The organism is Pseudomonas sp. NFIX10 (genome assembly GCF_900111955.1).
GTDB classification, from domain to species: domain Bacteria; phylum Pseudomonadota; class Gammaproteobacteria; order Pseudomonadales; family Pseudomonadaceae; genus Aquipseudomonas; species Aquipseudomonas fluorescens_AA.
On the sequence record NZ_FOKH01000028.1, the window covers coordinates 1 to 57,671 of the forward strand.

A 57,671-nucleotide genomic window follows, 5' to 3' on the forward strand; every position below is an offset into this window, starting at 1 on the left:
AAGAAAATCGTTCGCTGGCGCTATCAATGTTCAACCTTTTTGCGCCAGACATTTGTCGAGTGGGCTGCCCACAGCATCAATCAATCGGTATGGGCAGGGGCGTACTATCGCCAGCAGAAGGCCAAAGGCTGCTCTCATCAAGCAGCCCTGAGGGCACTGGCTTTTAAATGGATCAGGATCGTTTATCGGTGCTGGAATGCTGGATCCCAGTATGACGAGAGCGTCTATTTACAAGCCTTGGCCCGCCACGACTCGCCTTTGATAAGAGCACCGGAGGCAACGAAAGCATGTTGACGGAAGAGCTCAGGGCGTGAAGCAGACCTATTGATTCAAGGCTTAGAATTGCCAGGGGCCGCTCCGCGCCCCAGCGGGGATAAATCCCCTCGCCACAACGGCATGACCTTGCTGTTCTTATGCCAACACCGTCCACAACGCAAACCCGGCATACCAGAGCACCGCCGCACGCAGCAGCAATTCCCACAGCCGGTCCAAGCTATTGATGCCATCCGGCCCCGCGACAGGCTTGGGAATTTCGCCAGCCACCAGGCCGACCTTGTCGATGAGGTCGGCGGCGCTGATGTTCCAGTTCAACAGCTCATGCAGCATGACCCGGCTGACCGCGACGAAATTGCCCACCAGGGCGAAGCTTGCCGCCAGCAACCGCACCGGCACCCAATCGAAGGCATGGCGCATTTGCGCGGCCCGCTCGGCCACGCCAGGGTTCTGGCTGTGCTCGGCGGCCAGCGCCAGCAGTCGATAGCTCAAGGCCGCGACCGGGCCCAACACGAAGTACCAGAAAATCACCGCGAAAAAGCTCTGGTAGGCCTGCCACAACAAATGCCCCTGGACCCGCTCCAGCAATTGCTCACCGTCATCGGCCTCAATGTCCAGGTCGCGCTTGGCCACATGGGCTGCCGCTTGCAGGTCCTCCCGACGCCAGGCGTCGCGAAACGGCCCGAGGGCGGCCAGCAGATCGCCGCGCCCCAGGCTGTAAATCACCACCAGCAAATGCACCGGCAGCGCCAGCAGACCGTAGGTCACTGGCTCCAGCACCCACAAAAGCAGCGCCAACACGGCCACGGGCAGCAGGACCAGCACCGTCAGCACCAGCCAGGGTCGGTTGACCCACCGTGGGTTCGCCTCGAGCTTGTTCAGCTCGCGCAGCCAACCGCCGTCGCGCTGGACCCGCTGGCGCAAGGCCGAGAATTTCTCGATCCAGACGGCCAGCAGCAACACCAGAAAACTCATTGTCCTTCCCCTTCTGTCAGGGCCGCGCGATAGCGCGCCCAGTCGAATGCCGGTCCCGGATCGGTCTTGCGCCCCGGTGCGATGTCGCTATGCCCGCAGATACGCTGCACAGTGATCGCCCTGAACGCCGCTTGCAACTGCCGGGTCAGGTCCACCAATGCGACATATTGCGCGTCGGTGAACGGCAGATCATCCGTGCCCTCAAGCTCGATGCCCAGGGAAAAATCGTTACAGGTCTCACGCCCCTCGAAGCACGAGACGCCCGCATGCCACGCACGATCCAGACAAGAGACAAATTGGGTCACGGCGCCGTCACGCTCGATCAGAAAATGCGCAGAAACCCGCAGGTCGGCGATACCGGCAAAGTAGGGATGTTCCGTGACATCCAGACGATTCTGGAAGAATTCCTGCACCTTGCCGGTGGCGAATTGTGCCGGGGGCAGGCTGATGTTGTGGATCACCAGCAGGGAGATTTCGCCTTCGGGGCGCGCATTGAAGTTGGGCGATGGGCAATGACGCACCCCTTCGCACCAACCGCTCGCGGAGTCCAACTGCATACAGGTTCCTTCGATGACGACGGTGAATGTCGTCAGTATGCCGTGATCGGACCGGGCTGCGCGATCACTTGCCGCGATTGAGCTGGCGCAGATTGCCCAGCACCGACTCCAGCGCCCGGTCGAACAACAGGGTGTCGTCCAACAGCCGCGCCGCGCCGCGACGAAACTCCAGGGCCAGGCTGGTGCGGCTGTGCTCCAGCACCTTGAGGCCGGTGCGATTGACGAAGACGTATTTGCCGGTGGCCTCGATGATCGCCGCCAGCTTGCAACGCAGGGTATTGTCATCGTCCTCCTGGAACTCGACCCAGCTTCCCAGGTGCAACTGGTCGACCTGCAGCAGGCCGACATCATCCGCCGGCAAATGCACCGCCACGCTCTCCCCCGCCGTTTTTTGCGGAGGGCGCAGGACGATTTTTTCCAGCACCTCGACCATGACTGGCGAATCGAACGGCTGGGCCTGTTCCGTTGCCTGGCCCGTGCGTTCGAGCGCCTGCACATGCAGGACTTCCAGCTCACTGAAAAACTCGCTGGTGGCGAACGGGTCGAACGCCGAACGGCTCAGGCCTTCACGCAGGGCCTTGAGCAGCTCCGGCACCATCGCCAGCAAACGCAGGCCGGCGTCCGGTTCGTCATGCGGCTGGACGCTCCAGATCAAATGCTCCAGGGTCAGGACGTCGGCCTGCCACTCGGCGGAGTACTTGCCGTGCTTGAAACAGGTCAGCAACAACACCTGGCTCCAGGCGTGTTGCACGAACTCCACCACGGCTTGCGGCAAGACTTTGCCCAGCATCACCTGGTTCAGCGCCCCTTCGACCCGCTGGCGCGCCAGTTCGGCCTTGGCCCGGCCCTCTTCGGCGTCGCGGATACGCTGCTCGAGTAACTCGCTGCGCCGCCGCTCGTCACTGGTGAAGGCCAGGAAATCGGCCAGCAGCTCGGAGAAAATCGCCGGGTCATCGACGAAATCATTCAGCAGGCGCTGCACGACCTGTTCGATGCGCAAATACAGGCTGTCGCGCTGATGATCGTCGCAATCGCCCCAGCCCATGGCGGCGGCCGCGATTTCGTTCAGCAGCCGCCGGGCCGGATGATTGCCACGGCTGAAGAAGCTCTTGTCCTGCACCGCGACCTTGAGCATCGGGATCTGCAGGCGGCCGATCAGGGCCTTGAAGGAGTCTGGGAGGTTATGGTCGTCGAGGATGAACTCGAACATCATCGAGATCAGGTTGATCACGTCTTCATCGGCGCCTTCGACCACCCGGGACTTGCCACTCCTGACGCTGACCCGGGTCAACAGTTGTTCGAGCTGGCTACGCAGGTCGAATTCGTCCTGCACGGCAGGCGCTGGCACGTACTGCTGCAAATGCGAGAGCAGCCGCAGCAGGTCACGGGTCGAGATCGGCTGGGGCGGCGCGCTGGCTTCCAGGGTCGGCGCCACACTGCCACGCACTTGCATCAGCAGCTTCTGCAAGGCGGCGAACACTTCCTGCACGCTGTCGTCGACCTCGGCATCGCTGGGCTGGGCAGCGATTTCGGCGTTGGGCCTGGGAGTATCCTCGGAGCGATCCGACGCCCGGCGCGCCGGGGTCACCTTGAGCTCCGGCAAGATGCCCGTGGCGGCCAGCAGTTGGTTGGCCTCGGTATAGAGCTGGTCGCACTCGCTGAGCACATAACGCTCGAAGAGCTTGAGCAGGATCAGCTTGACCTTGATGCCCACGCCCAGGTTACGCCCGGCCTGCAGGAACTTTTCGCACAGCAGTGCCGGGCTCAGGGGGTTGTACTGGTTGGCCAGCGGTCGGTCCAGCAGTACACCGAGCCGGGCCGTCAGTTGCTCCAGCGACACGCCATCGCGCCTGAGCACCCGAGTGACCATGGCCTCGACCGCCAGATGACGTTCCAGCTCATCGTGGGAACGCTGTGCCTGGCCGTCCGGCGCCAGGGCGGGCGCCAGGCTGGCGTGGGTCAGGTCGTACTGGGCCAGGCTGACGAAGGTCTCGAAAAACTGCTCGATGAATTCCCGCTCGATGCTTTTGCGCTTCAGGCGCAGGTCCCGCATGGCCTCGAAGTACAGGTTCTGCTCGACGTCGTCGCGCGCCCGGTCGGCCATTTCAAACAAGGTGTCGTCGGCGTTATCGAACAGCCCCTGCAAGCCCAGGCGCAGCTGTTGGGCGGCCTTGTCGCGAACCTGAAGCAGAATCACAGGCAGGCGGGCGAGCGGCGAACGATTCGCCTGATCGGTAGCCACCTTGTGCAAAGGCACTACATTCCCGTCGTTGTGCATCCTGGCCTCCTGAAACGGTTTTCGGTTCGCAACGTCAAAGCTATGACGTCAATCGAAAGGCGGATTATCGGGTAAAACAACCCTGTCGTACCAGCAGACTCTGTGAACCAGCTCGAAATACGGCGCAAATAAGTGACCGGGAAAATGAGGAAATGTTGCGAGGACGCGACCAAATGCAGGTTTCGACACCCTATAATCACGCCACTTTGTTTGTGGAGCCCGTTATGCCGAATCTACGCCTCGCCGATCTGACCGCCGAAATCGAAGCCAACGTGCGCCGTGCGTTGCTTGAAGACATCGGCAGCGGCGACATCACCGCGCAACTGATCCCCGCCGAACGCCTGGCCAAGGCCACCATCATCACCCGCGACGCGGCGATCATCAGCGGCACGGCCTGGGTCGATGCCGTGTTCCGGCAACTGGATCCGCGTGTCGCGGTGCATTGGCAAGTGCACGACGGCGACCGGGTCACTCCCGATCAGGCGCTGTTCCACCTGGAGGGCCCGGCCCGCTCGTTGCTGACCGGCGAACGCAGCGCCCTGAACTTCCTGCAAATGCTCTCGGGCGTCGCCACGCGGGCCCGTTACCTGGCCGACTTTGTCGCCGGGACCCAGGTCAAGCTGCTGGACACCCGCAAGACCCTGCCCGGGCTGCGCCTGGCCCAGAAGTACGCGGTCACCTGCGGTGGCTGCCATAATCACCGCATCGGCCTGTACGACGCCTTCCTGATCAAGGAAAACCACATCGCCGCCTGCGGCGGAATCGCCCAGGCCATCGCGGCCGCCCACAAGATCGCACCGGGCAAACCGGTGGAAATCGAAGTGGAAAGCCTGGCGGAGTTGAACGAAGCGCTGGCGGCCAGCGCCGACATCATCATGCTCGACGAACTGAGCCTGGACGACATGCGTGAAGCCGTGCGCCTCAATGGCGGCAAAGCGAAGCTGGAGGCCAGCGGCGGGATCAACGAAAGCACGTTGCGCCCGATCGCCGAGACCGGGGTGGACTACATCTCGATCGGCGCGATGACCAAGGATGTGAAGGCAGTGGATCTGTCGATGCGCTTGAGCCTCTGACAACAAAAAACGCCAGCCTTGAAAGGCTGGCGTTTTTTTCAGACCACCAGATTGTTCATCTCGCAGTACTCATCCCATTCCACACCCAACACCTCGGCCGCTTCCTTGTGCAACGCAAGGCGCTGTGCCTCGAATTCTTCAGGCGTGCTGGTGTACTTGAGCGTCAACTCCCAGGGTTGCAGCCCCTGGGCTTCGGCCTCGTCCTCGAATGCCCATTGGATCTGATCCTTCTGATCGTCGGCGGACAAGTCCTTGATCTCTTCCAGCAACTGGGGCGCATCCAGCACGTACTTCTTCAGCGCTTCTTCGTGCCTGGCTTCCTGGGTCAATGCTTTAACAGTCATGGCGTTCTCGTTGATCGGGGGAATGGAAGATGGATCTGGATCATCAAGGATCTCTCTGACGCAAAAAACCGTGTGAAGCCCGGTTTATCTGGCCTTCAGAACCATTCGTGGATCATCTGAAAACTGCTGGGCGATGCACATGCAGGCAACGAATATAGGATGTTTTGCCGACGATTTACACGGTTCTTTACATCTATCCCACAAAAAAACCTGTGCAGAAGAAGCGCTGCGGACCCTGGAACATCTGTCAAAATAACCAGACATAGCCATGTGCCATGCCGGCACTTCACAAGGAACCCAGTGATGCGCAGCTTTTCGAAACGCTCGTCGATCCAACTTGCCACCGCGACCTTGCTGCTTGGCAACCTGACCTTGACTGACGTTGCTCAAGCGGCGGTTGAAGTCTCCTCCGATGGGCCGTCTTACCACGACTTTATTCCCGCCCTTCACTACGACCAATCCGATAAGTACAAGCTCGTCAAGACCGATGTCAGCGCCAGCGTCCTGGAAAGCCTGCCGAAAAGCGTGAAGAACAATACCGACGAACTGGAAAACCAGAAGCGCACCCTCAGCGAGCAGGCCCGTCAGATCGAAGAACTCAAACGCAACAGCGGCTCCAGTTCCACCTCCAGCAGCAAAGAGATTGACGAACTCAAGCGCACCATCAAGGAACAGGAACGCGACCTGAACGACCTTGGCAAACAAGTGGAAGAACTCAAGCGCAATAGCGGCTCCAGTTCGAGTTCGAGCAACAGCGAGATTTCGTCCCTGAAACGGGAACTCAGCGATCAGGATCGAGAGATGGACCAGCTCAAACGCACGGTCGAGGAACTGAGCAGGAAGGTGAAATAACGAGGGGAAATCTTGCCCGAGACAGGAATCGAACCTGCGACCTTCGCGTTACGAGTGCGCTGCTCTACCGACTGAGCTACACGGGCGGTGGCTAAAACTAGCACCGTCTCCGGTGGCCAGGCAACCTGCCTGGCCGGGATTTTCGTCACACAGCAAAACGCCCCGAACCAGTCGGGGCGTTTGCTTGTTCAGCGCTTAGGCGATGGGGTGATTAAACGCCCGATGCCTTGGCTGCTGCGACGTCCTTGATGGACAGCTTGATACGGCCGCGGTTGTCCACGTCCAGTACCAGCACTTCCACTTCCTGGCCTTCCTTGAGGATGTCGGTCACTTTCTCGACGCGAGCATCGCTCAGCATGGAGATGTGAACCAGACCGTCCTTGCCCGGCAGGATGTTGACGAACGCGCCGAAGTCGACGATGCGTTCAACCTTGCCGACGTAGATCTTGCCGATCTCGGCTTCGGCAGTGATGCCCAGGACGCGCTGGCGTGCCGCTTCTGCCGCTTCCTTGGTTTCGCCGAAGATCTTGATCGAACCGTCGTCTTCGATGTCGATCGAAGCCTTGGTTTCTTCACAGATCGCACGGATGGTCGCGCCGCCTTTACCGATGACATCACGGATTTTGTCGGTGTCGATTTTCATCGCGATCATGGTCGGAGCATTTTCCGACAGCTCGGTACGGGACTGACCGATGATCTGGTTCATCTGGCCGAGGATGTTCAGGCGCGCTTCCAGGGCTTGGCCCAGGGCGATTTCCATGATCTCTTCGGTGATGCCCTTGATCTTTATGTCCATCTGCAGTGCGGTAACGCCCTTGGCGGTACCGGCCACTTTGAAGTCCATGTCGCCCAGGTGGTCTTCGTCACCCAGGATGTCGGTCAGAACGGCGAATTTCTCGCCTTCTTTCACCAGCCCCATGGCGATACCGGCAACCGGGGCCTTCATCGGCACACCAGCGTCCATCAGGGCCAGGGAAGCGCCGCAGACCGAAGCCATCGAGCTCGAACCGTTGGACTCGGTGATTTCCGATACCACGCGAATGGTGTACGGGAACACGTCAGCGGCTGGCAGCATGGCCTGAACCGAACGACGGGCCAGACGGCCGTGACCGATTTCGCGACGACCGGCGCCACCCATGCGACCACACTCGCCCACCGAGAACGGCGGGAAGTTGTAATGCAGCATGAACGGGTCTTTCTTCTCGCCTTCCAGGGTGTCCAGCAGTTGCGCGTCGCGGGCGGTGCCCAGCGTGGCAACGACCAGGGCCTGGGTTTCGCCACGGGTGAACAGTGCCGAACCGTGGGTCTTGGGCAGGACGCCAACTTCGATGTTCAGCGGACGTACGGTGCGGGTGTCGCGACCGTCGATACGCGGCTTGCCGTTGACGATGTTTTCGCGAACGGTGCGGTATTCGATTTCACCGAAAGCAGCTTTCACTTCAGCGGCAGACGGCTGGCCTTCTTCACCGGACAGCTTGGCAACGACCTGGTCTTTCAGCTCGCCCAGGCGCGCATAACGGTCGGCCTTGACGGTGATGGTGTAGGCCTGGGAGATCGCTTCGCCGAACTCGGCACGGATCGCAGCCAGCAGTTCAGTGGCTTCGGCTTGCGGAGCCCAGGTCCAGGTTGGCTTGGCGGCTTCGGCGGCCAGTTCCTTGACGGCGTTGATCACCACCTGGAACTCATCGTGGGCGAACAGCACGGCGCCCAGCATCTGGTCTTCGGTCAGCTCTTTGGCTTCGGATTCAACCATCAGCACGGCTTCGGAAGTACCGGCCACGACCATGTCCAGGCTCGAGGCTTTCAGTTGCTCGTAAGTCGGGTTCAGCAGGTAGCCGGTGCTTTCGTGGAACGCGACGCGGGCAGCGCCGATCGGGCCATCGAAAGGAATGCCGGAGATGGCCAGGGCAGCCGAGGTACCGATCATCGCAGCGATGTCCGGATCGGTTTTCTTGCTGGTGGACACGACGGTGCAGACAACCTGCACTTCGTTCATGAAGCCTTCTGGGAACAGCGGACGGATCGGACGGTCGATCAGTCGGGAAGTCAGGGTTTCTTTCTCGGAAGGACGGCCTTCGCGCTTGAAGAAACCGCCAGGGATCTTACCGGCAGCGTAAGTCTTTTCCTGGTAGTGAACAGACAGAGGGAAGAAACCCTTGCCTGGATCGGCTTGCTTGGCACCGACAACGGTCACCAATACGCTGACGTCGTCGTCAACGGTGACCAGCACTGCGCCGGAGGCCTGACGGGCGATACGGCCAGTCTCGAGGGTAACGGTCGACTGACCGAACTGGAATTTTTTGATTACCGGGTTCACGGTGTCCTACCTTCTTTGTGGCTCTTGGGGAACTTGTCTTCTTGCGAAATTCTTGGGCAATGACGGGAATCGGCCCGACGCTTGTCCAGGGTAAAACGTGTATCCAGATAAAACTTGAGGCTGGGAGCCTGCCATGCGCCAGCGGGATACCCACTGACGCACGACAGACCACCAACCTCTAGCGCAATCGCTTGTTAGCGACGCAGACCCAGGCGAGCGATCAGAGCGCTGTAACGGCTCACGTCCTTGCCTTTCAGGTAGTCCAGCAGCTTACGACGCTGGTTTACCATGCGGATCAGACCACGACGGGAGTGGTGATCCTTACCGTTGGCCTTGAAGTGACCTTGCAGTTTGTTGATGTTGGCGGTCAGCAGTGCAACTTGCACTTCTGGCGAACCAGTGTCACCAACAGCTTGCTGGTAGTCAGCTACGATTTGAGCTTTTTCTTGAACGTCGAGAGCCATGAGGCAATCCTTCTAGTCAGGAAACTGTTCCGAGGAAACAGCTTCAACAGGCCAGGGACAAATCCCTGTATCTATAAATGAGTAGTGACCGTGCCTGTTAACAGCCACACTCGCCAACCTGCTGTTACGCAGGCTGGTTCCGGTCATTCCGACCGAATCAGTCGACGCGGCGCAATGCGCCCGTCTTCGCTCACTTCACCGATACCGATGAAACGACCGTTGTGATCCTGTACCCGGACCATGCCGAACTTCGGCGCATCCGGGGCGCGTACCGGCTGGCCGTTGAGCCAGTAGAACGCACTGTGTTCCGAGAACTGCAGGAGCGGCCAATCCAGCAACCCGCTGTCCGATGGCATCAGGAAACGGTCGACCGCTTCGTTGCCGCCTTCGGCATGCACCGCTTCGAGCTCTTCCAGCGTGACCGTCTGGGCCAACGTGAAAGGCCCGGCCTGGGTCCGTCGCAATTCTGCCACGTACGCGCCACAGCCGAGCTGCTCACCGATATCCTCCACCAGGGTCCGGATATAGGTGCCTTTGCTGCAATCCACAGCCAGCCGCGCAGTATTACCGTCAAAGGCCAGCAATTCCAAGCGCGCAATAGTAACAGAACGCGGTTCGCGCTCCACTACTTCGCCTGCACGGGCCAGTTTATACAACGGCTGCCCATCACGCTTCAAAGCGGAGTACATCGGCGGTATCTGGCTGATTTGCCCGCGAAAACCCGGCAAGACCGCTTCGATATCCGCCTGACCAACGGTCACCGGGCGCTCCAGCAAAACCTCGCCTTCGGCATCCGCCGTGGTGGTGGTCTTGCCCAGTTGCGCCAGGGTTTCGTAACCCTTGTCGGAATCGAGCAGGTACTGGGAAAACTTGGTCGCCTCGCCAAAGCACAGTGGCAGCACGCCGGTGGCCAGCGGATCGAGGCTACCGGTGTGCCCGGCCTTTTCAGCATTGAGCAGCCAGCGAACCTTCTGCAACGCCGCGTTGGAGGTGAACCCCAGCGGCTTGTCGAGCAGGATGATACCGCTGACGTTACGACGGATACGTTTGACCTGAGCCACCGATTACTCCTTGGTGTCTTCGGGGTCAGCCGCAACCGGGTGCTGGCTGTCTTGCGCCACGGCGCGCTCGATCAGTGCCGACAGATGCGCACCCCGTGCGACGCTTTCGTCGTAGTGGAAGTGCAGCTGTGGGACGCTGCGCAGCTTCATCTCCCGGGCCAGCTGCATACGCAGGAAGCCGGCGGCCGAGTTGAGCACCTTGATGCTCTGGGCGATTTCTTCGGCGCTGTCCTGACCCATCACGGTGATGAAGATCTTGGCGTGACCGACGTCACGGCTGACTTCCACTGCGGTGATGGTGACCAGGCCGACGCGCGGGTCTTTGACTTCGCGACGGATCAGTTGGGCCAGCTCGCGCTGCATCTGATCGCCGATTCGTTGGGTACGGCTGTATTCTTTTGCCATGTCTTGTTACCTGTTACTGCCCCACGGTGAAACCCGCGAGGTCTGAAAGCGGCAAACGCCCGGCCTGGCAAAAGCCAGACCGGGCGTTGCGTTTAGAGTCCGCCAGCCAGGCAGTGCATGTTCATGCGACTGCCCAGTGCGGCTCTTGAAGTGCGCGAGTCAGAGGCTGCGAGCAACCTGGACCTTCTCGAAGACCTCGATCTTGTCGCCGACCTTGACGTCGTTGTAGCTCTTGACGCCGATACCGCACTCCATGCCGGCACGTACTTCGGAAGCGTCATCCTTGAAGCGGCGCAGGGATTCCAGCTCGCCTTCGAAGATCACGATGTCTTCACGCAGTACACGGATCGGACGGTTACGGTGAACGACACCTTCGATCACCATGCAACCGGCGATGGCGCCAAACTTCGGCGAACGGAACACGTCGCGAACTTCGGCCACGCCCAGGATGTTCTCCCGCACGTCGCTGCCCAGCATACCGGTCAACGCTTTCTTGACGTCTTCGATGATGTCGTAGATCACGTTGTAGTAACGCATATCCAGGCCTTCCTGCTCGACGATCTTGCGAGCGCCGGCATCGGCACGCACGTTGAAGCCGAACAGTACAGCGTTGGAAGCCAGTGCCAGGTTGGCATCGGATTCGGTGATACCACCGACACCGCCGCCGACCACACGCACTTGCACTTCGTCGTTACCCAGGCCATTCAAGGCGCCGTTCAACGCTTCGAGCGAACCACGGACGTCGGATTTGAGGACGATGTTGAGCGTCTTCTTCTCTTCCTGACCCATGTTCTCGAAGATGTTTTCCAGCTTGCCGGCGTGAGCGCGAGCCAGTTTGACTTCGCGGAACTTGCCTTGACGGAACAGAGCCACTTCACGGGCTTTCTTCTCGTCAGCCACAACGCTCATCTCGTCGCCAGCATCCGGGGTGCCGTCCAGGCCGAGGATCTCGACCGGGATAGCCGGACCGGCTTCCTTGATGGACTTGCCGTTCTCGTCGAGCATGGCGCGCACGCGGCCATAGTTCGAGCCGACCAGCACCATGTCGCCTTGACGCAAGGTACCGTCCTGGACCAGGACGGTCGCCACCGGGCCACGGCCCTTGTCGAGACGGGACTCAACGACCACACCACGGCCAGGAGCCGAAGGCGTAGCGGTGAGTTCCAGAACCTCGGCCTGCAACAGAACGGCTTCGAGCAGTTCGTCGACGCCGGTACCCATCTTCGCCGAGACCGGAACGAATGGAGTGTCGCCACCCCACTCTTCGGAGGTCACGCCGTGGACCGACAGTTCGCTACGGATGCGATCGAGATCGGCGCCCGGCTTGTCGATCTTGTTCACCGCAACCACCAGCGGCACACCAGCTGCCTGGGCATGCTGAACGGCTTCGATGGTTTGCGGCATGACGCCGTCGTCCGCTGCAACCACCAGGATCACGATGTCGGTCGCCTTGGCACCACGGGCACGCATTGCGGTAAACGCGGCGTGACCCGGGGTGTCGAGGAACGTCACCATGCCGCGGTCGGTTTCAACGTGGTAGGCACCGATGTGCTGGGTAATGCCGCCCGCTTCACCGGCCGCCACCTTCGCACGACGAATGTAGTCGAGCAGGGAGGTCTTACCGTGGTCGACGTGGCCCATGACGGTCACGACCGGTGCACGGGAAACCGCCTCACCTTCAAACTTCAGGGACTCGGCCAGGGAATCTTCCAGGGCGGTGTCGCTGACCAGGGTCACTTTGTGGCCCAGCTCTTCAGCAACCAGTTGGGCAGTTTCCTGGTCCAGTACCTGGTTGATGGTGGCTGGCGTACCCAGTTTGAACATGAACTTGATGATTTCAGCAGCCTTAACCGACATCTGCTGGGCCAGATCGCCCACAGTGATGGTCTCGCCGATCTTCACTTCACGCACGACAGGGCCGGTAGGGCTCTGGAAACCGTGGGCGTTGCGTTTCTTCAGCTTGGCCTTGCCGCGACCGCCGCGACGGAAGCCATCGCTTTCCTCGTCGGTGGTACGTGGCGCAACACGAGGTGCTGGTGCCTTTTCCTTGACCGATGCACGATGAGGCGCGTTCTTGCGCTCGCCATCGCCACTGCCACGACGGTTGTCGTCGGCACGTGGCTTGTCTGGACGACGCTGTTCATCGCGCTTGCGGGTATCGGCCGGAGCCGGCGCCGGAGCCACGACGGGCACCGCTTCGCGCACAGGTTCGGCGACCGGGGCAACAGCCTCGACGGCTTCTACCGGAGCGGTTTGCGCAGCAGCAGGCTGGCGGCGCGCTTCTTCTTCGGCGCGACGCTTGGCTTCTTCTTCAGCCTTCTGACGAGCAGCATTTTCTACTGCGCGACGTTCTTCCTGTTCGCGTTTGCGCTCGGCTTCGATTTCTTCCGGGCTGCGTTGTACGAAGACTTTCTTCTTGCGTACTTCAACGCTGATGCTTTTGCTACCGGCAACACGCAGGGTGCTGGTGGTTTTACGCTGCAGAGTGATCTTGCGCGGTTCTTCCACTTTAGCCTTGTGACTGCTCTTCAAGTGAGTCAGCAGGGACTGCTTCTCACTGTCGGTCACATGTTCCTCGGCGGCGGTGTGCGGCAGACCTGCCTCACGCATCTGCTGCAACAGGCGCTCTACCGGTGTTTTGACCTCATCGGCCAGTTGTTTCACCGTGACTTGCGTCATGCACTTCTCTCCTCAGGCCGCGCCTAATTACTCGAACCAGTGGGCTCGGGCGGCCATGATCAACTTGCCGGCACGATCATCGTCAATGCCGTCGATGTCGAGCAGATCGTCAATAGACTGCTCGGCCAGGTCTTCGCGGGTAATTACGCCGCGCACCGCCAGTTCCATCGCCAAATCCTTGTCCATGCCCTCAAGCGAGAGCAGGTCTTCGGCCGGATGGGCGTCTGCCAGCTTTTCCTCAGTAGCGATGGCTTTGGTCAACAAACGATCCTTGGCCCGAGCGCGAAGCTCGTTGACGATTTCCTCGTCAAAGCCGTCGATGTTGAGCATTTCCTCCACCGGTACGTAGGCAATCTCTTCCAGGCTGGTAAAGCCTTCATCCACCAGCACCTGCGCCAGTTCTTCATCGACTTCAAGCTCTTCGATGAAGTTGCGCAGGATATCGCCGGTTTCAGCTTGCTGTTTAGCCTGGATGTCCGATTCGGTCATCACGTTCAGGGTCCAGCCAGTCAATTGGCTGGCCAGACGCACGTTCTGACCACCGCGACCGATGGCCTGAGCCAGATTGTCTGCGCCAACGGCGATGTCCATGGCGTGGGCATCTTCGTCGACGATAATTGCCGCCACTTCAGCAGGCGACATGGCATTGATCACGAACTGAGCCGGGTTGTCGTCCCACAGGACGATGTCCACGCGCTCGCCGCCCAACTCGCCGGATACGGCCTGGACACGCGAACCACGCATGCCAATGCAGGCACCTTGCGGGTCGATGCGCTTGTCCTTGGAGCGGACCGCGATCTTGGCACGCGAACCCGGATCACGGGAGGCGGCCATGACTTCGATCAGGCCTTCAGCAATTTCCGGCACTTCGATGCGGAACAACTCGATCAGCATTTCCGGCGCTGTACGCGACAGGATCAGCTGCGGGCCCCGATTCTCGGTGCGGATTTCCTTGAGCAGCGCACGCAAACGCACGCCAACCCGGAAAGTTTCGCGAGAGATGATGTCTTCGCGAGCCAGCAACGCTTCGGCGTTGTTGCCCAGGTCGACGATCACGTTGTCGCGGGTGACCTTTTTCACGGTGCCGGAGATGATTTCCCCCAGGCGCTCGCGATAAGCGTCGACCACTTGTGCACGCTCGGCTTCGCGAACTTTCTGCACAATAACCTGCTTGGCAGTCTGTGCAGCGATGCGACCGAACTCAATGGATTCGATTTTTTCTTCGACGACATCACCGACCTTGGCGCCCGGATGCGTTTCTGCAACCTTGCTTGGCCAGGTTTCGATAGCCGGATCGTCCAGGTCGGCTTCCTCGACGACCGTCCAGCGACGGAAAGTCTCGTAGGCACCCGTGTGGCGATTGATCTCCACACGCAAATCAACTTCGTCTTCGAACCGCTTCTTGGTAGCAGTGGCCAGAGCCAGCTCCAGCGCTTCAAAAATAACGTTAGCCGGTACGCCCTTTTCATTGGATACCGACTCAACAACCAGCAGTACTTCTTTGCTCATCGTACGCCTCGCCTTTCGCAAGCCATTGGATCCGCGGGATCCGCAGTATCTGGCACGTATCAGTCAAAACTGGGAATAATGTTGGCCTTGTCGATCATATCGATCGGCAACAGGAACTCATGGTCATCTACCTGCACCACGACGTCCTGCTCTTCTACACCGCGCAGAAGGCCTTGGAAGTTGCGTCGACCTTCGAAAGGCGAGCGCAGCTTGATCTTCACTTGTTCACCGGCAAACAAAGCGAACTGTTCAAGTGTGAACAGGGGGCGCTCCATGCCAGGCGAGGAAACTTCAAGGGTGTATTCGGAGGTGATTGGATCTTCGACATCCAGTACACCGCTGATCTGACGGCTGACGATGGCGCAATCGTCCACCAGCACGCCGCCTTCCTTATCGATATAAACGCGCAACAGTGAGTGGCGACCTTGAGCCGAAAACTCAATACCCCAGCATTCATAGCCAAGGGCCACGACCACCGGGGCCAACAAGGCCTGCAACTGTTCTAGCTTGCTCGACACCTGAACCCCCTCGTGCATGTTTGTGCATGCTGTGCAAATAAAAAAAAATGGGCGAATCGCCCATCCCTGAAACGCCGTCGAATAGCGGCGTTATAAAGTGTCCAGCTAACAAAAAGCCCCTTGGAAGGGGCCCCTGAAACTGGTTGCGGGAGCCGGATTTGAACCGACGACCTTCGGGTTATGAGCCCGACGAGCTACCAGACTGCTCCATCCCGCGACAAAGCTGGGGCGGAAGTATACGACCGATCCTTTACAGGGTCAATGTAACCCTTCCACCTACAAGAAAGCCCGCAATCGCGGGCTCTCCTGATAATTGGTACCGAGAAGGGGACTCGAACCCCTACACCCTATGGGCACAACCACCTCAAGGTTGCGTGTCTACCAATTCCACCACCTCGGCAATACAGCGTTTGAAACCTTCTTACTTCTGCTCTTGAGCTGGAGGCACGTCAGTCGCCGGGTTGGCCGACTTTTGCTCTTGAAGCACCGGGACATCATCAGAAGCCGGTTGTTGCTTGGGCGCTTCCAGTACCGCTGGGTTTGGCAAACCTACTTGAGTCAGCTCGTGAGCTTTCTCTTTAGCAAAGTAACCTAACCCTAAGCTGGTCATGAAGAAACCGGCGGCAAGTATAGCAGTAAACTTACTAAGAAAGGTAGAGGAACCTTGGCTTCCGAACACAGTATTTGAAGCACCTGCACCGAAAGACGCACCAGCATCCGCACCTTTACCCTGCTGCAGCAATACGAGAGCAACTACGCCCAGTGCACCCAGCAGATGAAAAACGACTACGACTGTTTCCAGCATTTTTTCAGTTTCCCGCGGCGCGACAGATCGCACCGAACTCATCTGCATTCAGGGACGCTCCACCAATGAGCCCCCCATCGATATCCGGCATGCCGAACAGTTCGGCCGCATTGGCCGCCTTCACGCTGCCGCCGTATAGAAGCCGCACACCTCGTGCCACTTCAGAATTCTCTTCCGCCAACTGCGCGCGGATGGCTGCGTGCACATCCTGCGCCTGTTGCGGCGAAGCCGTCAGCCCGGTACCAATGGCCCAGACCGGCTCGTAGGCAATGACTGCCTTTGCAAAAGCACCGACACCCAGGTCTTCGATGATGCTGCCGAGCTGACGCCCGACAACCTCGAGGGTCTTGCCGGCTTCACGCTGCGCGAGGGTTTCCCCTACACACAACACCGGAATCAGACCACAGGCCTGGGCCGCAGCAAACTTGCGGATCAAGGTCTTGTCCTGCTCGCCCATGATCTGGCGACGCTCGGAATGTCCAACCAGGACCAGGGAGCAACCTGCATCCACCAACTGACTCGGTGCAATCTCACCGGTCAACGCACCCTGCATGGATTCCACCGCAGAGTTCTGCGCGCCGACCGAAATCGACTTGCCTTTCAAGCCATCAATCACTTGATTGATATACAAGCAAGGCGGGAATACCGCGACGTCAACACCGCTTGGCAAGGCCAGATGACGAAGGCCATTGATCAGCTCAGCGACGCTGGCGCGGGTACCGTGCATCTTCCAGTTACCAGCTACCATAGGGCGACGCATGCTGTACCTCGTCGGTCAAAGTGGGCGCAGATGTTACCCAACCGATTCATGACTGGCAAGCCGAATTCAGGCAGAAACTTCAGTAACCAGTTTTGCCAGCTCTTCGGCATAACCGCGAACTTGCGCTTCGTCCTCGCCTTCGACCATGACACGCACCAAAGGCTCTGTGCCGGACTTGCGCAACAACACGCGCCCACGCCCCGCCATCGCCGCAGTCACACGCTCGCTGGCCTGCTTGACCTGCGCATGTTCGAGAGGGTTTACACCGCCACCGAAACGCACGTTGATCAACACTTGCGGGCATTTACGCAATGCCTGGCGCGACTGTGCGAGCCCTTCGTTGCGCGCCTTGAGCGCCATCAGCACCTGCAGGGCCGCAATGATCGCATCACCGGTGGTGGTATGGTCGAAGCACACGATGTGGCCGGAGTTCTCGCCCCCGATCACCCAGTTGCGCTCCAGCAACTCCGAAATCACGTAGCGGTCGCCGACGTTGGCCCGCACGAACGGGATATCCAGGTCCGCCAGGGCCAGTTCAAGCCCGAGGTTGCTCATCAAGGTGCCGACCACGCCGCCCTGCAGCTTGCCGCGCCCATGCAGGTCACGAGCGATGATGAACAGCAGTTCGTCACCATCGACCACCGTACCGGTGTGATCGACCATCAGAACCCGATCACCGTCGCCATCGAAGGCGATACCGAGATCGGCCTGCTCGGCCAGCACTGCAGCCTGCAACGCCTCGGTATGGGTGGAACCACAGTTGTGGTTGATGTTCAGGCCATTAGGCTGGGCGGAAAGCACCACCACATCGGCACCCAACTCGCGAAAGACGCTTGGCGCGACTTTATAGGTGGCGCCGTGAGCACAATCGACAACAATTTTCAGGCCGGAAAAGCTGGTACCGGTCGGCACGCTGCCTTTGCAGAATTCGATGTAGCGACCCGATGCATCGTTGATCCGCGACACCTTGCCGATCTTGCTCGACTCGACCACGGTCATCGGCGCGTCCAGCAGTTCTTCGATCATCAGCTCGATGTCATCCGGCAACTTGGTACCCTGGCCGGAGAAGAACTTGATGCCGTTGTCATCGTGGGGGTTGTGCGAGGCACTGATCACGATGCCTGCCTGGGCCTGGAACGTACGGGTCAGGTAGGCGATGGCCGGCGTCGGCATCGGGCCCAGCAGCATCACATCGGCGCCCGCCGACGTCAGGCCGGCCTCGAGCGCCGATTCGAACATGTAGCCGGAAATTCGCGTGTCCTTGCCGACCAGCACCTTGCAGGCGCCCATCTTGCGGAATGCCATGCCCGCCGCCCAGCCGAGCTTGAGCATGAAATCAGGGGTAATAGGGTATTCGCCGACCCGACCACGAATACCGTCGGTGCCAAAGTATTTCTTGCTCATAAGTGCTCCGTCATTCTTATTCGGCTGAATCCACAGCTGCGATCATCCGCACGACATCCATCGTCTCGGCTACATCGTGCACGCGCAATATGCGTGCACCTTTGGCAAGGGCCAAGGCCGCAAGGGCGAGACCACCGTACAGGCGCTCTCCCACCGGCCGACCCAGGGCATTGCCTATCATGCTCTTTCGCGAGACCCCAACCAACAGGGGCCGCCCCAGGGCGTGCAAGGCTTCCATGTGCTTGAACAGGCTCAGGTTGTGCGCCAAGGTCTTGGCAAAGCCGAACCCGGGATCAAGGATGACCCGCTCGGCGGGAATGCCCACGGCAGCACACTGATCCAGGCGCGCCGCCAGGAACTCACCCACCTCCCTGGTCACATCATCATAGTGCGGGTCGTTCTGCATGGTCCCCGGTTCGCCGAGCATATGCATCAGGCATACCGGCAACCCGGTGGCCGCCGCGGCGTCCAGGGCACCATCGCGCTGCAAGGACCGAACATCGTTGATCAGGCCCGCTCCCAGTCGCGCAGTCTCGCGCATGACCGCAGGCGTGGACGTATCGACCGAGATAATGACATCGAGTTCGCGATGGATGCGCTCGACAATCGGCGCCACCCGCTCCAGCTCTTCGATGGGCGAAACCGCGCGCGCACCCGGTCGGGTCGATTCCCCCCCTACATCGATCAGTGTCGCGCCAGCGGCCACCATGGCCTCGGCATGCCGCAGCGCAGCATCGAGCTGGCTGAATCGACCACCATCGGAAAAGGAATCAGGCGTGACATTGAGAATGCCCATGACATGTGCACGGGCCAAATCAAGAACCCGGTTGCCGCAAGGCAACCGGGTCGAGGACTGAACAGAAGTCATTTCAAGCCTTAGACATCAGCGGCCGGACCGCCAATCGGTGTTTCCGGACGCTCACCCTGCACCGCCGGAGGCGTACCGGAGGTACCGGTACCACCGCCCGACCAGTCACGAGGCTCACGAGGCTCGCGACCCGCCATGATGTCGTCGATCTGCTCGGCATCGATGGTTTCGTATTTCATCAGCGCATCGGCCATGGCATCGAGCTTGTCACGGTTGTCCGTGAGGATCTGCCGGGCAGTGCCATAGCATTGGTCGATGATGCTGCGCACCTCGGAGTCGATCAGCTTGGCCGTCTCGCCGGAGAAGCTTGCATGCTGGCCAGTGCCACCACGACCGAGGAACACTTCCCCTTCTTCTTCGGCATACATCAGCGGCCCCAGCTTCTCGGACAGGCCCCACTTGGTGACCATATTCCGAGCGATCTGACTGGCGCGCATGATGTCGTTGGATGCACCCGTGGTCACACCGTCGAAGCCCAACGTCATCTCTTCAGCGATACGACCGCCGTACAACGAACAGATCTGGCTGATCAATGCACGCTTGGACAGGCTGTAGCGATCCTCTTCCGGCAGGAACATGGTCACGCCCAAGGCACGACCGCGCGGGATGATCGAGACCTTGTAGACCGGATCATGCTCAGGCACAACACGACCAACGATCGCGTGACCCGCCTCGTGATACGCGGTGTTCTGCTTTTCTTTCTCCGACATGACCATGGATTTGCGCTCCGCGCCCATCATGATCTTGTCCTTGGCCAGCTCGAATTCCTTCATTTCCACGACGCGCTTGCCGGTACGAGCGGCGAACAGCGACGCTTCGTTGACCAGGTTCGCCAGGTCGGCACCGGAAAAGCCCGGCGTGCCACGCGCGATGACGGCCGGAGCGACGTCGTCGCCCATCGGCACCTTGCGCATATGGACCTTGAGGATCTGCTCGCGACCACGAATATCCGGCAGCCCCACCACGACCTGGCGGTCGAAACGACCTGGACGCAACAGCGCAGGGTCGAGCACGTCAGGACGGTTGGTGGCGGCGATCACGATGATGCCGTCGTTCATTTCGAAACCGTCCATCTCGACCAGCAACTGGTTGAGGGTCTGTTCGCGCTCGTCGTGACCGCCCCCCATGCCGGCGCCACGATGGCGACCAACGGCGTCGATTTCGTCGATGAAGATGATGCACGGCGCGTGCTTCTTGGCCTGCTCGAACATGTCGCGAACACGGCTGGCGCCCACGCCGACGAACATTTCGACGAAGTCGGAACCGGAAATCGTGAAGAACGGCACCTTGGCTTCACCGGCAATCGCCTTGGCCAGCAAGGTTTTACCGGTACCTGGCGGGCCTACCATCAGCACGCCACGAGGAATACGACCGCCCAGGCGCTGGAACTTGCCCGGATCGCGCAGAAACTCGACCAGTTCGCCCACTTCTTCCTTGGCTTCGTCGCAGCCTGCGACGTCGGCCAGGGTGGTTTTCACCTGGTCTTCGGAAAGTAGCCGGGCCTTGCTCTTGCCAAAGCTCATCGGCCCGCCCTTGCCACCGCCGCCGCCCTGCATCTGGCGCATGAAGAACATGAACACGGCGATGATCACCAGGATCGGGAAGCTGGCCACCAGGAGTTGGGTCCAGATGCTTTGCTGCTCGGGCTGCTTGCCTTCGACCACGACATGGTTGTCCACCAGGTCGCCAATCAGGCCATTGTCCTGGATTGCCGGACGAATGGTCTTGAAGCTGTCGCCATCGGTGCGCTTGCCGGTAATCACATAGCCATCGACGGCTACGCGCTCGACCTTGCCATCCTTGACCTGCTGGATGAAGTCGGAATAGTTGAGGGTCTGCGGCTCGTTAGGGCTGGAGAAGTTGTTCATCACGGTCACCAGGACAGCGGCGATGATCAACCACAGGATCAGATTCTTTGCCATATCGTTCAATTAACTACCCTCTGAAGCAAGCTCCGCTACTGGCGCGCGCTTCGCATGATATTCACCGGCCTAACTTACTACATTACCTACGACTCTGGCAGGCGCCGTCTGTAACCCTTTGTGAAACTTTGACCGCATAATTTTGATTACGCGGCTTTTTCAATGCGAGACAAAAAAAACTATCGCCCCGCTCAAAGACGCTCATCACTGGCCGCGCCTTCGACACCGCGAAAGCCCCGTGCCAGCAGATACTGCTCGCGAGAACGGTCACGGGACGACAATGGCTTGCGCATCTGCACCTTGTCGAACAACTTACGGATGCCCTTGTGGTATTCGTCGAAGCCTTCACCCTGGAAGACCTTGATCAGAAAATCACCGCCCGGACGCAAAACCCGCCCGGCAAGATCCAGGGCCAGCTCGCTGAGGAACATGGCACGAGGCATGTCGACAGCCGCCAATCCACTCATATTGGGGGCCATATCGGAAATCACAAGGTCAACTTGCGTATTTCCGACGGCTTCCAGGATTTTCGCCAGTACGGCGTCTTCCGTGAAATCGCCCTGGATAAAGGTCACATCAGGGATGCTGTCCATTTCCAGGATGTCGGAAGCGATCAAGCGGCCCTGGCCACCAATCAGACGACTGGTAACCTGGGACCAGCCGCCCGGCGCCGCGCCGAGGTCGATCACGGTCATGCCTGGACGGATCAGGCGATCCTTTTCCTGAATCTCCAGCAATTTATAGCTGGCACGAGAGCGATAACCGTCTTTTTGCGCCATTTTGACGTACGGATCGTTGAAATGCTCTCTGAGCCAGTTCTGGCTAGTCTTGGAACGGGCCACGGGCCACCTCTAAAAATAAAACGGGTCGTGATTAAGTGGGCGGTCCCGGACTTGCTCGGGTAAACTGGCCGCCGCTTTTTACAAGATCAGACGCAGGGGTCAGATTATGCCGCTCACTCAAGAGCAGAAGAAACAATACAAATCCATTGGCCACCATCTGAAACCGGTTTTGACTGTGGCTGACAACGGTTTGACTGAAGGTGTACTCGCCGAACTGGAACGCGCCCTGGGCGATCACGAGCTGATCAAGATCAAGCTCAACATCCTCGATCGCGAAGCCCGCCTGGCTGCCGTTGCCGAATTGTGCAAGACCGGCAAGGCAGACCTGGTGCAGGTCATCGGCAAGATGGCGCTGATTTATCGCAAGAATTTCAGCGTCAACAAGCAACTGTCGAACGTTCACCGTTTCAAGTGATGCCAAGGGTCAAGGGTGTGCTTCGCACACCCTGCCGCTCCACCCCGGAACCGGCTGCAAGACCAGTACCAGACCGGAAAAACCCAGCACCAGGTAACTGAATACCTGCCACTGGCTCGCATCCGGCCAGCCGAGATGCACGGCAAAGAACATCCCGCACGCGTACAACGACATGAGCAGCAATTGCCCACGAATGTCGCGCCATAGGCTGGCAAGGCCTTCGGCCTGAACCAGCACCAATGCCTGAAACATCACGCACGCCGCGGAAAAACCCACCAGCAGCGCCGTGAGCATGCCTGCGATTTCATCGATGAGCAGCGGTGCCAGGCCCACTCGACCCAGCACCGGCAGCAAACCGATGTGCAACAACCAGACACCGCCCACCCACAACATCTGGGTGAGCTGCCAGATCATGGCGCCCGCTCGCAGCGGGCGCCTTCGTTCAGATGTGACGGACTTCGACAATCTCATACTCGATGACACCACCCGGTGTCTTCACCGCCACCACATCGCCCTCTTCCTTGGCAATCAAGGCACGAGCAATGGGTGAACCGACGGAAATCTTGCCGAGCTTGATGTCTGCCTCGTCCTCACCAACGATCTGGTAAGTCACGCTTTCATTCGTCTCGACGTTGGCGATTTCCACCGTGGTGCCGAAAATCACTTTGCCGGTATGTGGAATCGTCGTGACATCGATGATCACCGCATTCTGCATGCGGCCTTCGATGTCTCGGACACGCGCCTCGACCATCCCCTGCTCCTCTCGGGCAGCGTGGTATTCGGCGTTTTCCTTGAGATCGCCCAGCTCACGCGCTTCACCGATAGCCTGGCTCAAGCGCGGGCGCTCAACCTTGGTCAGGAAAGCGTGTTCTTCTTCCAGGGCCTTCGCGCCCTGAACAGTCATCGGGTACTTGGTTATACTCATGCCTTCAATCCTGCATGTAGATCCTGCAAGCGACGTACGGTCTTCTCGGGACCGAACTTGAGCGCTTCGCAGATCGCTTCGCCTGCCGCAATGGTCGTGGTGCAGTAGATCTTGTGCTGCAGCGCATTGCGACGAATGGAGTAGGAATCGGCGATCGATTGACGACCCTCGGTGGTGTTGATGATCAGCGTGACTTCGTCATTCTTGATCATGTCGACCACGTGCGGACGCCCTTCGGTCACCTTGTTCACGCGGCGCACTTTCAGGCCCGCGGCTTCGATCAGCCTGGCAGTACCGGCAGTGGCGACCACTTCGAAGCCCAAGTTGATCAGATCACGGGCCACGCCTGCAACCAGTGGCTTGTCGTCATCACGCACACTGATGAACGCCGTGCCGCCAGTCGGCAGCACTTCGCTGGCGCCCATCTGGGCCTTGGCAAACGCCTCACCGAAGGTATCGCCCACGCCCATCACTTCACCGGTGGACTTCATTTCCGGGCCGAGGATCGGGTCCACGCCAGGGAACTTGGCGAACGGGAACACCGCCTCTTTCACGCTGTAGAAGTTCGGAATGATTTCTTTGGTGAAGTTCAGCTCTTTCAGGGTTTTGCCGGCCATGACTCGCGCCGCGATCATCGCCAGGGAAACGCCGATGCACTTGGAGACGAACGGCACGGTCCGGGAAGCGCGCGGGTTGACTTCGATGACGTAGATGTCTTCGCCCTGCAGGGCCAGTTGCACGTTCATCAGGCCGACGACGCCCAGCTCCAGGGCCATTTTCTTGACCTGCTCGCGCATCTCGTCCTGGATGTGCGCCGGCAACGAATAAGGCGGCAGCGAACAGGCGGAGTCACCGGAGTGAACACCGGCCTGTTCGATGTGCTGCATGATCGCGCCGATCACCACATCCTTGCCGTCGCTGACCGCATCCACGTCCATTTCGATGGCGCAGTTGAGGAAGTGGTCCAGCAGCACCGGGCTGTCGTTGGACACCTGGACCGCTTCGCGCAGGTAGCGCTTGAGTTCGTCTTCCTGATAGACGATTTCCATCGCACGGCCGCCCAGTACATAGGACGGACGCACCACCAGTGGATAACCGATCTTGGCGGCGGCACGAATCGCTTCGTCTTCGCTGCGCACGGTGGCGTTTGGCGGCTGACGCAGGTTCAGGCGCTCGACCATCTGCTGGAAGCGCTCACGGTCTTCGGCACGGTCGATCGCATCCGGGCTGGTACCGATGATCGGCACGCCGGCGGCTTCCAGGGCACGGGCCAGTTTCAACGGAGTCTGGCCGCCGTACTGGACGATCACGCCTTTTGGTTTCTCGACGCGGACGATTTCCAGCACGTCTTCCAGGGTCACTGGCTCGAAGTACAGGCGATCGGAGGTGTCGTAGTCGGTGGACACGGTTTCCGGGTTGCAGTTGACCATGATGGTCTCGTAACCGTCGTCGCGCAGGGCCAGTGCAGCGTGTACGCAGCAGTAGTCGAACTCGATGCCCTGGCCGATCCGGTTGGGACCGCCACCCAGGATCATGATCTTGTCCCGGGTCGATGGCGCGGCTTCGCACTCTTCTTCGTACGTGGAGTACAGGTAGGCGGTATCGGTGGCGAACTCGGCCGCGCAGGTGTCGACGCGCTTGTAGACCGGGAACACTTCCAGCTTGTGACGATGGGTGCGCAGGCTCTTCTCGGTCACACCCAGCAGCTTGGCCAGGCGCATGTCGGAGAAACCTTTGCGCTTGAGGCGGAACATCGTGTCGCGATCGATGCTGGACATGCCCAGGGTCTTGACCTTCTCTTCTTCCTTGATCAGATCTTCGATCTGCACCAGGAACCAAGGGTCGATCATGTTCATGCCGAAGATCTGCTCGACGGTCATGCCGGCGCGGAAGGCATCGGCCACATACCAGATGCGCTCGGCACCCGGCACGGTCAGCTCGCGCTTGAGCACGCTCATGCTCTCCGGGTCGTTCAGGTCCAGCTTCGGATCCAGGCCACAGACACCCACTTCCAGGCCGCGCAGGGCTTTCTGCAGGGACTCCTGGAAGGTCCGGCCGATGGCCATGACTTCACCGACCGACTTCATCTGGGTGGTCAGGCGGGCATCGGCCTTGGCGAACTTCTCGAAGGCGAAGCGCGGCAGCTTGGTCACGACATAGTCGATGGACGGTTCGAAGGACGCCGGGGTCTTGCCACCGGTGATGTCGTTCGACAGCTCGTCCAGGGTGTAGCCCACGGCCAGCTTGGCGGCGACCTTGGCAATCGGGAAACCGGTGGCCTTGGACGCCAGGGCCGACGAACGGGAAACCCGCGGGTTCATCTCGATGACCACCATGCGACCGGTGTTCGGGCAGATGCCGAACTGGACGTTGGAGCCGCCGGTTTCCACGCCGATCTCGCGCAGTACCGCCAGGGAGGCGTTACGCAGGATCTGGTATTCCTTGTCAGTCAGGGTCTGGGCCGGTGCGACGGTGATCGAGTCGCCGGTGTGCACGCCCATCGGGTCGAAGTTCTCGATGGAGCAGACGATGATGCAGTTGTCCTTTTTGTCGCGGACAACTTCCATTTCGTATTCTTTCCAGCCGATCAGGGATTCGTCGATCAGCAGTTCCTTGGTCGGCGACAAGTCGAGACCACGGGCGCAGATTTCTTCGAATTCTTCACGGTTGTAGGCGATGCCGCCACCGGTGCCGCCCATGGTGAAGGACGGACGGATGATGCATGGGAAGCCGAGGCGTTCCAGGACGGCGTTGGCCTCTTCCATGCTGTGGGCGATGCCCGAGCGCGGGCAGTCCAGGCCGATGGATTTCATCGCCTTGTCGAAGCGCGAACGGTCTTCGGCCTTGTCGATGGTATCGGCGTTGGCGCCGATCATTTCCACACCGAACTTCTCCAGGACGCCTTCGCGTTCCAGGTCCAGGGCGCAGTTGAGCGCGGTCTGGCCACCCATGGTCGGCAGCAGCGCGTCCGGGCGCTCCTTCTCGATGATCTTGGCAACGGTCTGCCACTTGATCGGCTCGATGTAGGTGGCGTCGGCCATGGCCGGGTCGGTCATGATGGTGGCCGGGTTGGAGTTCACCAGGATGACGCGGTAGCCCTCTTCGCGCAGGGCTTTACAGGCCTGGGCGCCGGAGTAGTCGAACTCGCAGGCCTGGCCGATCACGATCGGGCCAGCGCCGAGAATCAGGATGCTTTTTATGTCTGTACGTTTTGGCATGGGTTTGTCACTCAAATCCGCAGGTCAGTCGGCTAGGCCGTCGAACAATCTTTGAAGCGCCCGAAGGGGCCGCCGCACTCGGGGCCGCCCTCGGGCTTCACGCGGTCAGCGTCGCTTGGCCATCTCGTTGATGAAGCGATCGAACAGCGGCGCCACATCGTTCGGGCCCGGGCTCGCTTCAGGGTGGCCCTGGAAGCTGAACGCGCTCTTGTCGGTACGCTCGATACCTTGCAGCGTGCCGTCGAACAGCGACTTGTGAATCGCACGCACGTTGGCCGGCAGGGTCGCCTCATCCACCGCAAAACCGTGGTTCTGGCTGGTGATCATCACCACGCCGGTATCCAGGTCCTGCACCGGGTGGTTGGCACCGTGGTGGCCGTGGCCCATTTTCAAGGTCTTGGCGCCCGAAGCGAGAGCCAGCAACTGGTGACCGAGGCAGATACCGAACACCGGGATCTCGGTTTCCAGCACGTCCTTGATCGCCTGGATCGCGTAGTCGCACGGCTCCGGGTCACCTGGGCCGTTGGACAGGAACACGCCGTCGGGCTTGAGGGCCAGGACATCGGCGGCCGGGGTCTGGGCCGGTACCACGGTGACGCGGCAGCCACGCTCGACCAGCATGCGCAGGATGTTGAGCTTGACGCCGTAGTCGTACGCCACCACATGGTAGGGCAGCTCGGAAGCCTCGATCGTTGCGTGACTGTCGGTCTTCAAGTCCCAGACAGTGGAGCGCCATTCGTATTGTTTCTGGGTGCTGACGACTTTCGCCAGGTCCATGCCCTTGAGGCCAGGGAAGCCCTGGGCAGCGGCAATGGCGGCTTCTTCGGAAATATTGTCGCCAGCCATGATGCAGCCGTTCTGCGCGCCTTTTTCCCGAAGGATGCGGGTCAGGCGGCGAGTGTCGATACCGGCGATCGCCACGACGTTGTTGGCTTTCAGGTAATCGGACAGGGACATCGTGTTACGCCAGTTGCTCGCTACCAGCGGCAAGTCACGGATGACCAGGCCGGCGGACCAGACACGATCGGACTCGGCGTCTTCCGGCGTGGTGCCGGTGTTGCCGATGTGCGGGTAAGTCAGGGTAACGATTTGCTGGGCGTAGGAAGGATCGGTAAGAATTTCCTGATAGCCGGTCATTGCGGTGTTAAACACCACCTCACCAACGGTCTGACCGTCGGCTCCAATGGCTTCGCCGCGAAAAATGCTGCCATCAGCAAGGGCGAGTATGGCTGGCTTAGTCAAGAAGACCTCCCGTAAATAAAGCCTGAAAGGGCGATCGCAGGTTGTAAAAAAGCGGAGTGACGTATGGACACGTCACCCCGCTTGTTCACTGAATTATTCTGCGCGCTTTTAGTGGACACACTAAAGCTGTAGCTTACAGAAAAAGGCTTTTTTGGTCCACCGCTAATGAGCCTTAAAGGCAGGGGAATGCGACAGGCCGTCGCGAAGCGGTGTAGAACGGGGCGCAGTATAACCTGAACCCCGCCTTCGATGGCATCAACGCAGGTCGAGAACGTCCTGCATGTCGTACAAACCAGGCTCGCGGCCGTCTAGCCACAACGCGGCACGCACGGCGCCCTTTGCGAAGGTCATCCGGCTGGAGGCCTTGTGGGTGATCTCCAGGCGCTCGCCTTCGGTGGCGAACAACACCGTGTGATCACCTACCACATCACCACCGCGCACTGTGGCGAAACCGATGGTGTCGCGCTCACGGGCACCGGTATGCCCTTCACGCCCATACACGGCGACTTTCTGCAGATCACGCCCCAACGCATCGGCAATCACTTCACCCATGCGCAAGGCCGTTCCCGAAGGTGCGTCGATCTTGTGCCGGTGATGCGCTTCGATGATTTCGATATCGGCATCGTCGCCCAAGACCCGAGCCGCCATGTCCAGCAGCTTCAGCGACAGGTTCACGCCCACGCTGAAGTTCGCCGCGAACACGATTGCGATGTCGTTGCCCGCCTCGGCCAGCAGTTGCTTTTGCGCAGCATCCAGCCCCGTGGTGCCAATCACCATGGCCTTGCCATGCTTGCGGCAGATCGCGAGGTTTTTCAGCATCACGTCCGGCAGGGTGAAGTCGATCAGTACATCGAACTCGTCCAGCACCTTCTCCAGGCCGCCGGACATCGGCACACCGATACGCCCCAGCGAAGCCAGCTCGCCAGCATCGGCGCCCACCAACGTACTGTCGGGCCGAACGATGGCCGCCGTCAGACCGGAGAGCGGCGAGCGCTGCTGCACCGCCTCGACCAGCGCCTTGCCCATGCGCCCCGCAGCGCCCATCACAGCTATACGTCGCATGCGAACTCCTTAAAGGTCGCCGAAGAAGCGCTTCACACCTTCGAACCAACCGGTGGTTTTCGGGGAGTGACTGTTGTCATCCGCCAGCGTGCCGCGGAACTCTTCCAACAGTTCACGCTGACGCCGACTCAGGTTGACCGGTGTCTCCACCGCCACACGGCACATCAGGTCGCCCGCACCACCGCCACGCACTGGCGCGACGCCTTTGCCACGAATCCGGAATTGTTTGCCGGTCTGCGTGCCCTCGGGAATTTTCAGCTTGACGCGACCGTCGAGGGTCGGGATCTCGAGCTCGCCACCCAAGGCCGCGTCGACGAAGCTGATCGGCACTTCGCAGAACAGGTGCTTGCCGTCGCGCTGGAAAATCGCATGCTCGCGCACGTTGATGACCACATACAGGTCGCCGGTCGGACCACCCTGGGCACCCGCCTCGCCTTCGCCGGACAGGCGAATGCGGTCACCGGTGTCGACACCGGCCGGCACTTTGACCGACAGCGTCTTGTACTCTTCGACACGCCCTTCGCCATGGCAGGAGTCGCACGGGTCGGAGATGATCTTGCCTTGGCCATGGCAACGCGGGCAGGTCTGCTGGACCGAGAAGAAGCCCTGCTGCATGCGAACCTGGCCGATACCGCCGCAAGTCGGGCAAGTCACGGGCGAGGAGCCCTTCTTTGCACCCGAGCCATCGCACGGCTTGCAGTTGACCAATGTCGGCACACGGATATTGACGGTGGTACCGCGCACCGCTTCTTCCAGGTTCAGCTCCAACGTGTAGCGCAAGTCGCTGCCACGCTGGGCGCCACCACGGGCACCGCCGCGACCGCCGCCGAAGAAATCGCTGAACACGTCGCCGAAAATATCGGAGAAGTTCTGGCCGCCGAAACCGGCACCGCCGCCGCCCATGCTTGGGTCGACACCGGCATGCCCATACTGGTCGTAGGCCGCGCGCTTGCTGGAATCGGACAGAACTTCGTAAGCCTCGTTGGCTTCCTTGAACATCTCTTCCGACGCTTTATCGCCGGGATTACGGTCCGGGTGGTGCTTCATCGCCAGGCGACGATAAGCCTTTTTCAGCTCCGCCTCGCTGGCCCCCCGCTCGACACCCAATACTTCGTAAAAATCACGCTTCGCCATTAGTCTTTGCACTCTTATAGGACGTCCGGCAAACCTCTCCTGAGCCTTGCCAAACTCGTTGAGCCCCAATACAGGCCCGGACCCAACTCACGTCAATTCAACGATCCTGGTCTTTAAATATTTCAGCCAGGGCCCCGGCCAAAACGCAGTGCCCATCGCCGGAAAGCAGGAGCATTCCCGAACGCACCGCCAACATCCGAACACTGTCGCATGCTGTAAAAATTCCCTAGCTCCAGACACGCCAACGCGGGAGCAAGCCCCCGCGCGGCGACATCCTACCAGCCACCGCACAAGTGCAGTCAACCGGCCGACCAACAAGCGATTACTTGTGGTCTTTCACTTCTTCGAACTCGGCATCCACGACATCGTCGGCTTTTTCGGCCGATTCGCCCTGGGCAGCCGCGCCTTCAGCGGGCTGAGCCTGCTCGGCGTACATCTTCTGAGCCACTGGTGCGGAGACCTTGGACAGCTCTTCGATCTTCGCCTCGATGGCCGCCTTGTCGTCGCCTTTCACAGCGGCTTCCAGGGCAACCACGGCCGCTTCGATGGCGGTTTTCTCTTCCGCGGTCACTTTCTCGCCAGCATCGGCGATCATCTTGCGGGTCGAGTGCACCAAGGCGTCGCCCTGGTTGCGGGCGCTGGCCAGCTCTTCGAACTTGCGGTCTTCCTCGGCGTTGACTTCAGCATCGCGAACCATCTGCTGAATCTCTTCCTCGGACAGGCCGGAGTTGGCCTTGATCACGATCGACTGGGTCTTGCCGGTGGCCTTGTCTTTCGCGCCGACGTGCAGGATGCCGTTGGCGTCGATGTCGAAGGTCACTTCGATTTGTGGCACGCCACGTGGCGCTGGTGGAATCTCGGCCAGGTCGAACTTGCCCAGGGATTTGTTCTGGGCAGCCTGCTTGCGCTCACCCTGCAGCACGTGGATGGTCACGGCGCCCTGGTTGTCGTCGGCCGTCGAGAACACTTGGGATTTCTTGGTAGGAATCGTGGTGTTTTTCTCGATCAGCGCGGTCATCACGCCGCCCATGGTTTCGATACCCAGGGTCAGCGGGCTGACGTCGAGCAGCAGAACGTCCTTCACGTCACCGGCCAGAACAGCGCCCTGGATGGCAGCACCCATGGCAACGGCTTCGTCCGGGTTCACGTCCTTACGGGCTTCTTTGCCGAAGAAGTCGGTGACCAGCTTCTGAACCAGCGGCATACGGGTCTGGCCGCCCACCAGGATCACGTCGTTGATCGAGCCAACGTCGATACCGGCGTCTTTCATGGCAATGCGGCAAGGTTCGATGGTGCGCTGAACCAGGTCTTCCACCAGCGCCTCGAGCTTGGCGCGGGAGATTTTTACGTTCAGGTGCTTAGGACCGGTGGCGTCTGCGGTGATGTACGGCAGGTTCACGTCGGTCGACTGGCTCGAGGACAGTTCGATCTTGGCTTTTTCAGCAGCTTCTTTCAGGCGCTGCATGGCCAGCGGGTCACCCTTGAGGTTCATGCCGCTTTCTTTCTTGAACTCGTCGACGAGGTAGTCGATCAGGCGGATGTCGAAGTCTTCACCACCGAGGAACGTGTCACCGTTGGTTGCCAGTACTTCGAACTGATGCTCGCCGTCGACTTCAGCGATCTCGATCACGGAGACGTCGAAGGTACCGCCACCCAGGTCATAGACGATCACAGTGTGGTCGCCCTTGGCCTTGTCCATACCGTAGGCCAGAGCGGCCGCGGTCGGTTCGTTGATGATACGTTTTACGTCCAGGCCCGCGATGCGGCCGGCGTCTTTGGTCGCCTGGCGCTGGCTGTCGTTGAAATAGGCTGGAACCGTGATGACCGCCTCGGTCACCGCTTCGCCGAGGTAGTCTTCGGCGGTTTTCTTCATTTTCTTGAGGATCTCGGCCGAGATCTGTGGCGGTGCCATTTTCTGGCCGTTCACTTCAACCCAGGCGTCGCCGTTGTCAGCCTTGGCGATTTTGTAAGGCACCATCTTGATGTCTTTCTGAACGACTTCTTCGTCGAACTTGCGACCGATCAGACGCTTCACCGCGTACAGGGTGTTATGCGGATTGGTCACTGCCTGACGCTTGGCCGACTGGCCAACCAGAATTTCGCCATCATTGGCGTACGCGATGATCGACGGCGTGGTACGCGCGCCTTCAGCGTTTTCAATAACTTTGGCCTTGCCGTTTTCCAGCACGGAGACGCACGAGTTGGTGGTCCCCAGGTCGATGCCGATAATCTTGCCCATGTTAACTCTCCCGGAACTTGGATTTTGTTGCCGCAGCAGTGGTGGCTAACTGCGGTAGCACTTAAACGCTTGACTTATAGATGGGGCCGCTGCGCCCGATTTCAAGCCTGCTCGTCAATAGAAGGCGAAACCGGTGCCGGTGCCTTGCTGACCACGACCATGGCCGGGCGCAACAGACGGCCATTCAGCAGATAGCCCTTCTGGAAAACCTTCAAGACACTGTTTGGCTCGACGTCGGCACTTTCCTGCATCGCCATGGCCTGGTGATGCTCGGCGTTGAAGGGCTCGCCATGAGGATCAAGGGCTTCGAGCTGATAACGCTTGAGGGTGTCCTGGAACATTTTCAGGGTCAGCTCGATGCCTTCACGCATCGGACGGATGTTCTCGTCGTCCGGGTTGGACAGCTCCAGGCCGCGCTCCAGGCTGTCGATGATCGGCAGCAGGTCGCCGGCAAAACGCTCCAGGGCGAATTTATGAGCCTTTTCCACATCCTGCTCGGCGCGACGGCGGACATTCTGCAGGTCGGCGGCTACACGCAACGCCTGATCCTGCGCACCGGCCAGTTGCTCCTCGAGCACTTGTACACGTGCCGTCAGGTCCTCACCGGACTCCTGGGAGGCCTGATTGGCGTCTAGATTTTGCGTGTCCTGCGTCTGTTCGTCAGCCATAGAGATTTCTCCTTTCAACTTCGTCCGCGAGCTCGACTCGCGCTTCTGCCCCGGTATATGGGGCCGGGTTTTCCAGCTTCAAGGGCCATCCGACGAATTAACCTTACAAAAAGCAGCTGCATAATCATTCCTCGCGGCGCTAAGAAAATCACTTTCCCAAGCAAATCGAGCTAAGCGCAGGCATTGTCAGGCCGAAACAAAACACTGTATAAATAACCAGACCTAAAGCCTGGGAGCGGCCTTATGCTGGTGCACCTGTCCGTACACAACTACGCCATCGTCGAACATCTGGACCTCGAACTCGATCGAGGCATGAGCGTGATCACCGGTGAAACCGGCGCGGGCAAGTCGATCATGCTCGACGCCCTGGGCCTGACGCTGGGCGACCGCGCCGATAGCGGCGTGGTGCGCCCCGGAGCGGACAAGGCCGACATCCTGGCGACGTTCGACCTGGTCGACATCCCCGAGGCCAGCGCCTGGCTGGCCGAACGCGACCTGGACACCGACGGCCTGTGTATCCTGCGCCGGGTCATCACCGCCGAAGGCCGCTCCCGAGGCTACATCAATGGCACGCCCTGCCCCCTGGGCGATCTCAAGGCCCTTGGCGAACTGTTGATCGACATCCACAGCCAGCATGAACACCAATCCCTGCTCAAAACCGATACCCATCGTCGCCTGCTGGATGAATACGCCGGCGCCACCGACCTGGCCCGGCAAGTCCAACTGGCCGCCCAACGCTGGCGCCAGACCCGGCAGGAGCTCGATCGCCTTTCCAACTCCGGCGACGAACAGCGTGCCCGTCACCAGCTATTGAGCTACCAGCTCGAAGAACTGGAAAACCTGTCCCTGGGTGAAAACGAACTGGAAGAACTGGAGCAGGAACACAAGAACCTGACCAACGCCGAAACCCTGCTGGGCATCTGCCGCCAGGTGGTCGAACAATGTAGCGAGAGCGATTCGGGCAATGTGCTCAACGCCCTGACAGCGAGCCTGAACCGACTCTCCAGCGTGAACAATTCGGTGGGCGCCCTGAACGAAGCGACCAACCTGCTGACGAGCGCGCAGATCCAGGTCGAGGAAGCCGTTGGGGAACTGAACCGCTTCCTCGATCATTTTGATGCCGACCCGGCGCGCCTGCAGTACTTGGAAGAGCGCCTGGACACCATCTATACGCTGGCGCGCAAGCACCGCATCCAGCCGACCGACGTTGCCGAACTCCAGCAGCGCCTGCTGGAAGAACTGGAAACCCTGAACGCCAACGATGAATCCATCGAGCGTCTGGGGGACGAACTGGCTTCTTATGCCCGTCATTACCAGGAAAAGGCCAAGGAGCTCAGTGAACTGCGGCGCCAGGCTGCGACAGGACTGGCCAGTGCCGTGGAGCAGGAAATCCAGCGCCTGGGCATGCCGGGCGGACGCTTCACCATCGAATTGCGCCCCAATGCCGGTGACGAGCTCCAACCCAATGGACTGGAACAGGTGGAACTGCTGGTCAGCGCCAACCCCGGGCAACCGCTCAAGGGCTTGGCCAAGGTCGCCTCCGGCGGTGAGTTGTCGCGAATCAGCCTGGCCATCCAGGTCATCACCGCGCAGACCTCCCGTGTACCGACACTGGTATTCGACGAAGTGGACGTGGGCATCGGTGGCCCAACCGCGGAAATTGTCGGCCAGCTGCTGCGCCGACTGGGGGAACGCGGCCAGGTGCTGACCGTCACTCACTTGCCCCAGGTCGCTGCCCAGGGACACCAGCACTTATTCGTGCACAAAGTGCGTGGCGAGGACGCGACTCGCACCGCCGTGTCCAAGCTCAACAAAAACGAGCGAGTGGAAGAAGTGGCGCGAATGCTCGGGGGTATCGACCTCACCAAGGAATCCCTGGCCCACGCGAAAAAAATGGTCGTTACCGCGAAAATCTGAGAACGATGGAAAGCACGAAGGCGACCCTGGGGTCGCCTTCGTTCGTTTCGCGAACCTCAAGTCCGCGCGACGTGCTTACTTTTTCTTGCGTACGTACAGTACAAGATTGTGATCAACCATCTCGAAACCATACTTGTCGACGATTGCTTTCTGCAGCCGCTCGATTTCTTCGTCGAAGAATTCGATGACCTCGCTGGTCTCGACGTTGACCATATGGTCGTGATGCTTGCCATCGTCCAGTTCGAAGACCGCATGGCCTCCGTCGAAGTTGTGTCGCACCACAAGGCCAGCTGCCTCGAACTGGGTCAGAACACGGTAAACCGTGGCCAGACCGACGTCCTCGCCAGCCTCCATAAGCGCCTTGTAGACGTCCTCGGCACTCATGTGGCGTTGCTCTGCGGAATCGAGCATTTGTAGAATCTTGACCCGTGGCAGGGTCACTTTGAGGCCGGCTTTGCGTAGTTCGCTATTTTCAACCATGGTCAGCTTTCTCGCGATGCTGCTTCGCAGCTTCTCTTAATGCGGGTATGATCGGCGTTTACGTTGTCCCAGCCAAGATAGTGGAAGTCGCCCACCGATGCAAAACACCAAGCTCTTGCTAACCAGTTTCACCTTTGTGGGACTGCTCGCACTCGCCGGTTGTTCATTCCCCGGGGTTTACAAAATCGACATCCAGCAGGGCAATGTCGTCACGCAGGACATGATAGACCAGTTACGCCCGGGAATGACCCGCCGGCAAGTACGGTTTATCATGGGTAACCCTCTGCTGACCGACACGTTCCATGCCGATCGCTGGGATTATCTGTACAGCTTGCAGCCAGGCGGCGGTGAGCGCCAACAGGAACGCATCAGCGTTATCTTCAGCCCTGACGACCAACTTGTCAGCTTGTCGGGCGACTTCATGCCTGGCGTGAGCCGCGACGAGGCCATCATGGGCAAGGACAGCGGCACCACCGTGACCGATCCGACCCAGAATGCCGAACAGCCGAAACCGGAAAAACCGGCCAAGCCTGGTTCGTTGCTGGACCAGATCCAGAAGGACGTGGACAAAGTCGAGACCGTACCGGTCCCGACACCAGAGCCTCTGGACACCTCGCCGCAATAAATTGCGACATGAAAAAACCCGGCATGCCGGGTTTTTTATCGCCTGCGATCCAGACCAGGTCATTGCTCCGATTGTCGCGCCAGGGCAGCCTTGGTCGCGCGCAGGCGACGAATTTCCTTCGGATCAGCCAGCAAAGGTCGATAAATCTCCAATCGATCCGCCGCTTGCACCACTTGATTAGCCGGATCGGCAACCACCTTGCCAAAAATCCCCACCGGGCACGTCGCCAGGTCCAGCTCCGGGAAGGCATCGGCAATCCCCGAGCCCAGCAGCGCCGCGCGAACACTGGTGCCTTCCTGCACCACACATGTGCGCAAGACCTGGCGATCCACCGCGGCATACACCACTTCTATCTCAATCAACGCTTGAGCTCTGCATTCTGCTTGGCCCGCTGGCAGAACGCGTCAACCAGCGTATTGGCGGCCTGATTGAACAGCGGCCCCAACGTCGCCCGCACCAGCGGACCGGCGTAGTCGAACGACAGATCCAGGCTGATCTTGCAGGCCTTTTCCCCCAACGGCTTGAACACCCAGACGCCGTGGAGCTGATTGAAAGGCCCCTCTTCCAGGTTCATTTCGATGGACTGCCCCGGCACCAGCGTATTACGCGTGACGAAGCGCTGGCTCAAGCCACTCTTGGCAATGTTGAGGCTGGCGCGCATCTGGGTTTCGGAGCTTTCCAGCACCTCGGCGGATGAGCACCACGGCAAGAACTCCGGGTAGCTCGCCACATCGTTGACCAGGTCATACAGCGCCTGCGCCGGGTAAGGCAGCAAGGCCGAGCGTTGAATATGTGTCGTCATGTAAGCGTCACTTCCACAGCTGGGCGGCAAACACTACGAGAATGCCGATGGGCGCCACATAGCGCATCAAGAACAGGCTCAAGGCAAACAATACCGGGCTGCGCAGCGACAGTTCATCACGCACCGCATCACGCCCCATGACCCATCCTGCAAACACCACGAAACACAAACCACCCAATGGCAGCATGATCCGTGAGGTGAAGAAATCAATCACGCCGAAGAAATCCAGCCCTCCGGTTGCCCCCCACTGATAGAGATGGAACAACCCACCTTCGTTCACGAAAAACTTCGCTTGCTTCCATATATTGAAGGAAAACACCGTACCCAGGCCGACAAACCAGCAAGTGAAAGCCAGCCAGAAAGTCACCCAGGCGCGGCTGATGCGGGTCCGCTCGACCAAGTAAGCCACCATGGGCTCCAGCAGGGAAATGGCCGAGCTCCAGGCCGCGATGGCCACCAGCACAAAAAACACCACGCCCATCACCTGGCCGAAAGCCATGCTGCCGAAGGCGAAGGGCAGGCTGACAAACATCAACCCTGGCCCCTCGCTGGGGTTCAGGCCAGCGGCGAACACAATCGGAAACAATGCCACGCCCGCCAGCAACGACACGAAAGTGTCCAGCAGCGCGACGCCAAAGACGGTTCGGGTCAGGGAGGCGTTCTTGGGCATGTAGGCGCCGTAGATCATGATCGAACCGACCCCGACGCTCAGGGAGAAAAACGCATGCCCCATGGCCGGCAGCAGGCCGTCCAGGACTTTCTCCGGCTGGAAGTCGAACATGAAATGCACGCCTTCCATGAAATGCCCGGTGGTCATGCTGTAGCCCAGCAGCACCAGGATCATCACGAACAGCAACGGCATCATGATCCGCAGGCTGCGCTCGAGTCCGGCCACCACGCCCCGGGCAATCACCACCGCCGAGAGGACCATGAAAATCGTGTGCCAGAGGGTCAGCCTCCAGGGATCGGCGATCACATTGCCGAAGTAGGCGCCCACCTGATCCGGCGTGGCCCCTTGGAAATCCCCGCGCCCCATGTCGATGATGTAGTCCAGGGACCAGCCACCGACCACGCTATAGAAAGACAGGATCAACAGTGCCGTGATCATCCCGGCGAAGGCACCCCACGACCACTTGGTCGAATGGCCAGCCTCTACCGCCAGTACCTTCAGGGCATTGGCCGGGCTTTGCCGGGCCCGACGCCCGATCAGGGTCTCGGCCAGCATCACCGGTGCGCCGATCAGCGCGATGCACGCCAGGAACATCAATACGAAGGCGCCGCCACCGTAGACGCCGACCATGTACGGAAACTTCCAGATACTACCCAGCCCCACGGCAGAACCGGTCGCCGCGAGTATGAAGACCCAGCGGCTAGCCCAACTGCCGTGGACAGAAACCTTGTCTGTCGACATCGTGATCACGCCCAAGCGTTCAAAAAAGAGGCCGCATTGTCCGGGATTCACTCAACGTGCTCAAGCACGCAGGTTCACCGTAGCCGACACGCCCGCAACTGCCTATAATGCCGCCCCTATGGCTAAACAGAAGAAACACCCCACAGGGACCATCGCGCAAAATAAAAAGGCGCGACACGATTACTTCATCGAACAGCGTTTCGAGGCTGGCATGGTCCTGGCCGGCTGGGAAGTAAAGAGCTTGCGTGCCGGCAAGGCGCAACTGGTCGACAGCTACGTGCTGCTCAAGGACGGCGAGGCCTGGCTGCTGGGCAGTCATATCACGCCGCTGACCACCGCCAGCACCCACGTGATTGCCGACCCGGTGCGCTCGCGCAAGCTGCTGCTCAACAAGCGCGAGCTGGAAAAGCTCTTCGCCTCCGTGCAGCAGAAGGGCTACACCTGCGTCTGCACCTCGCTGTACTGGAGCAAGCACCTGATCAAGTGCGAAATTGCCCTGGGCAAGGGCAAGAAGGAGTACGACAAGCGCGATACCGAGCGCGAACGCGACGCCGGCCGCGAGCTGCAGCGCGCGGTGCGCAACAAGGGCAAGGAAGACTGATTCTTTCGCCGTTGAGAGCGTATTCGCGAGCAAGCCCGCTCCCACATTGGATTTTTTTGCGAACACAGAATATGTGCACAGCAGTGATCCGGTGTGGGAGCGGGCTTGCTCGCGAATGCAGAAGCCCAATCACCACCGAACTCGCGATCTACATCCCTTTACGCCGCTCCGCCCGCGCCACCCGCTGCACTTCCTGGCGCACCTCTTCCAAGACTTCCTGCACATACAAGATATGTCGGCTGGACACTTCCCGCGCCTGTTCGGCATGCCCGTCCATAATGGCTTGGTACAATTCCCGGTGCTGGCTGATCAGCATGTCGCGGGTTTCACTGCGCTGCTTGTACATGCCGCCGATGTTGGTGACGACGTTACGCTTGAGCAGGTCGAACAAGCCGCGAATGGTGTGCAGCAAGACTGCGTTATGACTGGCCTCGGCGATCGCCAGGTGGAACCGGGCATCTGCCGCGCCCTCCTCCGCCCGGCTGACCTCGTCGTGGCGCGAATAACAATCCTGCAGCTCGTCGAAGGCTGCCGTCAGCCGCTCGCGATCCACATCCGTGGCCCGTTGTGCCGCGTAATACGCACAAGACGCCTCCAGGGTGTGGCGAAACTCCAGCAAGTCACGTTGCGCTTCGGGATTGCTTTCCAGCAGTTGCAGCAGCGGATCGCTGAAGGTCGAGCCCAGTGACTCGACGACATAGTTACCGCCGCCCTGGCGACTGACGAGCAAGCCCTTGGCGGCCAGTTTCTGGATCGCCTCGCGCAACGAAGGACGTGACACGCCGAACTGCTCGGCCAGGGTCCGTTCGGCCGGCAGGCGCTCGCCGGACTTCAGCGTGCCCTCAAGGATCATGCCTTCAAGCCGCTCGACAATATCGTCAGACAAACGGCGCTGACGAATCTGATCAAACCCCATAACTCAATTCTCCACGATCCCGACGGCTCGCCGGGCTCTCTATTCTGGCCCATCCGGGCCGTGCCTACACCCACCAAAAGCCATTTGTTCGAACGGATCAGATGCCCTCTGCACCGCTTATTCGACGAAAGTTTCAGGGCGGCAAATTGACACACGACAACCAAGGCTTTTACCCTAGCCAACAGCGATTGTAAATTGGTATTACCAATTATCCAAAACCGCTGACCAGTGCCTGACCAACAACAATTAGGGGCCCACCCATGATGCAAACCTGGCAACAGCTCTACAGCCCGCTCGGCAGCCTCGGCTTGTCCGCACTCGCAGCCGTTATCCCCATCGTATTTTTCTTCCTGGCCTTGGCGGTGTTTCGCCTCAAGGGGCACGTGGCCGGCAGCATCACCTTGGCCCTGGCGATTGTCGTGGCGATTTTCGCGTTCAACATGCCCGCCGACATGGCCTTCGCCGCTGCCGGCTATGGCTTTGCCTATGGCCTGTGGCCCATCGCCTGGATCATCGTCGCCGCGGTGTTTCTCTACAAACTGACCGTCAAGAGCGGCCAGTTCGAGGTGATTCGCAGCTCGGTGCTGTCGATTACCGATGACCAGCGCCTGCAAGTGCTGTTGATCGGTTTCTGCTTCGGCGCGTTCCTGGAAGGTGCCGCCGGCTTCGGTGCACCCGTGGCGATCACCGCCGCGCTGCTGGTCGGCCTGGGCTTCAACCCCCTGTACGCCGCGGGCCTGTGCCTGATCGCCAACACGGCCCCGGTGGCGTTCGGCGCCCTGGGCATTCCGATCATCGTGGCTGGCCAGGTCACGGGGATCGATGCCTTCAAGATCGGCGCCATGACCGGTCGTCAACTGCCCCTGTTGTCGCTGTTCGTGCCGTTCTGGCTGGTGTTCATGATGGACGGCCTGCGCGGCGTGCGGGAAACCTGGCCAGCAGCGCTGGTGGCCGGCTTGAGCTTCGCCATCACCCAGTACTTCACCTCCAACTTCATCGGCCCGGAACTGCCGGACATCACCTCGGCCCTGGCCAGCCTGATTTCCCTGACCCTGTTCCTGAAAGTCTGGCAGCCCAAGCGCACCGCCGGCGCCCAGATTGCCGGCGCGACTTCCAGCGCAACGGTCACCGCCAGCGTCGGCGGTTTCGGCCAGCCGCGCAGCACTGTGGCTTCGCCCTACAGCCTTGGGGAAATCATCAAGGCCTGGTCGCCGTTCCTGATCCTGACCGTGCTGGTCACGATCTGGACCCTCAAGCCGTTCAAGGCCATGTTCGCCGCGGGCGGCTCGATGTACGGCTGGGTGTTCAACTTCGCCATCCCACACCTGGACCAGATGGTGATCAAGGTCGCGCCCATCGTGATCAACCCCACCGCCATCCCGGCTGTGTTCAAGCTTGATCCGATTTCCGCCACCGGCACGGCGATTTTCTTCTCCGCACTGATCTCGATGCTGGTGCTGAAGATCAATATCAAAACTGGTCTTACCACTTTTAAAGAGACGCTGTTCGAGCTGCGCTGGCCGATCCTGTCCATCGGCATGGTGCTGGCCTTCGCCTTCGTCACCAACTACTCGGGCATGTCGTCGACCATGGCCCTGGTGTTGGCCGGCACGGGCGCGGCGTTCCCGTTCTTCTCGCCGTTCCTGGGTTGGCTGGGCGTGTTCCTGACCGGTTCCGATACCTCATCCAACGCGCTGTTCAGCTCGTTGCAAGCCACCACCGCGCACCAGATCGGCGTCAACGACACCCTGCTCGTCGCGGCCAACACCAGCGGCGGCGTGACCGGCAAGATGATTTCGCCACAATCGATCGCGGTGGCCTGCGCCGCGACCGGGCTGGTGGGCAAGGAATCGGATCTGTTCCGTTTCACCCTCAAACACAGCCTATTCTTTGCAACGATTGTCGGCTTGATCACGTTGGCCCAGGCCTACTGGTTCACCGGCATGCTGGTTCATTGAGTCCTACACGCAATACTGGAAAAACCGACGCCGAACCGTGATTCGGCGTCTGCTATTCACAACCGGGTCTGCAAGGCTGCTGAAAGATTTCCTGGCTATATTCAGCAGCCTCAGCGGACGGATAACCGGGACCACCCGGAGACACGCCTGATGAGCGAGCTTTTTTACAACGCCGTACCGAACGCGACCCGTGTCGCCCCGCCCTTGGCCAAGCCTCGGCAGTACCCCAGCGAGAAGCCGCGTCGGGTCTACCTGTTCGGCACGTGCGTGGTGGACCTGTTCTATCCCGAAGCCGGGATGGATGCGATTCATCTGCTGGAACGCGAAGGGATCCGGGTGGACTACCCGCAAGGGCAAAGTTGCTGCGGACAACCGGCCTACACCTCGGGATACACCGAGCAGGCGCGCACGGTGGCACGGGCGCAACTGGCCCTGTTTGCCGAAGACTATCCGGTGGTGGTGCCCTCGGGGTCCTGCGCCGGCATGTTGCGCGAGCATTACGCCGACCTGTTCAAGGACGAGCCGGAAACCCTCAAACAGGTGCAGGCCCTGGCGGCCCGGACCTATGAACTGGCCGAGTTCCTGCTGCTGGTCTGCAAGGTGCAGTTGAACGACAGCGGCGAGCCGGTGAAGGTCGCGCTGCATACGTCTTGCTCGGCACGGCGTGAGATGAACACCCACTTGCACGGCCGCGCATTGTTGGCGCAGTTACGTAACGTGGAGCGAGTCGAACACAGCCACGAAAGCGAGTGCTGTGGGTTTGGTGGGACGTTCAGCGTCCGCATGCCGGATATTTCCGGCGCGATGGTGGCCGACAAGACCCGGGCGCTGAAGGAATCCGGCGCACATCAGGTCGTCAGCGCCGACTGCGGTTGCTTGATGAACATCAACGGTGCGTTGGAAAAACAGCAGGAGGCGTTGCGCGGCAAGCACCTGGCGAGCTTCCTCTGGCAGCGTACCGGAGGTGCCGCATGAGCACGCCGACGCTGATCCCGACCGTTGAAGTACCGATTCAGGCGCAGGAAGATTTTCGCGCCCGGGCCCACAAGGCCCTGGACGACACGCAACTGCGAAACAACTTTCGCAGCGCGATGGATTCACTGATGACCAAGCGGGCAGCGTCCTTCAGCGATGCCCACGAACGAGAACACCTGCGGGTGCTGGGCAATGCCGTCCGCGCCCGTGCGTTATCCAAGCTGCCCGACCTGCTCGAGCGACTTGAAACCAACCTGACCCGCAACGGTGTGAACGTGCACTGGGCGGAGACGGTGGACGACGCCAACGGCATCGTCCTCTCGATCATCCGCGCTCACGAGGCGCGGCAAGTGATCAAGGGCAAATCGATGGTCAGCGAAGAGATGGAGATGAACCATTTCCTCGAGGCTCGGGACATTGAATGTCTCGAATCCGACATGGGGGAATACATCGTCCAGCTCGACCACGAGAAGCCTTCACACATCATTATGCCGGCGATCCACAAGAATGCCGGTCAGGTCGCGTCCTTGTTCCACGACAAACTCGGCGTGGAGTACACCAAGGACGTCGACCAACTCATTCAGATCGGCCGCAAGGTATTGCGGCAGAAATTCTTCGAAGCCGACGTCGGCGTCTCCGGCGTCAACTTCGCCGTCGCCGAAACCGGCACGCTGCTGCTGGTGGAAAACGAAGGCAATGGACGGATGTCCACCACCGTACCGCCGGTGCACATCGCCGTGACCGGCATCGAAAAAGTGGTGGAGAACCTGCGCGATGTCGTGCCACTGCTCTCGCTGCTGACCCGCTCCGCCCTCGGCCAGCCCATCACGACCTACGTCAACATGATCTCCGGGCCACGCAAGGCCGATGAGCTGGACGGCCCCCAGGAAGTCCACCTCGTCCTGCTCGATAACGGCCGCAGCCAGGCGTTTGCCGACAGCGAACTGCGCCAGACGCTGAACTGCATTCGCTGCGGCGCCTGTATGAATCATTGCCCGGTCTATACCCGAATCGGCGGCCATGCCTACGGCGAGGTGTACCCGGGGCCTATCGGAAAAATCATCACACCGCACATGGTCGGCCTGGCCAAGGTACCAGACCACCCGAGCGCGTCTTCGCTGTGCGGCGCCTGCGGTGAAGTGTGCCCGGTGAAAATCCCGATCCCCGCGCTGCTGCGGCGGCTGCGGGAAGAAAACGTCAAGGCGCCGGACAGCCCGAACCCGGTGATGCGCGGCCAGGGCAGCAAATATTCGCCCAAGGAGCGTTTCATCTGGAATGCCTGGGCCTGGCTCAACAGCTCGCCGCGGCTGTACCGGCTGTTCGGGTTCCTCGCCACGCGCCTGCGCGCCCTGACACCGAAAAACCTCGGCCCATGGACCCAGAACCACAGCGCCCCCCAACCCGCCGCCCGCTCATTGCATGACCTGGCTCGCGAACACCTGAACCAGCAGGGAGACCGCCAATGAGCGCCAAGGAAAATATCCTCGCCAAGCTGCGTAAAAGCCTGACGGGCACCACGCCGGTTGCCGACAATTTCGATGTCGAACTGGTGACGCAAACCTATCGCTATGCGCCCGAGGAACGAATCCCGCAATTGCGCAAGCTGATGGAAGCGGTCCACACCGAAATTCACCTGACTTCCGGGGAGGGTTGGCCGGCCCTGCTCGCGCAATTGCTGCGCGACCGTCAATTGCCGAGCCTGCTCATCGCCCCGACCACCGCACACGGGAAAAAAATCGCACAGTTCTGGGCGAACAATCCGGGCCTGCCATTCCTCAAGGCTTACGACCGTCCCATAGAGGAATGGAAAGCCGAGTTGTTCAACGACACCCCGGCCAGCCTCACCGGAACCCTCGGCGCCATCGCCGCCACCGGCAGCCTGATTCTCTGGCCAACGCGGGAAGAGCCACGGCTGATGAGCCTGGTGCCGCCGGTGCATTTCGCCCTGCTCAAGGCCAGCGAGATCCGCGACAACTTTTATGAAGTGCAACAGGAATTCGAATGGGCCCAAGGCATGCCCACCAATGCCCTGCTGGTGTCCGGCCCGTCGAAAACCGCCGACATCGAACAAGTCCTGGCCTATGGCGCCCATGGTCCGAAGGATCTGGTGGTCTTGATTCTGGAGGACCAATGACCCTTCCGGCCCCTTTCCTGCGTGACGTCCAACAGCTGATCCCACAAAAACGCCGCTTCGACGATCCCTTGTCGACCTTGGCCTTCGGCACCGACGCCAGTTTCTATCGGCTGATTCCGAAACTGGTGGTACGCGTCGAGTCCGAAGATGAAGTGATTGCCCTGCTGAAACTCGCCCAGCGGGACCAGGTCCCCGTCACGTTCCGCGCCGCCGGCACCAGCCTGTCCGGCCAAGCCATCAGCGACTCGGTACTGATTGTGCTGGGGGATAACTGGAACGGTCGCGAGATTCGCGAGCAAGGCACGCAGATTCGTTTGCAGCCCGGCGTGATCGGCGCCCAGGCCAACGCCTGGCTGGCCCCGTTCGGGCGCAAGATCGGCCCTGATCCGGCGTCGATCAATGCCTGCAAGATCGGCGGCATCGTCGCCAACAACGCCAGCGGCATGTGCTGCGGCACCGCGCAGAACACCTATCACACCCTGGCCGGCATCCGCCTGGTACTGGCCGATGGCACACGCCTGGACACCGAAGACGACAACAGCGTGGCGGCTTTTCGTACAAGCCATGGCGAACTGCTGGAACGCCTGGCCACCCTCGGTCGCGAAACCCGCGCCAACACCGAATTGGCCGCCCGAATTCGCCACAAATACCGTCTGAAAAATACCACCGGGCTGTCACTCAATGCCCTGGTGGATTTCGACGAGCCTGTGGATATCTTGAGCCACCTGTTGGTGGGCTCCGAAGGTACCCTCGGCTTCATCAGTGCGGTGACCTACAACACCGTCATCGACCATCCGAACAAGGCATCGGCGCTGATCGTTTTCCCGGATGTGGAAACCTGCTGCAACGCCGTCACCGTGCTGAAAAGCCAGCCAGTCTCGGCCGTGGAACTGCTGGACCGCCGCAGCCTGCGCTCGGTGCAGGACAAACCGGGCATGCCGGATTTCGTACAGCATCTGTCGATCAATGCCTGCGCCTTGCTGATCGAATCCCGCGCCGCTTCCTCGTCTTTACTGCAAGAACAACTGGCCCGGATCATGGCTTCACTGGCCGGCTTCCCGGTGGAAAAACAGGTCGACTTCACCGAAGACCCGCGGGAAAACGCCCGGCTCTGGGCGATCCGCAAAGACACCTTTCCAGCCGTGGGCGCGGTCCGTAAAACCGGAACCACGGTGATCATCGAAGACGTGACCTTTCCGGTGGAGCAACTGGCCCTCGGCGTAAACCGCCTGATCGAGTTGTTCGACAAACATCACTACGACGAAGCGATCCTTTTCGGACATGCGCTGGAAGGCAATCTGCACTTCGTCTTCACCCAAGGCTTCAACAGCGCCGAAGAAGTCGCACGCTACCAGGCGTTCATGGATGACGTGGCGCACTTGGTGGCAGTGGAATTCGGCGGCTCGCTGAAAGCCGAACACGGCACCGGGCGCAACATGGCGCCGTTCGTCGAGCTGGAATGGGGCAGTGATGCCTACCAGTTGATGTGGCAGCTCAAACGATTGCTCGACCCCAATGGCATCCTCAACCCGGATGTGGTGCTCAGCGAAGATCCGCAGATCCACCTCAAGCACCTCAAGCCCCTGCCGGCCGCCGATGAAATCGTGGACAAGTGCATCGAATGCGGTTTCTGCGAGCCGGTGTGCCCGTCCAAAGACCTGACCTTGAGCCCACGCCAGCGCATCGTCATCTGGCGGGATATCCAAGCGAAAAAACGCGCCGGAACGGACACCACCGAACTGGAACGTGCCTACCAATACCAGGGCATCGATACCTGCGCCGCCACGGGTCTGTGTGCGCAACGTTGCCCGGTAGGCATCAATACCGGCGAACTGGTAAAAAAACTGCGCAGTCGTGACGCGACAAAGACGAAAACCGCCAACTGGATTGAAGGAAATTTCGCCACCACGCTGCAAGGCGCACGCTTTGCCCTGCACGTCGCCAACGGTGCGCGCATGCTACTGGGCGCCCCCCGCCTGGCGAAACTGTCGGCCTCGTTGACGCGCCTGTCCAAGGGCCAGGTGCCACAATGGACCAGCGCCATGCCGCAGCCGGAAAAGGCCATCCGTTTCAGCCCCTCCGCGCCGGACGAACGCCCGAGAGTGGTGTACCTGGCGGCTTGCGTGTCGCGAGTCATGGGCCCGACAGCGGCGGACAAGGAGCAGATGTCGCTGTACGACAAGACCCGCGGCCTGCTGGAAAAGGCCGGCTATCAGGTGGTCTTTCCAGACAATGTGGACAGCCTCTGCTGCGGCCAGCCCTTTGCTTCCAAAGGCTACACAGAACAGGCCGAGCACAAGCGCCAGGAACTGATCGGAGCCTTGCTGCATGCCAGCCGCGGCGGGCTCGACCCCATCTACTGCGACACCAGCCCCTGCACACTGCGGTTAGTCCAGGACCTGGGGGACGTGCGCCTGGACCTGTACGACCCGGTACGCTTTATCCGTACCCATTTGATGGAGCGTCTCGACTTCATCCCCCAGGAGGCGCCCATCGCCGTGCACGTCACCTGCAGCACGCAGCACCTTGGCGAAAGCCAGGCGCTGATCGACCTGGCGCGCAAATGCAGCAAAAACGTGGTCATCCCCGAAGGCATCCATTGTTGCGGTTTCGCCGGCGACAAGGGCTTCACCACGCCAGAGCTGAACGCCCACTCGCTGCGCTCGTTGAAGGACGCGGTGCAGCATTGCAGCGAAGGGATTTCCACCAGCCGCACCTGTGAGATCGGTCTTACGCAACACGGCGCAATCGACTACCACGGGCTGGTCTACCTGGTGGATCGAGTGACCCAGGCCAGGGTGACCTGAAGAAAAATAGAACCCTGGCGAACGGTCACAGTCCACTGATCAAGTCCTGCAAGGCGGGACCTTCCCTCAATTGGTAGCCGTCCTGATGGCCAGCGATGCCTGGGCCCTCAGTTCAAGGAGAGACATATGAAACGCTCTGTACTGCTAGGTCTGTTCGTTACTGCCTCGATGATGGCCTCCACTTCGTTCGCCGCCGACAAGCCGGACGACCTGTGCGAAGCCAATATCCAAACCATCGAAAACGCCAAAACACAGTACCAGTCATCGGCCGACCTCACTGCCCGTGCGACAGCCAGCGTAACAAAGGCAAAGGCACTCAAGGCAGCAGGCAAAATTGACGACTGCGTTGCTGAAACCCAGCAAACCATTCTGGAAATCGGAAAGACTTCCGACGGCACCAACAAGTGACCGATAAGCAGGCCAACCTCCGGGTTGGCCTTGCCGACAGATTGGCGTACACTCTGCACATGCCTGCCGCTCCCACAGACTCATGGAGCGACAGGTTCGGGGCCGTTTAGGATTCGACGCCGGTTGCGAAACTTTAGGTGCATGCCGAGTTGGTAACAGAACTCGTAAATCCACTGTTGCAACTTCTATAGTTGCCAATGACGAAACCTACGGCCAGGAAGAGTACGCTATCGCTGCGTAAGCAGCCTTAGATCCTGAGCTTCTGGTACCTTCGGGTCCAGCAATCATTAGGGGATGTCCGTAAACCCAAAGTGATTGTCATATAGAACGGAATCGCCGTGCAGTACGTTGTGGACGAAGCGGCTAAAACTTACACAACTCGCCCAAAGCACCCTGCCCGTCGGGTCGCTGAGGGTTAACTTAATAGACACGGCTACGCATGTAGTACCGACAGCAGAGTACTGGCGGACGGGGGTTCAAATCCCCCCGGCTCCACCATTTCATCATCTAAAGACGTCCACGGACGTCTTTTTTTGTGCCTGAAACCCAGTAAATACGGGGCTTTCAGCGCCATCGAGCTCCATAGCCCTTCACGCAGATCCATTTTGAAATGTATTCCAAGGCGTATTCCAAGCCAGTGGCTGGTAAATTTTGGAATACACAAACAGCGTTGGAGTACCCATGGGCGCCCAAGCCACACGCCTTTCAGACCTGAAAATCAGAGCCGCCAAACCCAAAGCCAAGGACTACATACTGACCGACGGCAACGGCCTCCAGCTGCGAGTCCGAACCAATGGTTCAAGGCTATGGAATTTCAACTACGTCCATCCCGTGACGAAAAAACGGATCAACATGGGACTGGGTACATTCCCTGAGCTCAGCCTGGCTCAAGCGCGAAAACGCACCGTTGAGGCCAGGGAATTGGTCGCCCAGGGACTGGACCCGAAAGAGCAGCGCGATGCCGATCGCCAAGCGAAAAAGGCCGCGACAGAGCACACCTTTCAAAACGTCGCGACGGCCTGGTTTGAGCTAAAGAAAGATTCCGTAACAACCGCCTACGCTGAAGACATTTGGCGCTCGCTCACACTGCACATCTTCCCGGATCTACATGCGACCCCAATTTCCGAAATCAGCGCTCCCCAGGTCATCAAGTTGCTTAAGCCACTTGAGACCAAAGGCAGCTTGGAGACGGTCAAGCGCCTGACCCAACGCCTCAACGAAATCATGACTTACGGGGTGAACTACGGACTCATTCATGCCAACCCCCTGAGCGGAATTCGATCAGTCTTCAAAAAACCAAAGAAAAAAAACATGCCGGCACTGCCCCCCGATGAGCTCAATGAACTCATGGTGGCGATTGCCAACGCCAGCATCAAAAGAACCACCCGGTGCCTCATCGAGTGGCAACTCCACACAATGACTCGGCCAGCAGAAGCTGCGACCACCCGATGGGCTGACATCGACTTCAAGAAGAAGATCTGGACGATTCCACCGGAGCGCATGAAGAAACGTCGCACACACATCATCCCGCTCACGGAGCAAGCTTTGGCGCTCCTGGAGGCCATCAAGCCCTACAGTGGACACAGGGAGTACGTGTTTCCTGCCGACCGTAACCCTCGCACCCATTGCAACAGCCAGACCGCGAACATGGCGTTGAAACGGATGGGCTTCGAAGGGCGCCTGGTCAGTCATGGAATGCGCTCAATGGCGAGCACCATCCTCAATGAAAAGGGTTGGGACCCAGAGCTGATCGAAGTTGCGCTTGCCCACGTCGATAAAGACGAGGTACGTAGCGCCTATAACCGAGCGGACTACATTGAGCGCAGACGGCCGATGATGCAGTGGTGGAGTGAACACATCCAGGGAGCAGCTACCGGCAATCTCTCGGTATCAGCAACCATCGAAAGCAGTGATCGGAAAGTCGTCGCCATACGCTGATGAAGGACTGTCATCGGCGATATGGAACAGCGATAAATCCGGTGGTGATGCAAATCGTATTGTCGAATTACACGAAGGTTGATCCGCGATGAGATGCAGAGGAACGGGCCGTCGTGGCCCATACCTCGGAGTCATCTCATGGCAAACCTACGCACTCACCAGAACTCACAAGACCAAGATGCTCTGAGCGCTACCTTGACGGCGCTCATGCTCGATCAACGCCTTACCCCGTTGGAGCGCAATGGCTGGCAGGTCCTGCGCATGTTTCGCACCGCTGATGGCCTCAGTCCGCTCGTGAACATGGGACAGCTGCGCCGCTATCTCACGTGTACTCCCTATGGGCAGCGAGCGGGCGCTGCCACGGCTTGGCGCGCTTTAGCGGTACTGCGGCTTACAGGATGGATCAGCTTCGTAAGGCAACATTGCGATCTCCTGACTGGCAATGTTCAAAGCGTGCTGTATCGGGTCAATGAGCGCGCCCTAAGCTTCCATGAAGCTTGTGCTCTCGACGACAGCCTGGAGGAGCTTATGGCTACCTGCATCAGCCATGGAAACAAACAAATCAAGCATCTTGCCGAGCACGTTCTGGCGACTTCTGAGCAGACGCCTGAACATCCCCCCATTGCCATTCGGGAGCAACGGAACAAAGACGATGAACCACCGCCCTCCGCGCCATCGCGAAAGCGTTCTAGGGTCAATCGAACATCCACACCCACTGCTTCCGCAAACAGATCGACCGTTACACAGCAGACCAAACAGACCCGCCAGATACCTCAAGAGCAACACCGTACGTATAAGACGTATTTATACAAAAAAGAACGTACGTACCGCGCGCATACGCGTGAGGAAAGCGATTCATCGTCACTCCCGCTGGCCTTGCCGCCATGCCTGATCAGCGCTAAAGCAGATCAGCAAAGAGACGTGCTGATGGCTTTGAAACGGTTGCCGTCACACCATCGCCAGGACGTGCTGGACGAACTACAGGCACGCAGCCAAAGCGGCACAGTACGCAATGTCGTCGCCTATTTCTTCGCCCTAGCGAAGCGTGTGTTGGCCGGCGAGTTTCACTTGTGGGCCGGCCGCAAAAAACAGAATCAAGCTGGCGAGCCAGTTGCAATGCCGCCCGCACCCCGCGTTCGCATAGAAGCGCCCAAGAAGCCACCAGAGCGCTCGGCATGGCGCGAAATTGGCCGGCCACACATTGCCAACATGCGAGAAATCCTGGCCGGCCCTAGGGGCGCTGGAGACTTGGCGGCGCAGGTGATGAAAGACAAAGGGTGGCAGACGTGTCCTGCATAGGGCGGACGTTCAACGCCTATAAACTCTTGAATGTCCGGTGCTAATACCCAACATCTGGTAACACTCGGTAGCCGTTTTGTGAATTGACAGAAAATGTCCGTGGGAGCACTTTCACGAGTGCATACCAGCCGTCAGGATCATCAAGACGGCGCTGCGGTTTTCCGCAGGATCCGCCCAATGACCGCATCGCTTCCGGCAGCGCGGACAGTCGACTTGAGTGTCGAAGGAAGCAAGCTACCCCCATCCCACCCACGACGGGCCTCCCCCCGTCCTGGGGGCAGGCCTTTCTTTGTTTTTGGAGGCCTTAATGAAAAATCGACTGGCAATGTATAGAGCCCTGAAGGCTATCAACGTGCCTGAGCAGCAAATCGAAGCAGTTATCCAAGCCATGGACTCTGATGTGCATTTATCCTCTGCAGGTAAATCCGATCCCGACGCAGCGCAGTTTCGGGCAGAGCTATCCCGGTTTGGGGTAAGTCTCCTGATGAATATCGGCGTGATGCTCTCCGTCGCGACGGCGATTCTCTTTGCCGCGGTCGCGTTTGTTCGTTAACGAGACCACCTTTTTCTGTTGGTACCAGGAGCCACCTGTTCTAGGACAGGTGGTTTTTTTGTGCGCAAGTCACTTGATTGCACAGGCCGTAAAGACATTTGACCAAGGGCACCTATCGGCCAAAAGCAGCCCTTCGATGTGTCTAGACACTTCGGGGCGATTCACTCACCCGGTGGCACTGAATAACTGCTGCTGGTTATAGGATGTCAATAACGCGGTGGATATGGAATTATTGGTCGCTCCGAATATATAAGGAAGAATGCTGTTGTCTGCTACCAAGGATCTCATTTCCCTGCACCTAGATAAGGCAGCGGCGCAACTGCGTGCCGAGGCGCTTGAGCAAAACCGGGCCCTCCACCTGGAATTGCAAGAGCTCAAGTCGTCCAGCGCTCTTCTGCTCCACGAAGTCCAGAGCCAGATCGGCAATGCCGAGGCTAAGATCTCCGAGCGGGCCATTGAGAAGACACTGTCGATTCTTCATCACATCAAGCAGTGGATACTCGCGGTCGGAACCTTCATCACCCTGGCATTGGCCGTGGGAGCATTCTTTGGCTACAAGAACCTTGCCGACAGTTTGACGAACACCTTCACGAACAAGGTTGATCGGTGGTTGCGCTTCGAGGACGGTGATAGCGATGAAAGCAAGGCGCTTGATGCAATGCGCACCCAAGCGCTGCTAGACGCCTACATGGTGCGTTTCGCCCGTGAGCGTGTGGGTGGGCGCAATGGTTCATTGTCTCTGACGGAAGCTGAGCGGCAGCGTCTACTCGCGATCCTTCAGGATCCCTCATCGGATGTCGGGCAGTTCTCCGACGCGTTGACCATCATTACCCGAAGTCGTGGGCTGTTCGCGCCGACCTGGATGGAGGATCCAACCGGTAAAGCCCTTGCCCAACTGGTGAACGAGTCGTCTTTGAGCCAGCACAAGCGGGTTTTGTTGCTGGAGCGCCTGAAATTCGACCGTGCTTTCCTACCGTTCTCGCGCACCCTCGTCGCTGACGTAGATAACATTTGGTCTATGAAAATGCTGGCATTCGATAACCTCAAACTGTTCGAAGATCCTATGGCCTTGGAGTTCGCCCGAGCCAATGTGGGCAAGGTGGACCGTTATTATCGTTCCCAGCTGGCGCTCTATATCGCGCAGGAGACAGGGTCTTATGTGGCGGTGAACGAATATGCACAGTTCCTGCGCCAGACAAAGCCAGAGCTGTGGCAGTCCGATTTTTTGGGACTGGTGGCAGGCCTGGGTGGAATCTTGCCAAGCACCGGTGAGTTGCCGCTGGAGGATATCAGCGCCCTGATCGCTGATAGTGTGCTGCTGGGGGCAGGCATTCGCCTGACTGATCTGTTAGGTTCCAGACGCTTGGCGCTTGAGTTGGATGGAGGCTACGCAGCGCTGGTTGAGCCCGGCCGCTGGCTCAATGAGCCAAGCGTGATTGGTGCGATTATCCGACATCGGCCACTTTCACCTGATTGGTTGGCCAGGGTGGTCTCGTTCTTCCAGGTCAATGACCAAGGTTACGAACTGGCGACGCTGCAACTAACGCTTCGAGACAAGGACCGCCTGCTGACGCAACAGGGTGCCGTCGCCGCCAGCGACGTGCGTGGCCAGGTGTGGTTGAGGGTTGAAACTGTTCCAGGGGGACATCGGCTTAGCGCGACCTGGCGCGATGCGAACACAGGGCGGATATCGGCAAGCGTGATCGAGTCACCGCAGCGCTTGCCAAACAGCCTTTTCCAACTGTCGTTTGATCCTCAGTTGTTGAAAAGCCTGACCTATCAAACGCGCGTCTATGAAGACTACCTATGATTTGAAGAGGCGCTCAGCCTTGCTGGGTCTAGGGGGTGTAGAAGTTACTCAGTGAGTATCGCCAGCAGGGCATTCCAGCCCGGCCACACCTTCGCAGGACAAGGCTTTTTGCAGGCTGCACTCTCCAGCATTCCACCATTGCACGAGGCCAGATAGAACCGGCGCGGCAACACGCCGAACATCGGCTACTACTAGCCGCCTTGGCACACCATGGCAGCGCTGTCACGAGTCGCTGCAAGACTGAGCAGGGCGCTTAGCTGGTAATCGAAGGTGGGTAGAGGTGTTGGCTGCAAAACGACAACTCTCCGGAACAGGCGTTTAATACGCTGCGAATGTCCGCTTCTGATCGATTTCTGCCGTTCGTGGCGGGCAGCAATCGGCCCAGAGTGTGTCAAAACCCTTGTGAGCGGCTTCCACTCTAGTGTTTTTTCCTACTCAGCCCAGGTCAGACATCAGTTGCTTAGATTCAGTATAAGATTCCGGAAATCAGCAGGTACGCCGACAACGTGGGCTAGAGGCTAGAAATCTGGGGGTTGGACGATTGCAAGCAACGTTTCATATCTTTGTCCGGTTTGTGGATACCCCGGGCTTGAAGAGCCTCCATACGATGAGTTTGGCTGCTCTTCGTTTGGCATGTGCCCGTCCTGCGGTACGCAGTTTGGCTATGATGACGCAACATCTGCTCATGCTGATTTGCGGAAATTATGGATATCTAAAGGAATGCTTTGGTGGAGCAAAGCTCAAGCGTCGCCGAGTGGTTGGGACCCGGTAAGGCAACTACAGGCGGTTGAAAAACGCATCAATATCTGAACAGAATACCGCTCTTAGCCCTGCTATGATTTCTGAGGATTTCATCGCAGGGATCGCCCATGAAGCGCTTTATCCAAGGTGAACATCGAGGCCAAGAAACCTTCCTTCCCGCGAGCCTCGAAGATTACGTCACGGATGCCAATCCGGTGCGCGTAGTCGACATCTTTGTCGACGAACTGGACCTGGTCAAACTAGGTTTCGAGGGGGCCTTACCTGCTGATACAGGCCGGCCTACCATCCCTCGATCCTGCTGAAGATCTACATCTACGGCTATCTGAACCGCATTCCATCGAGCCGGCGTCTTGAACGAGAAGTCCAACGCAACGTCGAGCTGATGTGGCTGACCGGGCGTTTGATGCCCGATTTCAAGACCATCGCCAACTTCCGAAAAGACAAAAGCAAGGCCATCCGAGGTGTCTGCCGCCAGTTCGTGGTGCTGTGCCAGCAGCTAGGACTGTTCGAAGATAACCTGGTCGCCATCGACGGCAGTAAATTCAAGGCCGTCAATAACCGCGACCGCAATTTCACCAGCGCCAAGCTGAAACGGCGGATGGAAGAAATTGAATCAAGTATCAATCGGTACCTGACTACGCTCGACGAAACCGATCGGCAAGAACCCTCGGTCGCTCAGCCCAAGGCTGCTCGTCTGCAAGAGAAAATCGACAAGCTCAAAGCTCAGATGAAAGAGTTGCAGGTCATTGAAACTCAGCTCAACGAATCACCGGATAAACAGGTCTCACTGACCGATCCAGACGCCCGTTCCATGATGACGCGCGGCACTGGAATCGTCGGTTACAACGTGCAGACAGCAGTCGATACCCAGCACCATTTGATCGTTGCGCATGAGGTGACCAACGTCGGTTCCGACCGCGATTTACTCAGCTCGATGGCCAAGCAGGCCCGCGAGGCGATGGCGTCAGATACGTTGTCGGTAGTGGCTGACCGAGGTTACTTCAAAAGCGAACAAATCCTAGTTTGTCACGATGCAGGCATCACCGCCTATGTGCCCAAGCCGATGACCTCTGGAGCCAAGGCTGACGGGCGTTTCAATAATGATGCCTTCATCTATGACGCGGCAAAAAACGAATACATTTGTCCCGCTGGAGAGGTGTTGATCTGGCGCTTTTCCAGCGTTGAAAAAGGCCTGACGTTGCACCGTTACTGGAGTTCTAATTGCCAGGGATGCGCAATGAAACCGCAGTGCACACCGAGCAAGCAACGGCGAGTTCGGCGATGGGAGCATGAAGCCGTATTGGAGGAAATGCAGAACAGGCTGAGCAACGCGCCGGAGATGATGCGGATCCGAAAACGGACTATTGAGCATCCCTTCGGGACGCTCAAACAATGGATGGGTGCGACGCACTTTCTGACACGAAAGCTTAACGGGGTAAGCGCCGAGATGAGCTTGAATGTGCTTGTCTACAACCTGAAGCGGGTCATGAAAATCATCGGCACCACTGGCTTGATGAAAGCGTTAATGGCGTAAAAAACGGCCTTTTTTACCCCATCAAAGGGCTTTAAGAGACTACTGAGCCGCGTCAACTGTTCCTGAAAACGTCGTGACCTTGATCAGGTTGCAAAACGTGAGCACGGTCTCCCAGCGCGGATGTAGAAAACCCAATCTGACGTTTTTACACACTCTGGGCCAGAAGCGGACGTTGCAAGTGCATTAAATAAATCTGCCCCCTTTTCTGTTGAACGGCACCTCGAAAAATTTTCTCGACCTGACCGTGCTACCTCCAGGCTCCACCTCCCATCTCAACCTTCTATTGCACTGGCACACCGGCTAAGACATCATTTAGCCACTACCCATAACAAGGATGCAGTGATGCTGGAGCGATTAAGGAAAGACCGTGACGAGCTGGTCGAACAGCTCATGGTGCAACCGCTGGTCAAACAAGACAGGCAACGTGCGGATTATTTGGCAGAGCACGGGGAGCTGAAAGATTTCAAAGCTGGCGAGGCGCTCATTACGTTTGGCGAGTCAGCCACGGACGTTTTCTTTCTGCTAACGGGTTCTGTGGCGATCAGTATCGGCAAACGTGTGCTGGTTGAGAATTTCGAAGCGGGCAATCACGTCGGTGAGATTGCTGCCGTCCACGTCACGACACGTACGAGTACCGTGGTCGCTCGCGAAGAAGTGGTGGCAGTTCAACTTTCAAAAGAGCATTTCAAAGGTTTTCTCCTGCAATTTCCCGAAGCAACGCTGGCCTTTGCAAGGGATCTCGCAAAACGGATCGCCGTACGCAATGCCAACGTCGCCCGGCCGCGTGAGAAGCATCGCATCTTTGCGATCTCTTCTGCCGAAGCCCTCTCAGTCGTCGACAGCGGAATCCAGCATTTCACACATGACTCCGACCTTGAATACGCCCCATGGAGCATGCCTCAGATATTCCAGCTATCTAGCTACCCAATGGATGACCTTGAAGCGGAGCTGACCAACTCGGACTTCGCAGTAGTTGTCGCCAACGACGACGACATCGTTAAGTCTCGGGGCACAGAGAAATCCATGCCTCGTGACAACGTCTTGTTCGAGCTCGGTCTTTTCGTGGGTAGATTTGGCCGCAAGCGCACAGTGTTGATGGCGCCTAGCGGTAAAGAGGTGAAGCTCCCCAGCGACCTCATAGGCTTGAGCATCATCTATTACCCTCAAGAAATGACAGAGACCGTTGAGAAGCAGGTCTGGGACAGGGTTAAACGTCATTTCAGGAAGCTAGTTAAATGAACAACCATCAACTTGCAGCCGTCCGCAAAGCAGCAGTCGACGGCCTGGACGGCGCTGTGCGGACGTGGGAAAAGGTCGGGATGATCATGGACAGCATAAATGCCTCCATTGAATCCAGGGCGGGAAATGAAAGCAACATTCCTGGGCATCCGTATGTACAACAGGGAAAGCCAGAGGTGACAGAGTTCGTCGCTCTCGTCGTTGACATGCGCAACTCTTCCGATCGCCTGCAAAATCTTCAGAAATTTCCGGCGATCGATAGCGGTTTCCAAAGGGTCTTCTACGAAACGTCAGCCTTACTGCCGGCATTAGCCACAACAGCCTTGTTTGAGGATGGCCACGTCACGGAATACCTTGGTGACGGGGCGCTCATCCTCTTCAAGGTCGACGCTAACGATCGCGTCAAATCTGTTCGAACCGCCTATCAGGTAGCTGACAACTGCGTTACGCAGACCAGGCAAATCGTCAATGAGCTTCTAGCGGAGAGGTTTGAGCTACCGAATCTTTCAATTGGTGCAGGTCTGTCTCTCAGCAAAGCCATCGTGACGCTTGTCGGCACCTCGGCGTTTATGCAGCCCAAGGCCATCGGGCAATGCGTTTGGGAAGCCTCCAAGTTGAGCTCTGGAACAAACACAGTCCGGGTCTCAGAGAATCTCAAGCAGGCATGGCCACCCGCTGCCGGTGGCACGCTCC

48 protein-coding genes, 3 tRNA genes, 1 other RNA gene and 2 pseudogenes (1 of these 54 running past the window's edge) are annotated in these 57,671 nt (G+C 59.3%); 21 read left to right on the plus strand and 33 right to left on the minus strand.

What is annotated here, in order from left to right; genetic code table 11:
* A pseudogene (locus BM321_RS30710) lies at nt 1-294 on the plus strand (IS110 family transposase); the annotation flags it as partial.
* 117 nt (nt 295-411) lie between these two features.
* Here the strand turns inward: BM321_RS30710 and ampE are convergent.
* The 3 genes from ampE to BM321_RS22285 all read right to left on the minus strand — a co-directional run bounded on the left by ampE (nt 412) and on the right by BM321_RS22285 (nt 4,083).
* Entirely contained in the window at nt 412-1,248 is an 837-nt protein-coding gene (gene ampE, locus BM321_RS22275) for a regulatory signaling modulator protein AmpE (protein ID WP_092444801.1), read from the minus strand.
* Nucleotides 1,245-1,805 carry a 1,6-anhydro-N-acetylmuramyl-L-alanine amidase AmpD gene (ampD, locus tag BM321_RS22280; protein ID WP_092173299.1) on the minus strand — a complete coding sequence of 187 codons (561 nt, stop codon included), beginning with the start codon at nt 1,803-1,805 and terminating at the stop codon, nt 1,245-1,247. The genes ampE and ampD overlap by 4 nt, the downstream gene beginning before the upstream one ends.
* Before the next feature lie 64 nt (nt 1,806-1,869).
* A complete protein-coding gene (locus tag BM321_RS22285; RefSeq protein ID WP_092444803.1) occupies nt 1,870-4,083 on the minus strand; it encodes a DUF1631 domain-containing protein in 2,214 nt (737 codons plus the stop codon).
* Nucleotides 4,084-4,307: 224 nt separating this feature from the next.
* Here BM321_RS22285 and nadC point away from each other — a divergent pair, with 224 nt between their 5' ends.
* A complete protein-coding gene (gene nadC / locus BM321_RS22290; protein WP_092444805.1) occupies nt 4,308-5,156 on the plus strand; it encodes a carboxylating nicotinate-nucleotide diphosphorylase in 849 nt (282 codons plus the stop codon).
* Nucleotides 5,157-5,194: 38 nt separating this feature from the next.
* Here the strand turns inward: nadC and BM321_RS22295 are convergent, their stop codons facing one another.
* The gene (locus BM321_RS22295; protein ID WP_072341097.1) at nt 5,195-5,500 is read right to left on the minus strand and encodes a DUF6388 family protein; all 306 of its coding nucleotides are present in this window, start codon (nt 5,498-5,500) and stop codon (nt 5,195-5,197) included.
* 303 nt (nt 5,501-5,803) lie between these two features.
* Here BM321_RS22295 and BM321_RS22300 point away from each other — a divergent pair, with 303 nt between their 5' ends.
* Nucleotides 5,804-6,352: a hypothetical protein gene (locus BM321_RS22300; RefSeq protein ID WP_092444807.1), complete on the plus strand. Its 549-nt coding sequence runs from the start codon at nt 5,804-5,806 to the stop codon at nt 6,350-6,352.
* Between the two features lie 13 nt (nt 6,353-6,365).
* On the opposite strand, the gene BM321_RS22305 is transcribed toward BM321_RS22300, so the two are convergent.
* From BM321_RS22305 to rlmE, 16 genes are all read right to left on the minus strand, one after another.
* Nucleotides 6,366-6,438 (minus strand) — tRNA-Thr (locus BM321_RS22305).
* Nucleotides 6,439-6,563: 125 nt separating this feature from the next.
* Nucleotides 6,564-8,669 carry a polyribonucleotide nucleotidyltransferase gene (gene pnp / locus BM321_RS22310; protein WP_092328543.1) on the minus strand — a complete coding sequence of 702 codons (2,106 nt, stop codon included), beginning with the start codon at nt 8,667-8,669 and terminating at the stop codon, nt 6,564-6,566.
* Between the two features lie 194 nt (nt 8,670-8,863).
* Nucleotides 8,864-9,133 (minus strand): 30S ribosomal protein S15, encoded by a 270-nt coding sequence (rpsO, locus tag BM321_RS22315; protein ID WP_011332409.1) that lies wholly within the window; start codon nt 9,131-9,133, stop codon nt 8,864-8,866.
* A gap of 143 nt (nt 9,134-9,276) precedes the next feature.
* On the minus strand, nt 9,277-10,194 hold the full coding sequence (gene truB, locus BM321_RS22320) for a tRNA pseudouridine(55) synthase TruB (protein ID WP_060739216.1): 918 nt from the start codon (nt 10,192-10,194) through the stop codon (nt 9,277-9,279).
* Between the two features lie 3 nt (nt 10,195-10,197).
* Nucleotides 10,198-10,599, minus strand: coding sequence for a 30S ribosome-binding factor RbfA (gene rbfA, locus BM321_RS22325; protein ID WP_060739217.1), 402 nt, complete (start codon nt 10,597-10,599; stop codon nt 10,198-10,200).
* Nucleotides 10,600-10,758: 159 nt separating this feature from the next.
* Complete coding sequence (infB, locus tag BM321_RS22330) at nt 10,759-13,278, minus strand: translation initiation factor IF-2 (RefSeq protein ID WP_092328546.1); 2,520 nt, start codon at nt 13,276-13,278, stop codon at nt 10,759-10,761.
* Between the two features lie 27 nt (nt 13,279-13,305).
* Nucleotides 13,306-14,787: a transcription termination factor NusA gene (gene nusA / locus BM321_RS22335; protein WP_003177868.1), complete on the minus strand. Its 1,482-nt coding sequence runs from the start codon at nt 14,785-14,787 to the stop codon at nt 13,306-13,308.
* A gap of 59 nt (nt 14,788-14,846) precedes the next feature.
* Nucleotides 14,847-15,305 (minus strand): ribosome maturation factor RimP, encoded by a 459-nt coding sequence (gene rimP, locus BM321_RS22340; RefSeq protein ID WP_053118762.1) that lies wholly within the window; start codon nt 15,303-15,305, stop codon nt 14,847-14,849.
* A gap of 140 nt (nt 15,306-15,445) precedes the next feature.
* A tRNA-Met gene (locus BM321_RS22345) sits at nt 15,446-15,522 on the minus strand.
* A 97-nt stretch (nt 15,523-15,619) separates the two neighbouring features.
* Nucleotides 15,620-15,705: transfer RNA gene (locus BM321_RS22350), tRNA-Leu, on the minus strand.
* A 21-nt stretch (nt 15,706-15,726) separates the two neighbouring features.
* Complete coding sequence (gene secG / locus BM321_RS22355) at nt 15,727-16,110, minus strand: preprotein translocase subunit SecG (RefSeq protein WP_003197714.1); 384 nt, start codon at nt 16,108-16,110, stop codon at nt 15,727-15,729.
* 4 nt (nt 16,111-16,114) lie between these two features.
* A complete protein-coding gene (gene tpiA / locus BM321_RS22360; protein WP_060739219.1) occupies nt 16,115-16,870 on the minus strand; it encodes a triose-phosphate isomerase in 756 nt (251 codons plus the stop codon).
* Between the two features lie 66 nt (nt 16,871-16,936).
* Nucleotides 16,937-18,274, minus strand: a complete 1,338-nt coding sequence (glmM, locus tag BM321_RS22365) for a phosphoglucosamine mutase (RefSeq protein WP_092202126.1) — start codon at nt 18,272-18,274, stop codon at nt 16,937-16,939.
* A gap of 16 nt (nt 18,275-18,290) precedes the next feature.
* Nucleotides 18,291-19,142, minus strand: a complete 852-nt coding sequence (gene folP / locus BM321_RS22370) for a dihydropteroate synthase (protein WP_092444809.1) — start codon at nt 19,140-19,142, stop codon at nt 18,291-18,293.
* Nucleotides 19,143-19,150: 8 nt separating this feature from the next.
* Nucleotides 19,151-21,064, minus strand: a complete 1,914-nt coding sequence (gene ftsH / locus BM321_RS22375) for an ATP-dependent zinc metalloprotease FtsH (RefSeq protein WP_092328553.1) — start codon at nt 21,062-21,064, stop codon at nt 19,151-19,153.
* Between the two features lie 191 nt (nt 21,065-21,255).
* Nucleotides 21,256-21,906, minus strand: a complete 651-nt coding sequence (gene rlmE / locus BM321_RS22380) for a 23S rRNA (uridine(2552)-2'-O)-methyltransferase RlmE (RefSeq protein ID WP_060739222.1) — start codon at nt 21,904-21,906, stop codon at nt 21,256-21,258.
* A 106-nt stretch (nt 21,907-22,012) separates the two neighbouring features.
* On the opposite strand from rlmE, the gene BM321_RS22385 reads away from it, so the two are divergent.
* Entirely contained in the window at nt 22,013-22,321 is a 309-nt protein-coding gene (locus tag BM321_RS22385; RefSeq protein ID WP_003177852.1) for a YhbY family RNA-binding protein, read from the plus strand.
* 9 nt (nt 22,322-22,330) lie between these two features.
* Here BM321_RS22385 and BM321_RS22390 read toward each other — a convergent pair whose 3' ends face one another.
* The 8 genes from BM321_RS22390 to grpE all read right to left on the minus strand — a co-directional run bounded on the left by BM321_RS22390 (nt 22,331) and on the right by grpE (nt 32,809).
* The gene (locus BM321_RS22390) at nt 22,331-22,735 is read right to left on the minus strand and encodes an MFS transporter (protein ID WP_092328556.1); all 405 of its coding nucleotides are present in this window, start codon (nt 22,733-22,735) and stop codon (nt 22,331-22,333) included.
* Between the two features lie 28 nt (nt 22,736-22,763).
* Complete coding sequence (gene greA, locus BM321_RS22395) at nt 22,764-23,240, minus strand: transcription elongation factor GreA (protein ID WP_092328749.1); 477 nt, start codon at nt 23,238-23,240, stop codon at nt 22,764-22,766.
* Nucleotides 23,241-23,242: 2 nt separating this feature from the next.
* Nucleotides 23,243-26,464 (minus strand): carbamoyl-phosphate synthase large subunit, encoded by a 3,222-nt coding sequence (gene carB, locus BM321_RS22400; protein ID WP_092202117.1) that lies wholly within the window; start codon nt 26,462-26,464, stop codon nt 23,243-23,245.
* A gap of 105 nt (nt 26,465-26,569) precedes the next feature.
* On the minus strand, nt 26,570-27,706 hold the full coding sequence (carA, locus tag BM321_RS22405) for a glutamine-hydrolyzing carbamoyl-phosphate synthase small subunit (RefSeq protein WP_053118343.1): 1,137 nt from the start codon (nt 27,704-27,706) through the stop codon (nt 26,570-26,572).
* Between the two features lie 255 nt (nt 27,707-27,961).
* Entirely contained in the window at nt 27,962-28,768 is an 807-nt protein-coding gene (dapB, locus tag BM321_RS22410; RefSeq protein ID WP_060739225.1) for a 4-hydroxy-tetrahydrodipicolinate reductase, read from the minus strand.
* A 9-nt stretch (nt 28,769-28,777) separates the two neighbouring features.
* A complete protein-coding gene (gene dnaJ, locus BM321_RS22415) occupies nt 28,778-29,902 on the minus strand; it encodes a molecular chaperone DnaJ (RefSeq protein ID WP_060739226.1) in 1,125 nt (374 codons plus the stop codon).
* Between the two features lie 322 nt (nt 29,903-30,224).
* Entirely contained in the window at nt 30,225-32,141 is a 1,917-nt protein-coding gene (gene dnaK / locus BM321_RS22420; protein WP_014336568.1) for a molecular chaperone DnaK, read from the minus strand.
* A gap of 101 nt (nt 32,142-32,242) precedes the next feature.
* Complete coding sequence (grpE, locus tag BM321_RS22425) at nt 32,243-32,809, minus strand: nucleotide exchange factor GrpE (RefSeq protein WP_139230526.1); 567 nt, start codon at nt 32,807-32,809, stop codon at nt 32,243-32,245.
* 243 nt (nt 32,810-33,052) lie between these two features.
* Here grpE and recN point away from each other — a divergent pair, with 243 nt between their 5' ends.
* Nucleotides 33,053-34,726 (plus strand): DNA repair protein RecN, encoded by a 1,674-nt coding sequence (recN, locus tag BM321_RS22430; protein ID WP_072411328.1) that lies wholly within the window; start codon nt 33,053-33,055, stop codon nt 34,724-34,726.
* A gap of 75 nt (nt 34,727-34,801) precedes the next feature.
* Here recN and fur read toward each other — a convergent pair whose 3' ends face one another.
* Nucleotides 34,802-35,206 carry a ferric iron uptake transcriptional regulator gene (gene fur, locus BM321_RS22435; RefSeq protein ID WP_003197684.1) on the minus strand — a complete coding sequence of 135 codons (405 nt, stop codon included), beginning with the start codon at nt 35,204-35,206 and terminating at the stop codon, nt 34,802-34,804.
* 97 nt (nt 35,207-35,303) lie between these two features.
* Here fur and BM321_RS22440 point away from each other — a divergent pair, with 97 nt between their 5' ends.
* Nucleotides 35,304-35,831, plus strand: coding sequence for an outer membrane protein assembly factor BamE (locus tag BM321_RS22440; protein WP_092328564.1), 528 nt, complete (start codon nt 35,304-35,306; stop codon nt 35,829-35,831).
* Between the two features lie 59 nt (nt 35,832-35,890).
* On the opposite strand, the gene BM321_RS22445 is transcribed toward BM321_RS22440, so the two are convergent.
* From BM321_RS22445 to BM321_RS22455, 3 genes are read right to left on the minus strand one after another with little or no spacing between them, the layout of a single operon-like run.
* Nucleotides 35,891-36,193, minus strand: a complete 303-nt coding sequence (locus BM321_RS22445) for an RnfH family protein (RefSeq protein WP_092444813.1) — start codon at nt 36,191-36,193, stop codon at nt 35,891-35,893.
* Nucleotides 36,190-36,633 (minus strand): type II toxin-antitoxin system RatA family toxin, encoded by a 444-nt coding sequence (locus BM321_RS22450; protein ID WP_060739231.1) that lies wholly within the window; start codon nt 36,631-36,633, stop codon nt 36,190-36,192. Before BM321_RS22450 ends, BM321_RS22445 begins: the two co-directional genes overlap by 4 nt.
* A gap of 7 nt (nt 36,634-36,640) precedes the next feature.
* Nucleotides 36,641-38,044, minus strand: coding sequence for a sodium-dependent transporter (locus tag BM321_RS22455; protein ID WP_060743081.1), 1,404 nt, complete (start codon nt 38,042-38,044; stop codon nt 36,641-36,643).
* 118 nt (nt 38,045-38,162) lie between these two features.
* On the opposite strand from BM321_RS22455, the gene smpB reads away from it, so the two are divergent.
* Nucleotides 38,163-38,645, plus strand: a complete 483-nt coding sequence (gene smpB / locus BM321_RS22460) for an SsrA-binding protein SmpB (RefSeq protein WP_042730880.1) — start codon at nt 38,163-38,165, stop codon at nt 38,643-38,645.
* 148 nt (nt 38,646-38,793) lie between these two features.
* Here smpB and BM321_RS22465 read toward each other — a convergent pair whose 3' ends face one another.
* Complete coding sequence (locus BM321_RS22465) at nt 38,794-39,561, minus strand: FCD domain-containing protein (RefSeq protein WP_072411334.1); 768 nt, start codon at nt 39,559-39,561, stop codon at nt 38,794-38,796.
* Between the two features lie 263 nt (nt 39,562-39,824).
* Between BM321_RS22465 and BM321_RS22470 the strand changes: the two genes are divergently transcribed.
* The 14 genes and pseudogenes from BM321_RS22470 to BM321_RS22540 all read left to right on the plus strand — a co-directional run.
* Nucleotides 39,825-41,519: a lactate permease LctP family transporter gene (locus BM321_RS22470; protein ID WP_092444866.1), complete on the plus strand. Its 1,695-nt coding sequence runs from the start codon at nt 39,825-39,827 to the stop codon at nt 41,517-41,519.
* Between the two features lie 150 nt (nt 41,520-41,669).
* On the plus strand, nt 41,670-42,494 hold the full coding sequence (locus BM321_RS22475) for a (Fe-S)-binding protein (protein WP_092444815.1): 825 nt from the start codon (nt 41,670-41,672) through the stop codon (nt 42,492-42,494).
* Nucleotides 42,491-43,960, plus strand: a complete 1,470-nt coding sequence (locus BM321_RS22480; protein ID WP_092444817.1) for a LutB/LldF family L-lactate oxidation iron-sulfur protein — start codon at nt 42,491-42,493, stop codon at nt 43,958-43,960. Before BM321_RS22475 ends, BM321_RS22480 begins: the two co-directional genes overlap by 4 nt.
* Nucleotides 43,957-44,628 carry a LutC/YkgG family protein gene (locus tag BM321_RS22485; RefSeq protein WP_092444819.1) on the plus strand — a complete coding sequence of 224 codons (672 nt, stop codon included), beginning with the start codon at nt 43,957-43,959 and terminating at the stop codon, nt 44,626-44,628. The genes BM321_RS22480 and BM321_RS22485 overlap by 4 nt, the downstream gene beginning before the upstream one ends.
* On the plus strand, nt 44,625-47,435 hold the full coding sequence (locus BM321_RS22490; RefSeq protein WP_092444821.1) for an FAD-binding and (Fe-S)-binding domain-containing protein: 2,811 nt from the start codon (nt 44,625-44,627) through the stop codon (nt 47,433-47,435). The genes BM321_RS22485 and BM321_RS22490 overlap by 4 nt, the downstream gene beginning before the upstream one ends.
* A 126-nt stretch (nt 47,436-47,561) precedes the next feature.
* Entirely contained in the window at nt 47,562-47,843 is a 282-nt protein-coding gene (locus tag BM321_RS22495) for a hypothetical protein (RefSeq protein ID WP_092444823.1), read from the plus strand.
* 98 nt (nt 47,844-47,941) lie between these two features.
* Nucleotides 47,942-48,341, plus strand: a transfer-messenger RNA (tmRNA) gene (gene ssrA / locus BM321_RS22500).
* 183 nt (nt 48,342-48,524) lie between these two features.
* Complete coding sequence (locus BM321_RS22505) at nt 48,525-49,781, plus strand: integrase domain-containing protein (RefSeq protein ID WP_092444825.1); 1,257 nt, start codon at nt 48,525-48,527, stop codon at nt 49,779-49,781.
* A gap of 138 nt (nt 49,782-49,919) precedes the next feature.
* On the plus strand, nt 49,920-51,080 hold the full coding sequence (locus BM321_RS22510; RefSeq protein ID WP_092444827.1) for an STY4528 family pathogenicity island replication protein: 1,161 nt from the start codon (nt 49,920-49,922) through the stop codon (nt 51,078-51,080).
* A 307-nt stretch (nt 51,081-51,387) separates the two neighbouring features.
* The gene (locus BM321_RS22515; RefSeq protein WP_092444829.1) at nt 51,388-51,633 is read left to right on the plus strand and encodes a hypothetical protein; all 246 of its coding nucleotides are present in this window, start codon (nt 51,388-51,390) and stop codon (nt 51,631-51,633) included.
* 265 nt (nt 51,634-51,898) lie between these two features.
* A complete protein-coding gene (locus BM321_RS22520) occupies nt 51,899-53,443 on the plus strand; it encodes a hypothetical protein (protein ID WP_139230527.1) in 1,545 nt (514 codons plus the stop codon).
* An 869-nt stretch (nt 53,444-54,312) separates the two neighbouring features.
* Nucleotides 54,313-55,739, plus strand: a pseudogene (locus tag BM321_RS22530) (IS1182 family transposase).
* A 342-nt stretch (nt 55,740-56,081) separates the two neighbouring features.
* Entirely contained in the window at nt 56,082-56,978 is an 897-nt protein-coding gene (locus BM321_RS22535) for a TIR domain-containing protein (protein WP_092444835.1), read from the plus strand.
* Nucleotides 56,975-57,671, plus strand: the 5' portion of a protein-coding gene (locus BM321_RS22540) for a hypothetical protein (RefSeq protein ID WP_092444837.1). 62 nt of this gene lie beyond the right edge of the window; 697 of the gene's 759 nt are visible here — the first part of the coding sequence; it begins with the start codon at nt 56,975-56,977; the stop codon falls past the right edge of the window. Before BM321_RS22535 ends, BM321_RS22540 begins: the two co-directional genes overlap by 4 nt.

Bases quoted from the DNA above. Each gene is read 5' to 3' on its own strand.
- ampE (WP_092444801.1), bottom strand. From the start codon at position 1,248: ATGAGTTTTCTGGTGTTGCTGCTGGCCGTCTGGATCGAGAAATTCTCG.
- ampD (WP_092173299.1), bottom strand. From the start codon at position 1,805: ATGCAGTTGGACTCCGCGAGCGGTTGGTGCGAAGGGGTGCGTCATTGC.
- BM321_RS22285 (WP_092444803.1), bottom strand. From the start codon at position 4,083: ATGCACAACGACGGGAATGTAGTGCCTTTGCACAAGGTGGCTACCGAT.
- nadC (WP_092444805.1), top strand. From the start codon at position 4,308: ATGCCGAATCTACGCCTCGCCGATCTGACCGCCGAAATCGAAGCCAAC.
- BM321_RS22295 (WP_072341097.1), bottom strand. From the start codon at position 5,500: ATGACTGTTAAAGCATTGACCCAGGAAGCCAGGCACGAAGAAGCGCTG.
- BM321_RS22300 (WP_092444807.1), top strand. From the start codon at position 5,804: ATGCGCAGCTTTTCGAAACGCTCGTCGATCCAACTTGCCACCGCGACC.
- rpsO (WP_011332409.1), bottom strand. From the start codon at position 9,133: ATGGCTCTCGACGTTCAAGAAAAAGCTCAAATCGTAGCTGACTACCAG.
- rbfA (WP_060739217.1), bottom strand. From the start codon at position 10,599: ATGGCAAAAGAATACAGCCGTACCCAACGAATCGGCGATCAGATGCAG.
- infB (WP_092328546.1), bottom strand. From the start codon at position 13,278: ATGACGCAAGTCACGGTGAAACAACTGGCCGATGAGGTCAAAACACCG.
- nusA (WP_003177868.1), bottom strand. From the start codon at position 14,787: ATGAGCAAAGAAGTACTGCTGGTTGTTGAGTCGGTATCCAATGAAAAG.
- secG (WP_003197714.1), bottom strand. From the start codon at position 16,110: ATGCTGGAAACAGTCGTAGTCGTTTTTCATCTGCTGGGTGCACTGGGC.
- tpiA (WP_060739219.1), bottom strand. From the start codon at position 16,870: ATGCGTCGCCCTATGGTAGCTGGTAACTGGAAGATGCACGGTACCCGC.
- glmM (WP_092202126.1), bottom strand. From the start codon at position 18,274: ATGAGCAAGAAATACTTTGGCACCGACGGTATTCGTGGTCGGGTCGGC.
- folP (WP_092444809.1), bottom strand. From the start codon at position 19,142: ATGACTTCTGTTCAGTCCTCGACCCGGTTGCCTTGCGGCAACCGGGTT.
- ftsH (WP_092328553.1), bottom strand. From the start codon at position 21,064: ATGGCAAAGAATCTGATCCTGTGGTTGATCATCGCCGCTGTCCTGGTG.
- BM321_RS22385 (WP_003177852.1), top strand. From the start codon at position 22,013: ATGCCGCTCACTCAAGAGCAGAAGAAACAATACAAATCCATTGGCCAC.
- BM321_RS22390 (WP_092328556.1), bottom strand. From the start codon at position 22,735: ATGATCTGGCAGCTCACCCAGATGTTGTGGGTGGGCGGTGTCTGGTTG.
- carB (WP_092202117.1), bottom strand. From the start codon at position 26,464: ATGCCAAAACGTACAGACATAAAAAGCATCCTGATTCTCGGCGCTGGC.
- dapB (WP_060739225.1), bottom strand. From the start codon at position 28,768: ATGCGACGTATAGCTGTGATGGGCGCTGCGGGGCGCATGGGCAAGGCG.
- dnaJ (WP_060739226.1), bottom strand. From the start codon at position 29,902: ATGGCGAAGCGTGATTTTTACGAAGTATTGGGTGTCGAGCGGGGGGCC.
- dnaK (WP_014336568.1), bottom strand. From the start codon at position 32,141: ATGGGCAAGATTATCGGCATCGACCTGGGGACCACCAACTCGTGCGTC.
- grpE (WP_139230526.1), bottom strand. From the start codon at position 32,809: ATGGCTGACGAACAGACGCAGGACACGCAAAATCTAGACGCCAATCAG.
- recN (WP_072411328.1), top strand. From the start codon at position 33,053: ATGCTGGTGCACCTGTCCGTACACAACTACGCCATCGTCGAACATCTG.
- fur (WP_003197684.1), bottom strand. From the start codon at position 35,206: ATGGTTGAAAATAGCGAACTACGCAAAGCCGGCCTCAAAGTGACCCTG.
- BM321_RS22440 (WP_092328564.1), top strand. From the start codon at position 35,304: ATGCAAAACACCAAGCTCTTGCTAACCAGTTTCACCTTTGTGGGACTG.
- BM321_RS22450 (WP_060739231.1), bottom strand. From the start codon at position 36,633: ATGACGACACATATTCAACGCTCGGCCTTGCTGCCTTACCCGGCGCAG.
- BM321_RS22455 (WP_060743081.1), bottom strand. From the start codon at position 38,044: ATGTCGACAGACAAGGTTTCTGTCCACGGCAGTTGGGCTAGCCGCTGG.
- smpB (WP_042730880.1), top strand. From the start codon at position 38,163: ATGGCTAAACAGAAGAAACACCCCACAGGGACCATCGCGCAAAATAAA.
- BM321_RS22465 (WP_072411334.1), bottom strand. From the start codon at position 39,561: ATGGGGTTTGATCAGATTCGTCAGCGCCGTTTGTCTGACGATATTGTC.
- BM321_RS22470 (WP_092444866.1), top strand. From the start codon at position 39,825: ATGCAAACCTGGCAACAGCTCTACAGCCCGCTCGGCAGCCTCGGCTTG.
- BM321_RS22475 (WP_092444815.1), top strand. From the start codon at position 41,670: ATGAGCGAGCTTTTTTACAACGCCGTACCGAACGCGACCCGTGTCGCC.
- BM321_RS22480 (WP_092444817.1), top strand. From the start codon at position 42,491: ATGAGCACGCCGACGCTGATCCCGACCGTTGAAGTACCGATTCAGGCG.
- BM321_RS22485 (WP_092444819.1), top strand. From the start codon at position 43,957: ATGAGCGCCAAGGAAAATATCCTCGCCAAGCTGCGTAAAAGCCTGACG.
- BM321_RS22490 (WP_092444821.1), top strand. From the start codon at position 44,625: ATGACCCTTCCGGCCCCTTTCCTGCGTGACGTCCAACAGCTGATCCCA.
- BM321_RS22495 (WP_092444823.1), top strand. From the start codon at position 47,562: ATGAAACGCTCTGTACTGCTAGGTCTGTTCGTTACTGCCTCGATGATG.
- BM321_RS22505 (WP_092444825.1), top strand. From the start codon at position 48,525: ATGGGCGCCCAAGCCACACGCCTTTCAGACCTGAAAATCAGAGCCGCC.
- BM321_RS22510 (WP_092444827.1), top strand. From the start codon at position 49,920: ATGGCAAACCTACGCACTCACCAGAACTCACAAGACCAAGATGCTCTG.
- BM321_RS22515 (WP_092444829.1), top strand. From the start codon at position 51,388: ATGAAAAATCGACTGGCAATGTATAGAGCCCTGAAGGCTATCAACGTG.
- BM321_RS22535 (WP_092444835.1), top strand. From the start codon at position 56,082: ATGCTGGAGCGATTAAGGAAAGACCGTGACGAGCTGGTCGAACAGCTC.